The organism is Acinetobacter sp. YH01005, assembly GCF_013420465.1.
In the GTDB taxonomy this organism is placed as follows: domain Bacteria; phylum Pseudomonadota; class Gammaproteobacteria; order Pseudomonadales; family Moraxellaceae; genus Acinetobacter; species Acinetobacter amyesii.
Window position 1 is genome coordinate 1 of record NZ_VOYA01000014.1, and the last position, 57671, is coordinate 57671.

The following is a 57671-nucleotide window of genomic DNA, read 5'->3' on the forward strand; positions in this document are numbered from 1 at the left end:
TAATTCAAGTGAATTTGTTTGAAAGAAGAACTTTAAAAGCTTTATTTTCACCCGATAAAATACCCATAAAACAAGAGGAAGCTCAAATGAGCTTCCTCTTGTGAAAAATTGTGGGACAGCAGTGACCCTTGGGTTCCTTTTTTTATGTGCTGCTTAAAAGCAACATGCGTCGCAGATTAAGCTGTTTTTTGAATGCGACAGTAGAAGAAGCCATCACCATAACCCACTTTCGGGAAAAGTTGACGACCATGGATTTGTTCAACGCCCCAATCTGCTTCAATTTTAATTTCTTGGGCATTGGCATGATTGGCAAAGAACTCAACCATTTGCTGTTCATTTTCAGCTTTTAAAATCGAGCAAGTGATGTAAAGCAAGGTGCCGCCGACTTTAAGCTGTTTCCACATGTTTTCCAAAATTTGCTTTTGTAACACAACGGTTTTCGCAATGTCGCCCGATTGACGCAATAAACGAATGTCCGGATGACGACGCATTACGCCGACAGCAGTACATGGCGCATCGAGCACGATGCAATCAGCAAGTTCAGGCGCAGTATAGGTGACAGCATCGGCAGTTTGGATTTCGACATGTTTACCATCGAGATCCAAACGATCAAGGTTTTCAACCACACGTTTCAGGCGCTTTTCATCTTGATCCAGTGCGATGAGTTTCTTCGGTTGGAAGGTCTCTAAAATGTGTGCGGTTTTTCCACCCGGCGCAGCACAAGCATCAATCACAAATTTACCATCGAGATTTGGTAATAGTGTTGCACACAGCTGAGCATGTTCATCTTGTACTGAAAAACCACCTGCTTCAAAGCCCGGCAAACTTGGAATATGTAGACTTTCATCCATCACAATACCGACATTTGACAGTTCACAGCGATGTGCATCGATGCCTTCATCTTCCAAAATACCGAGGTATTCGTCACGGCTCACTTGGCGTGTATTGACACGTAAAGTCAGTGGCGCAATTTGTTTAAGCTCATAGCTGAGTTCATCAAATTGTTCACCCCAGTCTTTTTTCAAACGTTTGGTTAACCAACTTGGTAAATTGGTGGCTTGTTCAAGTACGTCGTAGAACTGTTCTGTTTCACGTGTTGCGCGGCGCAAAATTGCGTTGATTAAGCCACTTAGACTGCCCATACCCAATTGTTTTGCAGCCTCTACCGTTTCAGAGATTGCGGCATGAGCTGCGACACGGGTACACAACAATTGGTACAAACCAAGGTATAAACAGGTTTCAACCACTTGGTTATCTACCGGTTTAGACAGTAATGGTAAAGTCAGTTGTTTCAATGCATACCATTGACGTAAACAACCGAGCACCAATTCGTGGAATAAAGCACGGTCTTTATCAGACACAATATTCATTTGCTGCGCGAGTACCGATTGCAGCGATTGACCATTTTGGACAGCCAATAACGTCTTCACTACCTGAGCACGTAAATTAAGGTCTCGGGTCGAGGCGTTGGGAGATTGCTTCATTATAAAATTTGTCCAATAGTCAATTTTTGGGTTTGTAAAATTTGTACAGGGTTGAGTGGTTTAGCACCCGGCCATTGTAAAGAGGTCAAAATAATCACGCTGCCATTGGCGCAAGCAACGTGTATGCCTTTTTTGTCGATGGCGATGATTTCACCTGCTTGAGCATTCGGTGCAGATGCATTTGAAAGTTCAGAATGCCAAACACGTAAATTGTTTTGTTCATCCAACTGAATAAATGCCACCGGCCACGGGTTAAAGGCGCGAATGTTACGATCGATTTGTACAGCATCGATGGACCAATCAATTTTTGCTTCAGCTTTTGAAAGCTTATGTGCATAAACCGTTAATGCTTCGTCTTGGATTTCACGGCTGTCCAGATATTGCTGCAATGTTTGTTCAGTATCTAAAACGGCAACAATAGCAGTTGCACCTTGCTCTGCAAGTTTGTCATGCAAAGTTGCAGAGGTATCCGTTGCTTCAATCGGGCAGATGGTTTTATACATCATGTCGCCTGTATCGAGTCCGGCTGCCATTTTCATAATGGTGACACCCGTTTCAGTATCACCTGTAGCGATGGCACGTTGAATCGGTGCGGCACCACGCCAACGTGGCAGCAATGAACCATGAATATTCAGACAGCCATATTTCGGGGTATCTAACACCACTTGCGGCAAGATCAAACCATAGGCTGCAACCACCATAACATCGGCATTTAAGGCTTTTAATTCCGCCTGTGCGGCTAAACCTTCTTCAGTCGATGATTTGAAATGAAGGGGTTGGTAAACAGGAATATCATGTTCAAGTGCTAAGACTTTAACAGCGGATGCAGTTAATTTTTGTCCACGACCTGCTTTGCGGTCAGGTTGAGTGTATACCGCAACAATTTCATGTTGTGTTTTGAGCAATGCAGCTAATGCTGTTGCGGCAAATTCTGGTGTACCGGCAAAGATGATTTTCAAAATGAATGAACCGAATTTGTGTTGAATATGTGGATTATAGCAAAGGATTAAAGCGTAATTTAGAACATTAGAAATTGATTTTTGCAACTTTGAAGCTGTCCAAGCTCAATGATTTCATAACCCAAAATAGAAATTTTGCAATTTTTAAATAAATTATATTTATATAAAATTTAAAAATTATTCATGAAAGTTTTGTATTGTGCAGCCTTTGATGGCGGTATAGTAGATTTCAGTTAAAAGATTTTTGTCGTCAAATCACTCGGTTTTATTTATAGACCCATCTGCCCAAATCTCAGCTTAAAAAGCCATCTTTAAAAACAATGGCTTGGTGTATGATAGGTTTAAAATTCGACTGATTTTACATCATTGTCAGTATGATTTAGCCAGAGTGAATCTGCAGGGTTCATTTCAAGCTCAAACTTTGTTGGAAATATAAAATGCCTGACTATCGTTCAAAAACATCGACACACGGAAGAAATATGGCGGGTGCGCGCGGCTTATGGCGTGCAACTGGTATGAAAGATGAAGACTTCGGTAAACCAATTATTGCTGTCGTGAACTCATTTACCCAATTTGTACCGGGTCACGTTCATCTTAAAGACCTTGGTCAACTTGTGGCGCGTCAAATTGAGCAAGCAGGCGGTGTTGCTAAAGAATTTAACACCATCGCAGTCGATGACGGTATTGCGATGGGCCATGACGGCATGCTGTATTCATTGCCTTCACGTGACTTGATTGCAGACTCTGTTGAATACATGGTGAGCGCACACTGTGCCGATGCCATGGTATGTATTTCCAACTGTGACAAAATTACTCCAGGGATGTTGATGGCGGCAATGCGTTTGAACATTCCAGTGGTATTTGTCTCTGGTGGTCCAATGGAAGCGGGTAAAGTTAAAATCCGTGGTAACGACAAAGCCATCGACTTAATTGATGCCATGATTGTGGCTGCAGATGACAACTATACTGATGAAGAAGTTGCTGAATACGAACGCTCTGCATGCCCAACTTGTGGTTCATGCTCAGGTATGTTCACTGCAAACTCAATGAATTGCTTAACAGAAGCATTGGGTCTGTCTTTACCGGGTAATGGTTCTACGCTTGCAACCCATGCCAACCGTAAAAAATTATTTGAAAAAGCTGGTCAATTGATCGTAGAAATTACCAAACGTCACTACGAACAAGATGATTACAGCGTATTGCCACGTGAAATGGTAACCAAAGCATCGTATGAAAATGCCATGACTTTGGACATCGCAATGGGTGGGTCAACCAACACCGTTCTGCATTTATTAGCAGCTGCAAATGAAGCTGGTGTTGATTTCACCATGGACGACATTGACCGTTTGTCTCGCAAAGTGCCTGTTCTATGTAAAGTTGCACCTGCGAAAAACGACGTGCATATGGAAGATGTACACCGTGCTGGCGGTATCATGTCCATTCTCGGTGAATTAGACCGTGCAGGCTTATTGGACACATCTGTAGGTACTGTTCACGAAGTAAGCTTAAAAGATGCTTTAGATAAATGGGACATTATCCGTACTGAAAATGAAGACGTTTACCAATTCTTCCGTTCAGCGCCGGGCGGTGTACCAACGCAAACTGCATTCTCACAAGATCGATATTACCAACGACTAGATGGTGACCGTGAAAATGGCGTGATCCGTAATGCTGAACATGCGTTCTCGAAAGACGGTGGCTTAGCTGTGCTTTACGGCAACATTGCGCTCGATGGTTGTATCGTAAAAACTGCGGGTGTAGATGATTCAATCTTGAAATTCAACGGTACTGCACGTGTGTTTGAAAGCCAAGATTCAGCAGTAGAGGCGATCTTGGGCAATGAAATCAAAGCCGGTGATGTGGTTGTGATTCGCTATGAAGGCCCACGTGGTGGTCCGGGTATGCAAGAAATGTTGTACCCAACCAGCTACTTAAAATCGAAAGGTCTAGGCAAAGAATGTGCATTATTGACTGACGGTCGTTTCTCGGGCGGTTCGTCAGGCCTGTCTATTGGTCACGTTTCACCTGAAGCAGCAGAAGGTGGTGCAATTGGTTTGGTGGAAGATGGCGATTTAATCGAAATTGATATTCCAAACCGTACCATCAACCTTGCTGTTGATGAAGCAACCATGGCCGCTCGCCGTGCAGCGCAAGAAGCCAAAGGTTGGCATCCAGTTGAAGAGCGTCCACGCAAAATTTCGAAAGCATTGAAAGCGTATGCAATGCATACCACGAGTGCGGCGAAAGGCGCAGTACGTGAAATCTAAACTTTAGATGTTTAATTAAAAAGCACTCCACATGGGGTGCTTTTTTAATTTACATCTACATAACTTGCATTGGATACGAGGAAATGTCATCCGCAACTGTCTGAGGCAAACGGTAATTTAAAAGTGAATGTTTCTGCGATCATTTTTTTAGTTGCAAACAGTTGCCGAGTTTTGCGGATGACAAATGGTTTTGGTTACTTTTGCCGAAACAAAAGTAACATACGAGCTCCGAAAATTAGCTTTTATAGAGGTAAGACTCCGCTGTAATCAGCTTTTAAATGAAATAATGGGACAATAATTCTAAGTTATAGATTTCTTAATCTGATTAAAAATAATGTTTCTTGAAGCAAATAAATAAAATTTAATAATTAGTGGATGTCATTAAAATTCTAAAAAGACAGCCTCGAATAGTAGCTATAATTTATATGGCTTTGTGTAGGCAATCCCTTACTTTTGAAAGATCAAAAGTAACAAAAATCTTTTGTTCTCCTGATATGGCATCCCTGCCATACAGGAAAACAGCGACATCCATGTCGTTTTGTCATGTGATTGAATGGTATTGCATGCGCTAAAAATCTTTTTTGTTGAGATGTAATTTCTTTTACATGCCGAGCGCTTTCTATACAATAAATTTAAAAGAACCCGCCAAAGCTGAAGCCAAAATCAGCCATCGCCAAGGAACAACAATGAGTAAAAATAATATCCGCGAACATTCTGCTCCTGTTTATGAAGGCATAGAGAATGCGCCTGCACGTTCCATGATGCGTGCCACGGGCTTCCAAGATGCAGACTTTAAACGCCCATTTATTGGTATTGCTTCGACTTGGGCCAATGTCACGCCGTGTAATATGCATATTGATGGCTTGGCGCGTGAAGCTGAAAGTGGGGTGAATGCTGCAGGCGGGAAAGGCATTATTTTCAATACCATCACCATTTCTGACGGCATTTCCAACGGTACAGAAGGCATGAAGTATTCATTGCTATCGCGGGAAATCATTGCCGATTCCATTGAAGCTGTGTTGGGCTGTCAGGCCTATGATGGCGTAATTGCCATAGGCGGCTGCGACAAGAATATGCCAGGCTGTATCATGGGTTTGGCGCGATTAAACCGTCCGAGCCTGTTTATTTATGGTGGCACCATCAAACCCGGAGCAGGGCATACCGATATGATTTCGGTATTTGAAGCAGTCGGTCAGCACGCCAAAGGCGAAATCAATGAAATTCAAGTGAAGCAGATTGAAGAAGTCGCGCTGCCGGGGCCGGGTTCGTGCGGCGGTATGTATACGGCCAATTCGATGGCTTCAGCGATTGAAGCCTTAGGCATGAGCTTGCCAGGTTCATCGGCGCAGGAAGCAGTTTCAGCAGATAAAATTGAAGATTGCCAACGCGCAGGTGAAGCCGTGATGAACCTGCTGCGTCTCGATATTAAGCCGCGCGACATTATGACCAAAGCCGCTTTTGAAAACTCGATTAAAGTGCTGATTGCTTTAGGCGGTTCAACCAATGGCGTACTGCATTTGATTGCCATGGCGCATACCGCAGGCGTGGAACTGTCTTTGGATGATTTTGTGCGTATTGGCAAAGATATTCCTGTGGTGGCCGATGTGCGCCCATCGGGTAAATATTTAATGTCGGAACTGATTGCCATTGGCGGCATTCAGCCGCTCATGAAACGCATGCTGGATGCCGGCATGCTCGACGGTTCTTGCCTCACCGTTACGGGCAAAACTTTGGCGGAAAACTTAGCCGATGTAGAGGATTATCCTGAAGGACAGCAAATTATTTTGCCGTTTGATGCGCCAATTAAAAAGGATTCACATTTGGTGGTACTCAAAGGAAATTTGTCGCCGACGGGTGCAGTGGCTAAAATTACCGGTAAAGAAGGGCTGTATTTTGAGGGGCCTGCGCGGGTATTTGAGGGTGAGCAGGGTGCCATGCGCGGTATTTTAGATGGCGAAGTACAAGAAGGTGAAGTGGTGGTGATCCGCGGTGTTGGGCCAAAAGGCGGGCCGGGTATGCCGGAAATGTTAAAACCGACTTCAGCGATTATTGGTAAAGGTCTAGGCCAATCTGTTGCACTGTTGACTGATGGGCGTTTCTCGGGCGGCAGCCATGGTTTTGTGATTGGGCATGTGACACCAGAAGCCTATGAAGGAGGCCCAATTGGCTTGGTTAAAAACGGCGATAAAATTTCAATTAACGCTGAAACCCGTGAAATGACTTGGCATGTGGCTGAGGATGAAATTGCTGCACGTCGCGCGGCCTGGGTCAAACCGAAACCAAACTATACCCACGGCGCTTTGGCTAAATTTGCCAAGTTGACCTCTGGTGCGGAAAAAGGTGCGGTGACTGACCTAAATCTAGACGTCTAATCCATTGTTAAACATTGAACATTCAGCCCTGACTTGATATAAGTTTTGCACAAGGCTTATATCTCATTTAAAACAGCTTCATAATAGAAGTTGAATTTTAAGCATGTGCTGGCAGGTTCGGTACAATTCATCATTTTGAGGCAAAAAACGCATGTCACTGTTACGCCGTTGGTTCGATCCAATCCGATCGAGTTGGTTTTATCAGAAACCGACCCGACAAGCGGTGTTACCCACGGAACAAGGTCTGAGTGTTTATCTTCGACTGGATGATGTTTATAGCTATTTGGCTGCGCAGCAACTGCCTCAATTAGAAGAAATTCTCAGTGATGAAATTAAACCACTAAAAGTGATTATTTGTCGTCAGAGTGCTGAACCTCCTAATCAAATGTCCTCGATAGAATGGCAACAATATTGTCTGAATGATGCCCAAATTTTAGCGCGGCAGCATCGTTTTAGTTTCCATGAAACACCTGAACAGCCTACCGCTGAAGCTTTAGAACAAGCCGAAATTATTCTAAAAAATACCCCATTACGCGGCCAAGACTTTCTCTATTTACTTGAAGATGTATTCCACATGCTCTGGCAAAAACAGTATGGCAAGCTGAGAACACTGTACGCGATGGCCAGCCGTCATCATAAAGCGCAAGATTTTCCAGAACGGATTTTTTCTGACTTAGCAATTTTGACGGGGTATTTTGAGTTTGGTGAACGTAAGTACCATGCTGTAGATGATTTACTGCGTTTAACACGCCGTTTAAAACAACAAAAACTCCTGACAGATAATCCGATCTTTATGATCAATCATATTGAATGGCGTGAGCACCTGATCAGTGATGCAGAAGAGTTAAATGAAATTCAGGGACTTGATCCTGAGCTTGATCTCTATATCGCGATGGAAGATCCGATATCATGGTTATTATTGGCTTATATTCGTGAAGAATTGGCGGATTATTATAATATTCAGTTGAATGTGTATCCATTGTCGTATCACGGTCGTGATCTGTTTGACTGGAGTTTGGCAACACGTCTGTCTAAACGGACCGAAGTTAAGTTCACGCCATTTTGCCGGCCTACAGAAGCTGCGACATTAGCTATGTCACAGCTTTACTACAGTGCGCCCGAAGAGCAGCGTATTGATGCGATGTATCGCATTTTGGAGGCTGTATGGACCAAAGGGCGTGATTTATCCTTCAAAGCACATTTTCAGGCTTTACAGTATGAGTTAGAGATTTCTGAACTGATCACTGAGGATATTGCTGAAAAATTAAAAGAAAATGATATGCACTGTGAGATGAAGTCACAGCCCGATTTTCCTGTTTTAGAATTACGTATTGCAGGTCAAAGCTATGTATTTAATAGTTTATATCGCGTTTGGATGATTGAAAGTATTTTCAGTAATGTGTTAGAAGAGAAGTATAAAAGTGAAAACACCGCTGAAAGTGAAGCCAGAGAAGATGAAGAAAGAAAAAGTTGAGTCATTAGAGCAAGCCCGCGCACAGATTGATGTGATTGATCAGGGAATTATTGAGCTCATTGCTGCACGTCAGTTTTATGTCGATCAAGCGGTGCGTTTTAAGCGTTCAGTACAGGATGTTCAATCACCAGAACGTGTCGAAGCGGTGATTAGTAAAATTCGTCTACAAGCCACAGAGCACGGTGTAAATGCAGATATTGTGGAACGTTTATACCGCGATATGATTCAGCATTTTATTCAACGTGAGTTGAAAGAGATTCGACCATAGTTAGGGCGGATTTGATGTTATTCCCAAGTAGAAATGTCCTATATGGACATTTCCAAGTCAAGCACAGGATTTAGATTTCGTTGTTCAATCGCTGTTTTCTGTGCTTGTCTACGTGGCATCTTTTGAGAACGATTGCGTTTGTTTTGGTGTTCCAGTTGTTCATGCTGTTGTTGAATATGTGCCAGCACAGAACCCAAACGTTTATTCTCAACGATCTCTCTCTGGTTGAGCTGACTTAATTTATCAAAGATGCTGTAATTGATTTTTCTTCCCTGATATTCAATGGCTACAGTACCATCCGGATATTCCAGGAACTCAAGATACTTGCCGCCCAATCTTTGATTTTCTTCGCTGTTTTCCAAGATATATACGCATTTATCATAAGTAATCGTCAAGCTGTTCGTGACCCTGCGGGGTTCACGCCAGGTAAAAACATCATCTAATTCTTCGGCTGTTTCAGCGATAGGCCGATGTAGATCCTTGGAATTAAAAGCCATCTTGGCGAATTTACGATTAAATTGCTCAATAAAGCACGGCAGCCACTTATTGGCATCTGCAATTGAACTTGATGCCTTCTAGACGCATCTCCTTAATCAGACGATCCTGAAGTGTTCTATTCGCTCGTTCTACACGACCTTTGGCTTGAGGGGAGTTAGCAAAAATGATATCGATATTGAGAGTGCTCAGAACACGTCCAAACTGGGTAATCTTGGTGTCTTTCTTGCTACTTTGATTCACCCTAAAAACTGAATGTTTGTCACTGTAAAATGCCAATGGCTTACCATGCTGTTCGATATATAAACGTGTCGAAATCATATAGTCAAAGGCTGACTCTGACGCACAGAAGCGTAAATGCTGCAATTTTCCTGTGGCATCATCGATAAATACCAGTAGGCAGCACTTGGCAGAACGGCCTTCAAACCAATCATGGTGTGAGCCATCAATTTGGATCAATTCACCATAACAATCTCGGTTATAACGAGGCTGATATGGTCGTTTCAGGCGCTTGCAGCGAGGGATCCATAAATCGGCTGCAATCATCCAAGAACGTAGTGTTTCCACTGAAATATCAAATCCATGAACAGTGGTGAGCTTTTCATGCGCTAAAGTGGGTCCGAAACCATAAAGTTGATCTGAAACAATATTGAGACACTTAAGTCTGAGTTCTTCAGGAAGTTTAGAATTGCTGATTTGGCCACGAGCGGCATGGGCTAATGCAGCGGGACCTTGAGCTTTGTATTTCTGCAGTAAGCGTCTGATCTGACGTTCTGAGATATGAAGTAGCTGAGCAGCCTGAGGTTGAGTTATGCGTTGATCGCAGATTTCTTGCAAGACCGACAATCGTTTAAGTTCTTTATCCGACATAGACACCAACATATCAAACCGTCCGCTTCGATAATCGCAAAAGCGCATATTCTAAAAGCGGACATTTTTACTTTGGAGAAACCGGACATTTCTACTTTGGGCTTACAAAAGCATTTCGTATAACCTCTATTATGTTAAATAGAATAGAAAACCTTTTAAATTTAGTGTCAAATTATAGATAAATATTTTTTATAACTTGATAAAAAATATAATGTTTAATTTATTATATTGATAATTAATTTAATAAGCTTTAAAAAAATATGGATTTCGATAGTACTACTCAATTACCCACAAAATTCTTAAATAAACTTTCTGAAGTTATTTCAGTAGATCCTAGTGATATTGTTAAAGATGCACAGTCTAAAGGGTTACCTATTGCGAAAATAGAAGACTTTACAACAGAGATTATTTGTAAAAATTATCGACGAATTGAAGATATTTCTAGCTCATATGGTAACTATGCAGCAAGAAATAGTGCAATAACTGGACTAGCTTCTGGAGTTGGTGGTGTAGCAACAATGGTAACCATTGGTGGCGTTGATATTGTAAATATGGCAGCGCAATTGTATAGGCTGAATCAAAGAGTTGCATATTTGAATGGCTTTGATCCTAATAATCCACATGATGCAGAACTAGCCAGAGAAATTTATTTATTTTCATTGGGATTTGATAAAGCTGCTGTTGCAGGTGTGCAAGCTATGATGAATAGGGCTGCTCAAATTGCAGGAAAATCTGGAGCAAAATCAAATCCAGTTCTTAAACTGATCATGGTCGTTGCATCAAAATTAGCACCCAAAATGACAACTAAACAAGCCGCAAAATTTATTCCTGTTGTTGGTGGTATCTTGGGTGGGGGTATTAATTTTGCATTTGCTAAATATGCATCAAGTGAAATTCAGAAAAGATATAAAGAAGAGTTTTTTAGAAAAATGCAAACAGAATCTATAAATTCTTAATTTTATAAGTTCATACGTTCTAGGAGAGTGAAAATGGGGTTTTGGAATAGTGTTTCTAGTCTTGCAAAAGGTGCAGGTCAAGCTATGCAGGAAAAAATGAAAGAACAACAATATGAGGCATGGCGAAAGTTTCAAAGCCTTCCAGCAGAAAGGTTAATTGATTATATAGGGCAACATGAAGGTGGGACATCAAGAGCATTAGCTATTTTAGCATTATCATTAAAAAATCGTTCTGCCGCACAACGTTTTGTAGATGATAGTACTAAAAGCTCACTTGAGCACATGAGAAAGAGGTTGGCTTTAGAGGAGCATAAGGATGCTGAAGAACAGCGGCGTGCTATTGATTCATTATTTAGAGGGTATTAAGACTATTCAACAATGGTGTTTTAGTTCTTCTAAAATTAACATAATACACGTTATGCGAAGTCAAAAATGGGAGCTCTAAGCTCCCATTTTTAGTCTTTAATGCGCTTTTTCGCTTCGTCATAAACTATGCTGTCAGCTCGTTTCCCAACCGTAATGAGCAAGATAACTACCTGATCATCTTTAACTTGATAAACTAGTCGGACTCCAGCCTTTAATAATTTAATTTTGTAGCAACCTGCAAGATCACCTCTAAGCATATTCTTTGGAATATGCGGCTGCTCTATGACCTTGGCAAGTTTTTTCTTAAATTGATCTCTAATAGCACTAGGAAGCTTTTCCCATTCAGCTGTGAAGTCCTTATGACGTAAAAGCTTATAAGTCATCTAAAGTAATTTCCTCAAACATTTCTTTAGGATCATTAATACGTTTACGAACAATCGCTAATAGCTCGGTATCCTCTTCTGAGAGTAAGGCTTTTTGTACAGGGAGTTTCCCAGTCGCTGCAATGTATTCAAGGACATTTGTAAAAAACTCAGTAGGTGCAATACCTTGTTCTCTTAGAACTGAATAAGATTTTTCTTTAAGGGCTTCATCGACCCTGAAGTTAACAGTAGCCATTATTTTTCCTATTTATTGAATGCATAGGAATATTGTAATGCAAGTTGCATTACATGGCTAGTTCGTATAATCGCCATTATGTTAAATGGAGAGAAAATTAGTCTAAAATTCTTATATATTCTTTTTGTACCCCAGTTAAGATACTCACAAGTTGTTTCTTTAAATTATCAGCATCTTCTTTATAATCAGTATTCCAATCATTCCATTCAGTTGGTCTGTTAGCTAAATCCCAATCGCATAAAGCTAACCCATTTATTACTTCCATATCGAAAATTAAAGTACCTAATTGCTCCTGCATTTCTATAGGGAAATTATCTTTAAAACCATCGTAAATATTTTCAACATTTTTCGTAAATTCAGCATAGTGGTAATGAGTTTCTGTGGATCTCGAATAGTTCTGTACAAATTCTAAAAGTTCATTCATTTTATTTTCCCTTACCATCAATTTTCCCATGCGATACTGTAACCACATCGCCTCGTTTATTAGTTACCACTGTGACTGATGGTTTTGCTGCAACTCGTGGTGTGCCACTATTTTCTCCACCTGCTCTACCCATGAAAAAATTTATCAATGGTGTATTAATAGAAACAGCATTCCAAAATCAATTTAATGATCATAGGAATAACGTAAATTGAAGAAAAAAATTGGAATTTTTATCATCCTTATAGGCCTAATTATGGTAATAGCTGCTAATTTTGAAAAGAAATATGAAACTCAGATCAGTATTGACTTAGATGAAGATATAAGGAAAGATAATTTAAAAATAATAATAAATACATATGGTTATTTACTAGATGGTTATGAGCCAAGTAAACATATTGGTCAGACAAATACGTATTTATTTTTATATAAGGATGCTCAGATTCAAGATTATAGAAATACTAAAATCAATAAATATAGTGATTATTATATCTACGCTAAATATGGAAATAAGTATGCAAAAATGAAGTATACAAACTCTTTAGTTATGGGAAATAATGAAACTTCTATAAAAATTTTTATTAAAAAATTTAATAATTTATATTACATTTCTTCAAGTAATATAACACCCAGTATTGAAGCTATTTCAGAAAATTCCTTTAAAGACATAGATGCTTTCAAGAGTAATAAGCATGACATTAAGATGTTAGGCTATCTAGATAAGCCTTAATTATTATGTTTACCTTAAGTCTAATTTATGAATTTTTTTATAAATGCTTAATATTAATTTCCTGTTGGAAAGCCATGAAACATCCATTGTATTCCCAATAAGATTACTAAAATGAGGATCACCCAAACAATAATCTTTAACATATACATTTTGTAAGTTTTCCTAAAATTAACATAATACACGTTATACGAAGTTGAAAAATTGAGGTATATAATTAATTTTTATGTATTTTTTTAAAATTTAAAGCCTAGACTTCGGTCTAGGCTTTTTCAATTGATATAGTCAGTCTAAATTAGATAATAAATTATCCAGTTCCTTCATTTGTGCTTTATTTGAGGTATTAAATCTAGTTTCACCGTAGCATATTACTGAGTAGTCATCTTTGGCGTCATCTTTGCAGCTAGTAAGATACTCTTGTACATACGCTGCCGATTTTATATCTGACAGTGGGAACTCATTTTTTCCAAGTACTGAATTAACATAGTTAATATCATGATAATCCTCTTTATACTTCATAACTAAATCTTGAGTATCATTAAAATATACTTCTAGATTCTTACTCTCCAAAGAATGTACATCGTCTGGAAGCACAATATAAAAATTAGTATTTAAAGTGTCATTTAGCATTTTCGTGATCCTATCAATTGATAATTCTGACCAATCAATAGCAGTCAGATGTGATTTATATACAAATATTTTTTCAATAGAGAGAGAGCGTTTTAAATCTTTTTCGAGAAGATTTTTCTTATTAACATATAGGTTTAAAAGTCTTTTACTTTCAAACCCATAGTATAGAGCTATCAAATTATGGGCATGAGAAAGACCTAAGTTAAATCCTAAAGATTCAAACTTTTTAATTAGTAAATAGGCTTTTTCTGAAAATAAAGCTAGACGCTTCTTTGAGTTTTCTTGAGGCATAACTATTCCTATAAACCGTAAGATTTTTTCCCAGTGAACCATTATTTCAGGGTAATCATACGTATAGAAAAGCTATTTTTAAGATGAAATTAGTCCCGATATCGGTAGGTTCTACTCATGGAGGACAAGACCATGAATATTAGCCTATAAAATTATTAATTGATTGTCAACTGAAGCTAGATAGACATAATTTTATTGCGAATTTTTAGGTATATAACAATCGATTATTGAATATTTCTAAAATTAACATAATACACGTTATACGAAATTCTTGAAATTTTACTATAAGTATCAATATCTTATTGAAAACCGTTCCAGTAAACAGCATATTGGAACGGTTTTTATATTACTATTCAACCAATACGCTTATAACTTATTCAAAATCAGAAGAGTTTGTTTAGCCCATCTACGCTATCTGCTTTAGACGCTATAACCTAGCCTCAACTTTTTATTGAGGCTCTATTCCAAAAACACTGATTTTTCAAAGCGCCTGAATTGCATAGCATAGAACCAATTCTTCAGCGAGTTTCGCCATGATTTGGTTCGTCATCACAGTTTTTGCAATTGCAGGTCTGATTAAAGGCACGATTGGGTTAGGCCTGCCTGCGGTATCGATGGGCTTACTTACCATTGTGATCAGTCCATTTCAGGCAGCCACATTATTAATCATTCCATCTATGGTCACCAACTTTTGGCAACTATTTGCTGAAGGGCAGGTATTGCGCCTAATTCAACGCTTTTGGCCCTTGTTACTTGGGATTATCGTCGGTTCAATTTGGAGTATTTTTCCAACTTTAGGACATGGTGAATTTAAAAGTGAAGCTTTACTGGGGGGCATGTTGGCACTATACGGACTGTATGGGCTTTGTGCCAAAAGCTTGCCGAACTTTGCACCACATGAAAAATGGCTATCTCCAATGATCGGTTATCTTGGTGGAGCGCTGACTGTTGCGACAGGTGTGGTGGTGATCCCTGTGGTGCCATATTTGCAAGGTTTGCAACTGAAACGCGATGATCTCGTACAGTCACTCGGTTTGGCCTTTACCACGTCGACTATTTGTTTGGCAGTGTTCTTACAGCAAAATCCTGTGGAAGATCTTCCGATTGATTATGCCATGTCAGCCATGGCACTGGTTCCTGCGCTCATTGGTATGTGGGCAGGGAAAAAAATCCGTTACCGCATTCCAGAACAAAAATTCCGTAAGGTGTTTTTTATCGGGTTGATTGCCCTCGGTGGCTATATGATGCTGCACCAGTTTGGCGTGATTTAAAGCCTAGACTTGGCCATCTAAAGTAGATTTTTGTGACAGTAAAAACTGACTAAAATGCTGATAATTTAAGGGTAAATCATCAAAATTACGTGCGGTGAGGAGCAATTTTCGATTGGCCCAGTCACCGCTGAGCTCAACTTGTGCAAAGGCATACAAACTTATTAATCGTTGGGCCGCACGTTTTGGTATGATGGCAATGCCCACACCATTCGCCACCACTTGCGCGATCGCGGCAAAGTTCGGCAAACGTAGCCGATACTGAATTTCACAGCCGAATAATTTGGCTTGAGCCTCGATCGATTGTTGCAAGGAATGATATTGCATCAAACCGACAAAGGAATAATTTAAAATCTCTGCGGGTTTGACGCTAGATATCGAGGCCAATTCATGGGTTATAGGGCAGATCAGAACCAAAGGATCATCTGCAAACTCAAGTGTCTGTAGTTGTTCGGATTTAAAGAAACCAGAAATTAAGCCCAGTTGTGCATTACCTTGCTCTATCGCTGCAATGATGTCTTTAGACTCGGCTTCATGCAGCTCAATTTGTGTGTTGGGATTTTCTAGCAAATAGCGCGGTAGCAAGACCGGTAAATATTCACTTTGTGCAGATGAATTACACCATAAGGTCATATTGGAACTTAGCCCATGGGCAAAGGGCCGCATAGCGTGTTCTAATTGTTGCCCCTCACCTAAGATGCGCTGCGCATGTTCAACCAAGGTTTGACCGGCAAGAGTCAGTTTGACCCCTTTGGCTTGGCGAGTGAACAGAGCCGTGCGGTAATGCTGTTCGAGTTTTTTAATCCGTTCACTGGCTGCTTGTAGCGAGATGGCAGAACGAGCAGCGCCTTTGGTCAGACTGCCGCTGTCTACAATGTGCAGCACCAATTGAAGGTCGAACAAATCCAGTCGCATATGGTGTATTCCTTAGCTAATGCCTTATCTTACCGAAAGAGCAGCTATAAAAAAAAGCGACCTTTCGGCCGCTTTTCAAATGAATGTTGTATTCTTTTTTAAATGCTTTGGAGGCTTATTCTGATTTATCGCCCAAGCTAAAGAACCAATTCAAAATCAGCGCTGCAAATGTAGCAGTACCAATACCACCTAAGTTGAAGTTACCGAATTGAAGTGCAAAGTCACCTGTACCTAAAATAATCGTGACTGCTGCCACCATCAGGTTTTTGTTTTTTGAAAAATCAACTTTGTTTTCAATCCAAATTTTCGCACCTGCAATGGTAATTAGACCAAATACAACAATCGATGCACCTGTCAAAATGGCTTGCGGAATGGTATGAATAATCGCACCAAACTTTGGAGAAAGACCAAGGAAGATGGCGAATACACCTGCAAATACAAACACGATGGTCGAGTAAACACGCGTTACTGCCATCACACCAATATTTTCGCCATAAGTGGTCATACCCGGACCGCCGACACCGCCTGAAAGTGTGGTTGCAACACCATCTGCAACGAAGGCTTTACCAATGTGCGGATCAAGATTTTCGCCTGTCATCGCGCCCACAGCTTTAATGTGACCTAAGTTTTCAGCCACCAAAATCAAAGCAATCGGTGCAATGATGAGCATGGCATTGAAGTCAAACACGGGTGAATGGAAGTGCGGAACACCAAACCAAGCCGCTTCTTGTACGGGAACGAAATTGATTGGTGTGCCATGACCCATGACATTGGAAATGATGTAATACACCAAGTAAGCGAGTAGAAGGCCAACTAAGAGTAATAGACGTTGTAATAAACCTTTGGTGAACACAGCAATTGAACCCATACATAGTACGGTTACTAAAGCCATCCACATATTAAAGTTATTACCGGCAACCCCTTTAATGGTCACTGGAGCAAGGTTGAGACCAATGATCATCACCACTGCACCTGTAACGACAGGTGGCATGAGTTTTTCAATCCAACGGGTACCCGTTGCCATCACGATAAAACCAAAAATGGCATATAAAATACCGCAGGCCATAATCCCGCCAGCAGCCATCGCGATATTGGCATTTGGCGCGCCAGTACCTGACGCTGCATAACCTGTTGCGGCAATGACCACACCAATAAAGGCAAAGCTTGAGCCCAAATAACTTGGTACACGACCACCAGTCATAAAGAAGAACAAGATGGTACAGATGCCCGACATTAAAATTGCAAGATTGGCATCAAAGCCCATCAAAAATGGCGCAAGGACCGTTGCACCAAACATTGCAAAGGCATGTTGTATCCCCAATACAACACTTTGCACCGGAGGTAGGTACTCATTTGTACCTACAGGACGTGCATCAATATTGCCTTCGTACGGGCGCCATTTGGGAAACCAATTGGACATAAAATGAGCACTCAATAGATAAATTGTGCACATCATACTCTTGTTTTTTAGAAGATTTAATCTCTTTTAAAAATATTTTGTTCAAACTAATTACATGACTTTACATGTAAATTTACCAAATGGTAAAAGTTTTAAGGGTGTAAAAAAGGCATTAAATCATGCAATTAATCAAATAGGATAAGAGTCAATACTTCATAAATTTTTCTTATTTTATATATTCCAAAATAAATTAAAACCAATATGACTGGTCAAAAAAAAAGCACACGGTTCTGTGTGCTTTTTGAAAACTTGGAAGATTTAGCCAGTGTTACGCAAACCTGCCGCAATACCCGCGATGCTGACCATCAACGCATGGTCGACTGGGGTATTTTCAGCTTGACGCTCGGCAAGGTATGCACGGCGGCGTTTCATTAGCTCGGCTTGTAGTAAATGTAGCGGCAATAAATAAGGCTTACGCACCTTCATGGATTGGTCGAGCACATCGTTACTGCTGAGTAATTTCGATTCACCTTTGAGTGCTAATAGCGTTTGTACCGCATCACGTAAACGCTGACGTAACTCTTCGCCCAACTGTTTGAGGTCTGCGTCATCAGTCAGATGAGACTCATAATACAGCGCCACATGACCATCGGCTTTGGACAAGACCATTTCCAACATATCAATCAGGGTTTGGAAATACGGCCATTGCTCTAACATTTCTTCGAGTGTCTGCTTTTGACCTTGATCAATCACTTGATTAATCGCAGCACCAGTACCGAGCCAAGCAGGTAGCATCAAACGGATTTGCGTCCATGCGAACACCCAAGGAATCGCACGTAATGACTCAATTCCACCGCTAACTTTACGTTTGGCTGGGCGTGATCCGAGCGGTAACATTTGTAGTTCCAGTTCTGGCGTTACAGTCCGTAGGTATTTTACAAAATGCGAATTTTCACGCACGGTTTGACGATACACCTGTACCGACAGATCCGTCATGCTGTGCATGAGCTGACGCCATTCCTGTTTCGGTTCAGGCGGTGGTAATAAGGTCGCTTCTAAGGTCGCTGCGGTGTAAATTTCTAAGTTTTGTAAGGCAATGCCTTCTAATCCAAACTTGAAGCGAATCATTTCCCCTTGTTCTGTGACACGGATTGCACCTGAAATCGAACCTGGTGGCTGTGAAAATAGGGCTTGCTGTGTCGGCGCACCACCACGGCTGATTGAACCGCCACGGCCATGGAATAATGTCAGTTGTATATCATGTTTTTTCGCAACTGCGGTTAATTCTTCCTGTGCACGATACTGCGCCCAGTTTGCCGACATAAAGCCCGCATCTTTGGCTGAGTCTGAATAGCCAATCATCACCTCGTGTTTACCCTGAATATGCTGCTTATACCAATGCATATTGAATAGGGTATTCATGGTACGGGCGGCACCATCCAAATCTTTTAAAGTTTCAAACAGTGGCACAACGCGTAGCGCTTGTTTGATGCCCGCTTCTTTTTGCAGTAACAATACGGCCAAGACATCACTCGGATGCTCTGCCATGGAAATAATATAAGCCCCTAAACTTTCAGGTGGTTGCTCTGCCAAAGTCCGCATGGTTGCAAAGACTTCTTGTACATCCGGATGTTCAATCAGGCTTTGTTTTGGCTCATTTAAAAACTTCGGTAGCAGTGGACGTTTGCTTTGCAGTTCCTGAATCAAGAAGTTTTGACGGGCTTGCTCCGTCCATGTTTCAAAATTGCCTAAACCTAAATATTCAGTAATGGCAGAAATCGCTTGGCGATGACGTGTGGATTCCTGACGAATATCTAATTTGAGTAATTCGATACCGAAACAATTCACTCGATGAATAAAGTCGAGTAACTGACCATTGGCAATTTCAGGTAAACCGCTGTCAATCAGTGAACGGTAGCAAACCAATAGTGGATCGAGCAGCTCATGTCGGCTTTTAATGACTTGACTGTCATCAGCATCTTCGCCACGGAGTTTCAGTGCCAACCAGTTACGCGTCGCTTTGAGGCGTTCACGCGCATCACGCAGGTATTCACGATAGGGTTCAGGGTGGAAATGGCCTAAGGCATCACTAAGCTCTTTACTACATTCTTGAATAGAGAGTTCCCAACGCAGGTCTTCCATATCGCGTAAATACAGGTCGGCAGCTTTCCAACGTGAAAGCCAAAGCACTTCTTGAGTAATGTTATGGGTGACGTTTGGGTTGCCATCACGGTCACCGCCCATCCAAGATGCAAAGCGCACAGGGGAAACATTTAAAGGCAACGTCTTGCCACAATGATCTTGAACCATGCCATCCAATTCACGCATGAATTTGGGTACAGCATTCCACAAGGTCTGTTCGATGGTTGTGAAACCCCATTTGGCTTCGTCGACAGGCGTCGGGCGATGTTGACGAATTTCATCTGTTTGCCATGCCGAGCAAATCAGTTGTTTTAAATCATCCAGTACGGCTTTGCGTTCGCGTGGCGTAAGTTTTTGTTGATCCATTTTAAACAGGCAATCATTAATCCCATCATATTTCTGGATCAAGGTACGGCGGCTGACTTCAGTTGGATGTGCAGTCAGGACCAGTTCAATTTTTAATTCACAGATTTGTTGGAACAGTTGTTCTGCACTGATGTTATTGCTTTTAAATTTTTCAAATAAATGATCCAGTGGATTCGGTGAGGGTGCCTGCTCATCAAACTCACTTTGGCGACGGCTACGCACAACATTGTACTGTTCGGCAATATTGGCAAAGTTGAGAAAGTGCGTAAATGCACGGGTCAGTGGCAGAATTTCTTCATCTTTTAAATTTAAAAATAATTGTTCTAACTGTTTTTCAGCTTCAACTTGTCCATCGCGCGCGCCTTTAGACAAAGCACGAATTTGCTCTACCTGATTAAACAAATCTTGTCCTGCATGCTGCTTTAGGGTTTCACCCAATAAATTGCCCAGTAAGCGCACGTCTTCACGTAATGGAGCATCAATTTGTTGAATCATTGGTTATTTCTCCGTGTATTCCTGTCTCGACTATACCCCGAAAGTGCTGTGGCAAAAGGGGGTACAGACAAAAGTCGGATGACTTTTCTAGGTAAATGAGCAATAGCTATGCCATTTGTTTCAGTTTAGCGTTGAAATATTTCAGAAAATGCTTAGCTCTGCGTGCTGAGTTGATATTTCAGCATAAAGATTTCGATGGCAGAGTGAATAATGGCTTGCCGCTCTGCTGCTTCAGGTACTGGGCGCATGCCCAATAAAACCTCTTGATGGCGTAGTCCCATCAGTAGCGACACAATCAGTTCAGTTTGTCGGGCAGGGTGATCCTGCTGAATGAAATTTAAAGCTGCTGCATCTTGAAAAAAGTTTTCCCAGACTTGGCGCATTTTTAAATGTGAGGCACGGAAAAACTGTTCCACCAAAGGACTGTGTTCGGCAGCCAACTCCAAAAGTAATAAATCCAGTTTAATGGCTTCAGGCAAATTCATGATGTTCAGCCCCAACTCACAAATTTCAACGAAAGCCTGCATAAAATGACTTTCGCTGTGCAGATGTCGCGGGCGGGTATTCAAAATATATTCACAGGTGTCTTCAATTGCACTGGTAAATAAAGTGGCTTTGCCCTGAAAATGGTTATAGACCGTCAGTTTGGTGACCCCTGCATGTTGCGCAATCTGATTCATGCTGCAACCGTGATAGCCCATTTCTAAAAATAATTGTTTTGCAGACTCTAAAATCCGTTGTCGTTTTTCTAAGTCTTTCGGGCGGCCGACATTCATTTGCTGAAAAAATTCCAAAAAAGGCGAAAAGGTCATTGATTTCGGATAATTAATCTAATTAATGTACCGCATGGTTTATTAATTAAAAAATAACCAAATTAATTGAATAATATTCTGCCCTAAAAAAGACTTTTTATTAAGAGCGAACTTCATGAGTACGATTAAGACCACAGTTGTCAGCATGATTATCGTTTGCAGTGTGACCTTATGGGGATGCAGCAAGGATAAAGCCCAAACGGAACAGGAAGTGCCATTTGTGATGGTAACTCAGCCGGGCGCCACACATTTTGAACAAAAAAGTTATGCGGGCAATGTACAAGCACGCCAGCAAACAGCTTTAGCTTTTCGGGTTGGCGGTCAAATCACTGAGCGCTATGTCGATGTTGGAGACCAAGTCCGAGTCGGGCAAGTCTTGGCAAAATTAGACGTCAAAGATGCACAGTTGCAACTGAATGCAGCACAAGCACAGCTTGAAAGTGCGCGTTCCGCTGCACAGATTGCTGAAGATGAACTAAAACGCTTTAAGCAATTATTGCCAGTCAATGCTGTGAGTCGTTCGCAGTACGATGCGGTGGAAAACCAATATAAAGCGGCACAGTCGAACTTAAAGCAAGCGCAATCCAATTATGATGTGAGTCGTAATCAGACCGGTTATAACCAATTAATTGCCAATAAAAATGGGGTCATTACTGAACGTAATATTGAGATTGGTCAAGTGATTGCAGCAGGACAACCAGCTTTTCAATTGGCGATTGCAGGTGAACGTGACGTGGTCATTGGTGTGCCTGAACAGGCTGTTGCTGAAATTAAAACAGGGCAGGATGCATGGGTTACCTTGTGGTCGAAACCACAGGAAAAATTTGCAGGCTATGTACGTGAAATTAGTCCTGCTGCCGATCAGTCTCGTACTTATAGTGTCAAAGTGGCATTACGTGAAGGCAATAGCGCCATTCAACTGGGGCAAAGTGCACGGGTATTTTTAACCAAAGCACAGCAGAATGTTTTGCATGTGCCGTTATCGAGTGTGTCTGCGAGTGGTCAGCAGGCGTATGTGATGGTGGTCAATGCAGATAATACGGTACGTAAAGTTCCAGTAAGTTTAGGCGAATATGGACGTGATAGCGTGCCCGTACTCAGTGGTTTGCAAGCAGGGGATTTTGTGGTGGTTGGCGGCGTGCATTTGCTCCACGAAAAACAAAAAATACAACCTGTTGATCGTGAAAATCGAGCGGTACACATTCAGGCAGGAGTTAAATAATGAATTTTAACTTGTCTGAGTGGGCATTGAAAAATAAAGGATTAATCCTTTATTTTATGATTCTGCTGGGCATCGTTGGGATATTTTCTTATTCCAAATTGTCGCAGAGTGAAGACCCGCCATTTACCTTTAAAGTCATGGTGATTCAGACCTATTGGCCTGGTGCAACAGCCAAAGAAGTTTCGCTACAGGTCACCGATCGGATTGAAAAAGAACTGATGACCACGGGGCAGTATGAACGCATTATGGCATATTCACGTCCGGGTGAATCCATGGTGACCTTTGTAGCCAAGGACAGTTTACGTTCGCAGCAAGTCCCCGATGTTTGGTACACCGTGCGTAAAAAGGTCAATGATATTCGCCATCAATTACCATCTGGTGTGCAAGGTCCTTTCTTTAATGATGAGTTTGGTGACACCTTCGGTAATATCTATGTGCTCACCGGCAAAGACTTTGACTATGCCACCATGAAGGAATATGCCGACCGTTTACAGCTCCAGTTACAACGAGTCAAAGACGTTGCGAAAGTGGATTTGATTGGTCTACAAGATCAAAAAGTTTGGATTGAAATTTCCAACACCAAAGCTACGCAAATGGGCATACCTGTGACGGCGATTCAACAAGCCTTGCAGCAGCAAAACACAGTTGCCAGTGCCGGCTTTTTTGAAACCAATTCAGACCGGATTCAAGTGCGTGTCAGCGGCAATTTACAAAACATTGATGAACTGCGTCAGATGCCTTTATTGGTGAATGGTCGAACCATTCAATTGGGTGATGTAGCAGATGTACATCGGGGCTTTAGTGATCCACCACAGCCGCGTATGCGTTTTATGGGTGAAAATGGTTTAGGCATTGCCGTGTCGATGCGTAAAGGTGGCGACATTCTGGCTTTGGGTAAAAACCTTGAAACAGAATTTGCCCGCTTGCAAAAAACCTTGCCCTTGGGCATGGAACTAAAAAAAGTGTCGGATCAGCCTGTAGCCGTGAAGCGCAGCGTCAATGAGTTTATGAAAGTCCTCGCTGAAGCCGTGATTATCGTTCTGTTGGTAAGCTTCTTCTCTTTGGGTTTCCGTACGGGACTGGTTGTAGCATTTTCCATTCCCTTGGTCTTGGCAATGACCTTTGCCGGTATGCAGATGTTTGATGTCGGTTTGCACAAGATTTCTTTAGGAGCATTGATTCTCGCACTCGGTTTATTGGTGGATGATGCGATTATTGCTGTCGAAATGATGGCGATCAAAATGGAGCAGGGCTATAGCCGATTACAAGCCGCCGGACATGCATGGCGGACGACTGCATTTCCAATGCTGACAGGAACACTGATTACTGCGGCAGGCTTTTTGCCGATTGCCACAGCCGCATCGAGCACAGGGGAATACACTCGCTCGATTTTCCAAGTGGTCACTATTGCATTGGTGGTGTCATGGTTTGCAGCAGTGCTGTTTGTACCCTATTTGGGGGATAAATTACTACCCGACTTCAACAAAGATTTGGTACAAAAAGCCCCATGGTATCAGCGCCTGTGGGCACGTTTGCGCAAACAACCTGAACCTCAGCCGATGGTGCATCATGCCGGCGAACATCACGATCCTTATCAGTCGCCGTTTTATCAACGTTTCCGTGGGTGGGTCGATACTTGTGTGACCTATCGGAAAACGGTGATTGCCGCGACGGTTGGCATCTTTGTTTTATCGATTTTAATGTTTAAAACCGTACCACAGCAGTTCTTCCCACCGTCAAACCGTGCTGAAATTTTAGTGGATTTAAAGCTTGAAGAAGGTGCATCTCTGAAAGCCACAGAAGCGGCCGTAAAAAAAGTCGAAGCGTTCTTGTCGAAAAAACAAGGCATTGATAATTTTGTGGCTTATGTGGGGACAGGTTCGCCGCGGTTTTATTTACCTCTAGATCAGCAGTTACCCCAAGCCAGTTTTGCTCAGTTTGTGGTATTGGCTTCATCTTTAGATGATCGCAATGAGATCCGTCAGTCATTAGCAGAAGAAATTCGTAAGCTTTTACCTGAAGTACGTACTCGGGTTTCACTTTTAGAAAATGGTCCACCTGTGGGTTATCCATTGCAGTTCCGCGTGTCGGGTGAAGATCTGAGCTTGGTGCGTGAGTGGGCACAACGTGTGTCTGCAAAAGTCAGTCAAAACCCGAACACTACCAACGTGCATTTGGATTGGGGTGAGCCAAGCAAAGTCATTAAACTGGACATCGACCAAGATCGCGCACGTCAAATGGGGGTTTCCAGTCTAGATCTGTCCAATTTCCTGAATAGTTCAATCAGTGGTGCAGTGATTAATCAGTATCGTGAGAAACGAGAGCTGATTGAAATTCGGATGCGTGGTGATCAAGCGGAGCGATTGGATGTCGGTTCGCTCAGCAGTTTGGCAGTACCGACCAGCAATGGTGGTTCAGTGCCATTGGCGCAGATTGCGAAAATTGAGTATAGCTTTGAAGAAGGTTTGATTTGGCATCGTAACCGTTTACCGACCATTACTGTGCGCGCGGATATTCGCAGTAAATTGCAACCTGCAACGGTGGTGGGTGAGTTAAAAGATTCATTTGATCAGCTACGTGCAGAGATGCCGAATGGTTATCTACTCGAAGTAGGCGGCACTGTGGAAGAGTCAGCACGAGGTCAAACTTCTGTAAATGCGGGCATGCCATTATTTCTCGCAGTTGTCATGACTTTGTTGATGATTCAATTACGCAGCATGTCACGGGCGATGATCGTATTTTTAACTGCACCTTTGGGCATTATTGGCGTGGTGTTATTCCTGTTGTTGTTCAATAAACCCTTTGGTTTTGTGGCGATGCTCGGCACGATTGCACTGTCAGGAATGATTATGCGCAATTCACTGATTTTGATTGATCAGATTGAACAAGATATTCAGTCCGGGGAGTCGGCTTGGGATGCGATTATCAATGCGACGGTACGTCGTTGCCGTCCCATTGTGTTGACTGCATTGGCCGCTGTATTGGCGATGATTCCACTTTCTCGCAGTATTTTCTTCGGTCCAATGGCCGTGGCGATTATGGGTGGATTGATCGTGGCGACCCTGCTGACCTTGTTCTTTTTACCTGCGTTATATGCACAGTGGTTTAAAGTGAAAAAAACTCAGCAGAATCCTTAAAAGTGTCATAATATTGGGTGCGAAATATTGAATTTTTCTCTATAGTAGCACCTGATCTACAAAGACATTTTTAAAAAGTAAAACAACCACAAGTGCAGCGCGGCATATTGTGGTGTACGGGGTTGAATCACAGATGACAGCAGAGAGTTTAGCTAAGTATCGCCGTTATGTTGCGATTTCTTATGTCTTCATGTTTTTCGCTTTATTTACCCTGATTAGTGGTGTATTTGCCTACGGCTTTGCACGCAAAGTGACTCAAATCGATTCTGCAGAAGTTTGGCTCCAAGCCCAAGCGCTTTGGGTCATGCGCACCGTCGTGATTTATTCCATGATGGCCATTTTTGCCGCACTGTGGTTTATTCCTTTATTTTTCTATTATTGGGACACCTATCTTTGGGTGACTGCATGCACGGTAATTGGTGTGGTCTTTGCTGCGATTGCCTTTTTGTATTTATTAAATGCATGGATCCAAGGTCTATCCAAATTCGTTAAAAATAAGGCTGTTTTCTAAGTCGATTTATTTTTTTCCTGCCTACCCCTTGAAAAAATGGTTTGATTCCCCAATTTCAGACCACAGTTAAGTATTAAATTAAATTCCGTGAGGAGCATCGCCAGACATGGCTAAACGTGATTATTATGAGGTTTTAGGTGTATCTAAAACCGCAAGTGATGATGAAATTAAAAAAGCCTACCGTAAGTTGGCGATGAAGTATCACCCTGACCGTAATCCAGATAACCCAGAAGCTGAAGAAAAATTCAAAGAAGCTGCAGAAGCATATGAAGTTTTATCGGACAGCGAAAAACGTAGTATGTATGACCGTATGGGACATCAAGCTTTTGAAGGCGGCATGGGCGGCGGCGGTGGCTTCGGTGGCGGATTTGGCGCAGAAGATATCTTTAGTCAGTTTGGCGACATTTTCGGTGGCGCATTTGGCGGTGGTGGCCGTGGTGGTCAGCAACGCGCACGCCGTGGTTCAGACTTACGCTATGTCATGGAGCTTACCCTTGAGGAAGCTGTGAAGGGCGTGAAAAAAACCATTACCTTTACTGCGCCAGCGCCATGTGATGCCTGTGATGGTAAAGGATCTAAAAATCCGAATGACGTTGAAACCTGTAAAACCTGTCATGGTGCCGGTCAAGTGCGTATGCAACAGGGCTTCTTCTCTGTGCAGCAAACCTGTAGCACCTGTCGTGGTCAAGGTAAAATCATTAAGAACCCATGTAATAAATGTCATGGTTCAGGGGTTTCTGACCGTCAGCAAACTTTAGAGGTGACCATTCCTGCAGGTGTGGACAATGGCGACCGCGTACGTTTAAGTGGCAAAGGCGAGGCGATCCGTGATGGCCAAGCAGGCGACTTATATGTAGAAGTGGTGGTACGTGAACACGAAATCTTCCAACGTGATGGCGCTGACCTATATATGGATGTGCCTGTAAGCATTGCAGATGCTGCATTGGGTAAAGAAATTCAAATTCCGACACTCGATGGTCGTGTGAGCTTGAAAGTACCTGAAGGGACTCAAACTGGTAAATTGTTCCGCTTACGTGGTAAAGGTGTGAAGCCTGTACGTACCAGCATGACCGGTGACTTACTCTGCCGTATCGTGGTGGAAACGCCTGTGAACTTAACGGCTCGTCAACGTGAATTGTTGAAAGAGTTACAAGACACGATGGATGGCGATGACAATAAATCATCTCCGAAGAAAAAATCATTCTTCGACCGTTTGTTTGATTAATTGAAATGATTTGCTTGAGTTCGCTGTGATGTGAACTCAGGTATAAAAAAGCCTGCATAATTGCAGGCTTTTTTATTGAGCGTTTTAAGGTTTCGGCTGTGCTGTAGGCGGTAATAAACTCTCATAGCTCATGTCGAGCCTATAGATATTTTTAAGACGCTGTAGCTGATGACGTGCTTCAGCCTCACGACCATTAAATGCCAATAAACGTGCATATTTAATGATGTGGTATTTCGCTGGATAGCTGCGAACCAATTTTTCAGTATCCTGAATGGTTTGTTCAGAAACGATGGAATATGGATTTAAACGAATAATCGCTACCCGATGTCTAAATTCCGTGAGTAAATAGATCGGCGCATGGTTGGTGATTTTCTCCGGTGTTTTTTCATATTTTGATGCCTGACCCAGCTGAATCGCTGCATTGGCATAATCGCGATAAATCACCGTAATCAGCACGGCGCCAATCACGAAAACAATGCGGATAAACCACGGAGACAGACTCAATGTAGCCGTCTGTGATTTCGCTGCTTGAAGAATGCCGATAATAAAACCCGCAGGCAGTAAGAAGTATGCGTAGTTTTGCGGAAACTCCAACATGGCATGAATAACGAAGACACCGACCATCAATAGGCCAATCACAGATAATGCAGACTTGGCTAACTTCTGTAATTGGATGCCCCAATAAGCGAAATAGGCCAAGAACGGCACACCAATAATGGCGCCATTCCACAATAAGAAATCCAAAATAAAGTTGTGTGAGCTACGAATCCATACAGGCCCTTGTACCGTGTCCGAGATCGAGACAAACGCGCTACTGGTTTGATGCCAACCATAGCCAAACCAAGGCTGTGCAGCTACGGCATGCGCCATTTGTTGCCAAATGGCTAAACGAGACATATCTCCACTAGCACGTTCGGCTACGTCACGACTTTCTTGAATATTCATGTCGGATATTTGGCTCATGATTTGACTTAATTTTGGCATCAATACAATCAGTGCCACAAAGCCCATAAACCAGGCCAAGCTGTAAAACCAGCGAAGACGGATATAATCTTTGTACTGTGCATAAGCCAAATAGACTAGGACACAGATACTTGCCACCCAAGAGGTGCGAGATTGGCTGAGCGCGACCCCAATTAAAATAGGAATTGCACAAGCGACCAAATAGCGGGTTTTAACTTTTTGCTGTTCATAAACATATAAGCAGGCTAACAAGGACATGAGCAGAAACGTGGCCATGTTATTTGGCTGAGCAAAGTTTGCAAATGGGCGCGTAGTTCCACTAATTTTCATCACAAAAGGAAGAAACGAGTCGAAATCTAACCACTGACATATTGCGATGAGCCCCGTCATGACCCCAGAAGCAACAAAGGTATAGCTCAGGTATAGGAAAGTTCTTTCGCGTTTTTCCGTACCTTGCGAGAGGCTAAAACCAAGATTGATACACAGCCAAAAGCTGAATACAAACAGCATACAGAGCAAGGCGATACTAAAATAATATACCTGCCCAAAAGCCAGTTGGATGAAGGGAATCAGCGCTAAGAGCAACAGGGGCAAGGAAATTTTTGCCACCATGAGCTTTTCTTTAAAGAACGTTGCCGCTAAAGCAAACAGGGCAAAGAAGGTATAAAGCTCACCGGTATACGTGGCCCAAGGTCGGTAATGAATCGGAATCAGCCATGCCAGTGCAATACAGACTGCCGCACAAAGATACAATAGGGTTTTCATGAATATTCAAGATCAATAGAACGCGCCTATCATACCGTGAAAATGCCTAAACTTGGTGAGGGAATAGTCAGCGTCTGTCGTAGAAGTTGATTTGCACAATGACTCCAGAAAATGCAGGATTTTTTTGTTTGTAACTTAGCCTGCGCATGGAGTTTTGATATAGTAAGACCAATTTCGAATCAACATTAGGAAAATGTTATGTCAGCAGCTCCACGTATTGGTATCTTGGGCGCAGGCGGTCGTATGGGACGCATCTTAATTCAAGCGGTTCAGCAAGCTGGCTATCAATTGGCTGCTGCGGTAGAACGTCCTGAAAGTAGCTTGGTCGGTGCGGATGCTGGTGAACTTGCAGGGATTGGCGCGGTTGGCGTAAAGGTTGTCGGTAACCTTGCTGAGGTTTTAAAAGATTGTGATGTCGTGATCGATTTTACTGCACCTGCAGCAACGGCACAGCATCTTAAACTTTGCCGTGAAGCAGGCGTTGCGATTGTCATTGGTACCACAGGTATGAATGATGAGCAAAAAGCTTATCTCGATGAAACAGCAACAGAAACCCCAGTGGTCTATGCAGCGAACTATTCTGTCGGCGTAAACGTTTCAATCAAACTTCTTGAATTGGCATCAAAAGTATTTGGCGATACTGTAGATATTGAAGTGATTGAAGCTCATCATCGTCATAAAGTTGATGCACCATCAGGTACAGCGCTAATGTGGGGCGAAGCCATTGCCGGTGCTTTAGGACGTGACTTAAAACAAGATGCTGTGTATTGCCGTGAAGGTCATACGGGTCCACGTGAACGTCAAACCATTGGCTTCCAAACGATTCGTGGTGGTGACATTGTCGGTGAACATACTGCGATGTTTATTGCGGATGGCGAACGAGTTGAAATTACCCATAAAGCGACCAACCGTATGAACTTTGCCTCTGGTGCAGTACGTGCAGCTGCATGGGTAGTCGGTCGTGAAGCACGTAAGTACGATATGAAAGACGTACTGGGTTTTAACGATATTGACGTATAAAAGTGCGTTAAAATCCGTTATAACAACAGCATAAAATTAAAATAAGACGATCAATGGAATGAAAAAAGTCATCTTTATGGCCTGTGCTGTCGCATTCACTGCGGCAGTACAAGCGAAAACTATGGATAATGCCAAACTCACGATTAATAAAAATAATATTAAAGTTTGGACCTACCAAAATGCTCAAAATCCTGTCTTTCAATACAAAGCTGAAACCAGTTTTGATGTGCCCATCGAAAAAGCGGTTACCCTGATTTTAGATGTGGAAAATGCAGTGAATTGGGTCCCTTATATGGGCAGTGTCAAAGTCTTATCCCGCGATGACCAGAAAGGTGAATTCAGTTTATATATGGTGTTGGATTTTCCTTTTCCCTTAAAAGACCGTGATTTGGTGGTACAAGGCAAAATGCGTAAAGATGCACAGGGCATTATTAGCATCCAAAATAAAGCGGTGAAAAAAGGTTATCCGATCAATCCCAATTATGTACGCCTAACCGACTATGAGGGAGATTGGACCTTCCAGCGTTTAGGCAATCAAAAGGTCAAAGTGTCGACCTATGGCTATGCCAATCCGGAAGGTTCCATTCCGCTCAGTTTCGTGAATATGTTCGTGCAGCAGCAGCCTTATCAAATGCTACAAAAAATGAAAGTGCAGTTGGGTAAAAGCAAAACTGTTGCGACCTTTCCCGAAATTTTAAAATAAGCAGCAGTAATGATTCAGTTCAATATGAACGATCAATGACTTTGCATCTCAGGCAGGCGAAAAGCAGTCAACTGCTGCATGTGCTGTGCTTCTGGAAGTTCGATACTGAGTAAGGTCTGTTCTGGAAATTGATGCGGATGTAGCTTGATTTGAAATTGCCGCGCGGTCATTTGTTCACAGGCAAAGCGAAGTTTGGCTTGCTGCGGCATGATATTCATGCCGTTTTCAGATTTGGCTTTATAAATATATAGCTGCTGATGTAACCCGCCGCTGGTGATCGGTTGGATCTGCTCAAGTTCATATTGCGTCAGTTTTTGGGCACTCAAAAAACCTTGAATTAAAGATTTACAGATAAAATTTTGCTGGCTTTGAGCTTGAGTGTGCTGTTCGGGTTGGCACGCCATAAGCGTGAGTGTGCTGATGATGATTAGACCCGCTCGAAGCTGTGTGAAGTCATTCATTTAATTGTCCCCCTATCGTTATTTTTGAGATATCAACCTGATGCCATCAGCTTAAATCTGTTAACTTAATGGGTACAGATACAAGAATGATTTAAAAAAGGGTACAGATGGCTTTTCAATATCAGCAGCTTGCGCAGCAGTTGGCACAGAAAATTTATAGTGGTGAATTGGCCGCAGGGCAGCGTCTGTATGCGCTACGTCAATTTTCACAGCAGCATCAGATCAGTTTAAATACCGCGAAACGCTGCTATGAATTACTTGAAGCGAAAGGCCTGATTTATGTCAAAGAAAAGTCTGGTTATTTTGTGCAATCCTCACAGAAAGCCCAGCAAATTGCCGTGCCGAATCATCCTGATTTTGATTCCCGACCACGTGAAATTTCGAATTTAGAATTGCAAATTCAGATCCATGAAGCATCTGCAAATAGTCGCCTGATTCATTTGGGTTCAATTCAGTTGTCCCCAAATTTTGTTCCTGTTGAAGCAATCAGACGTTCAATTCAAAGGGCATTAAAGCATTGTAAACCAGAAGATTTTTTATATAACAATCGGCAAGGTCATCCACAATTGCGTGAAGCTTTGTCGGCACATTGGGCTGAAGATGGTTTTTACATGCCTAAGGATGATATTTACATCAGCAATGGTTGTATGCCTGCTTTGTCAGTGATGTTGCAAAATCTGAGTGCGGAAGGGGAGAGTGTCATTGTTCCGACGCCGAACTATAACGGGCAATTGCAATTATTGGCTTTATTGAAGCGGAAAATTGTTGAAATTCCTGCCAATACGGAAGGTTTTGATTTAGAGCGTTTAGAGCAGGCGATGCGGGATTCAGGCGCGAAAGTATGCTTATTGACTGCAAATTTTCAAAATCCTTTGGGTTTTTGCTTAAGTAATGAAGATAAGGAACGAATTGCACAACTGGCTGAAAAATATCAATGTTATGTGATTGAAGATGATATTTATGCGGAGTGTAGTTTCAATGCAAAGCGACCATTGCCTATCAAATATTGGGATCGGGCGGGCTACGTGATCTATTGTGCGTCGATTTCAAAATCTTTATCGCCTTCTTATCGGGTGGGGTGGTTTTGTCTTCCACCACATTTGCAACATTTGCGTCCGAAATTACTTTTGCAAAATGATTCGGTGAATACGCCTTTGCAGTTAGGACTTGCCGATTTGATTTTTAGTCGTACGTATCGCCAACATCTTGCTGAATTGCGTCCTAAATTAATGGTGCAAGTCGAGCAGTATCGTCAGTATATTTACGATGCTTTTCAAGGGGTTGATATCTGTCTAAATCGGCCTCAAGGCAGTTATGCTCTGTGGTTGCAGATGCCTGAACAAATAGACAGTTTGGCGCTGTATTACCATGCGCAAAAACATGGCATCAATATTGTGCCAGGTTTAATTTTTGGTGAGGACAATCGTTATAACAATTGTATTCGCCTAAATGCAGGGCATGAGCTATCGACAGAAATTCAGCAGGCCATTTTGTTGCTTGCAGATTGGGTGCGTAAGGAATGCAGAAACACAAATGTCATCTAGATTAATGAGTCCATAAAGCATACAAAAAAAGCCTGCATGCAGCAGGCTTTTTGGGCTTAGATTTTTGCCGTTAAAAATCAGCTTTCAACACGATACGATAACGCACGTTTCCTGAATGCAAACGTTCAATCGCTTCGTTCACCTGTGACATTGGATACATTTCAATTTGTGGAGCAATATTTTGACGTGCAGCGAATCGAAGTAATTCACGCAGTGCTGCAGGAGAGCCAGTTGATGAGCCAGTGACAGATTTAGCACCACTGATCAGCATACCTGCGGGGATTTGCATCGGCTCAAGTGCTAGGCCGAGCATGTGAACGCTTCCATTCGGTGCCAAAGTTGAAAGATAGGCTTGCCAATCCAACGTCACATTGACCGTGCTTAAAATTAAATTGAACTTACCACGTTGTGCTTTAATCGCGGCAAGATCACGACTATTCACCACATGGTCAGCCCCCATAGCTTTAAGTTCATCGGTTTTATCTAAGTTTGAACTGAATGCGGTAATTTCACAGCCCCAAGCTTTGAGCAATTTAATCGCCATATGACCTAAACCACCAATGCCGATCACGGCAACATGGTGAATGGCCTGAATTTGGTGCTGTAAGATGGGATCAAATACTGTAATCCCACCGCAGAGCAGAGGGCCAGCACTGGTTGGATCGAGATCATCTGGAAGCGGAATAACCCATTGCCAGCCCGAACGGACTTTGTCGGCAAAGCCACCTGCATGACCGACGATCGTCGCTGTCTTGGTTCCAGTACATTGCACTTGGCGACCATCGATACATGGGTCACAGTGTTGACAACTTTCTGCTGTCCAGCCAATGCCCACACGTTGTCCGATTTTCAGTCCTTTGGCTTCGCTGCCGAGTTGGGTAATGGTTCCAATCACTTCATGCCCTGGGACCACAGGATAAACCGAACATTTCCAATCATTTTGGATAATAGAAATATCTGAGTGACAAAGACCGCAATACTCAACTTTGACTTCAACCTGATGGGCTTGTAATTCACCTGCATCAAATTGGTAGGGAACAAGGGCTTCACCACTGTTCATTGCTGCATAGGCGTGGATTGTATTGTCACTCATTATTCTATCCTTTATGTTTTGAGGTCATTCTTCGTGCGTGTATTTAAAGTCACAGTGATTTTCATGATCATTGACCATGCCGATAGCTTGCATCAGAGCATAGCAAGTCGTTGGGCCGACAAATTTAAAGCCATGCTTTTTTAATGCTTTGGACATGGCCTGACTTTGAGCGGTTTGTGCAAGGGCGCTGCGATATTCAACTACATCATTATTGGCAATTTGACCTTCGACAAAACTCCAAAGAAATTCCACTGGATGAATCCCTTGGGCTTTTAACTGTTGCCATGCTTTTGCATTATCTCGAATGGCAGTGAGTTTGCCGATATGACGAATCAAACCTGAATCTTGTAATTTTTCTTGTAATTGTAGGTCACTCAACGCTGCGATTTCGGCAATGGGATATTGAAAAAAATGCTGCTGATAACAGGCCCGCTTTTTCAGCACAGTAATCCAAGACAGCCCTGCTTGTTGTCCTTCAAGACACAGCATTTCAAAGAGATGCTGCTCATCAAAACTAGGTTTAGCCCACTCAGTGTCGTGGTAGGCAATATACAAAGGATCTTCGGAGCACCAAGCACAGCGTTGTATCGTCATGTTGAATGCTCCTTTTGACTTAAATTTTAAAGACAGTCCATTGATCGTTTTTATTGTCCCAATACAACAGTTCCGCTTGATCGAGATCGGCAAATTGAATCCATACATCTTTACCCGATTTGTCTGCGTAGCCGGTGCTGATGAGTAATGCTTCTTCAGTGATCTCCATGATCCAGCCCTGATAAGACTGTCCATTGAGGCTGATTTTTTGTTGATTACCAGATTCTGCAAATTCCACCAGACGATTGATCAACGCTTCTGACATGTATGTTTCCTAAAATTAACGTAAATACGGATAGGGGTTAACGGCATTGCGACCTTTACCACCCAAGTAAATGCCATAATGCAAATGTGGTGCAGTATGTCGAGCATTGCCAGTATTACCTACATAGCCAATGACATCACCTTTTTTGACATAGTCGCCGACGTTTAAGCCACGTTTATGACCATCAAGATGCGCATAATAATGCCAAGAACCTGCGGGCCCCATAATCCATATCACTTTACCACCCAAATTGTTATTACGTAAGTCAGCAACTAAACCTTCTGTAGCACTGAGAACTTTTGTTCCACGTGGAACAATAATATCAATGCCTTCGTGGCTTCGTCCTTGGCTACGCGCTGCGCCCCAAGTATCCTTGAGCGCACTTCGTTTGACTTGATGAACAGGAACAGGCAATTGATTGGATAAACGCATGTTTTGTAATTTTTTCACTTCATGAGCAGGCAATGTACTGCCTGATGGTTTGGGTGGAGTCGACGTACAGGCGCTGAGTAAAAGCAAAATAAAACCAATACCGCCGAACAACCCTTTGCGAAGCTGAAAAAATCCTTGAGTCACATTTGTCCCTTTACAATTGATGAGCAGTTCAAAACTATGGCATAGAATGGCTTTCGAGTTCTAGCGTAGAAATAAGTTTTTTCATGGCGGTTGGAATACCGAGTGCAGTGGCTTGTATCGGGGTATACCACTGTGCGTTGCATTCAATGGCTAAATGCTCTTTTTGATCGGCAGCAACGGTAAATACAGTAGCTTCTAAAAGCCAAGTGAAGTGGGTAAAGCTATGTGATATCTGCACTTGAGTGGTGGTAGGTTTCAGTCCAAGTTGCTGAGTGTGGGATTGAAACTCATGGGGTTGATCAAAAATAGGTAAACACCACAGACCGCCCCATAGACCGCTATTCGGACGTTGTATCCACAGCCATTCTCCTGCAGATTGAATCAGCATGACTTGAGCCTCTCTCACTGGAACAGGCTTTTTAGGCTTTTTATAAGGTAATTCAGTCTCTAAACCTTGTGCATGTGCTTTGCAGTGCTGTTGCATGGGACAATATAAACAGAGCGGTTTTTTCGGCGTGCAAACGGTTGCACCCAGATCCATAATCGCTTGGGTATAATCGTGGTTGCGTTCAGTGGGGCAGAGCTCTGTCGCCAGTTGCCACATGGCCCGTTCATGTACAGGTTTCGATAAATCATCTTCTATAGCAAAGAAACGAGACAATACTCGCTTGACGTTGCCGTCCATAATCACGCCATATTGTCTTAAACCCAAAGACATCAGCGCACCCGCAGTAGACGGGCCGATGCCTGGTAGTTCCATCCACTGCTCAAGATTGCTTGGAAAATGTCCCTGACGTGCAACAATACCCGCGGCTTTGTGTAAGTTCCGAGCCCGTGCATAGTAGCCTAAGCCAGCCCAATAGGGCGCCACATCATCCCAAGAGGCATGGCCTAAATCTTCAACAGTCGGAAACCGTTGAATAAATCGATCAAAATATTGTAAGACGGTTTTGACTTGAGTCTGTTGTAGCATAATTTCTGAAACCCATACTTTGTAAGGGTCATCCTTCACTTGCCACGGTAAGTCATGACGACCATGGACATCAAACCAGTCGAGAAGGGCATCAGAAAAGTTAAACATGCAATACAGTCAAAATTGAAAAAACCTGCCTAGTATACATCTTTCAATAGGCATTCTTTTTGTTCAAAACGAAAACTGTATATCAGGGGAAATGCAAAAATAGTGGCCATCAAAAAAGGAGCCGAGGCTCCTTAGTGAGTGTAAATTTAAAGTTTAGCTTTTAAAGCCCCAGCGGGTATCGAGCGCCAATGTTTGGTTTTCATAACGTGGAATAATGTGAATATGCACATGTTCAGTGGCTTCGCCAAAAACTTGTCCATCATTAAACCCAATATGAAAGCCAGTAGGTTGATAGCGTAAATTTAATTCATTACGCGCTTGTTCAAGTAAGGACATTAAACTTTTACGTTCTTTATCAGTAATTTCAAAAAATGAACCAACATGACGTAGTGGGACAATGACAGCATGCCCTTTAGACAGTGTATGTGGTTCAGGAAGTACAACACCAAAATCATTTTTTGCAATCACGTCATATTCGTCAAAATTGCAATATGGACAATTGAGTTCTGTCATTGTGCTCTCCTCATTTTTATAAATTAAATATTGGTATTGGTTCTTAGCGCTTTAAGAACTAAGCTGGCGTGCTAACAAGGCATACATGGCCGCTAAGCTTTGTTGTTCTGCAGCAGCGTTATAAGCTAAATCTACGCCGTTTGCTTTGGCGCGTTCATCCGCCATCGGGTTGCTAAAGCCATGTTTTGCACCTTCAAAAATATTGATTTGATACTGCACTTGGGCAGCATCCATTTCATTTCTAAAGGTTGCAACATCATCTAAGCTCACCATCGAGTCGAGCTCACCATGTTGCACTAAAATCTCTGCTTGGACTTGTCCTGTTTGTGCAGGAGTCGCTGTAGCAAGTGTTGCATGGAAGGTCACCACAGCTTTTAATGCAGCACCTGAACGAGCTAAATCCAGCACGACTTTTCCGCCATAGCAAAAGCCTATAGCTGCGAGTTTATCTGCATTTACTTCTTTTTGCTGTGCCAAAGTGTTTAATGCAGCAGACGCACGGGTCACAATGGTGTCGGCATGATCAAAAGTTTGCATCATCCATTCATAAGCTTGCTTGGCATCTGTGGTGACTTTTTTGTCACCATACATATCCAAAGCGAAAGCAGCATAGCCTTGTTCAGCCAATTCGCGCGCACGTTGTTCGGTATATTCATTGCGTCCCCACCATTCAGGGGCAACTAACACACCTGCGACTGCAGTGTCTGACTCTGGTGCGGCAAAATAGCCAAAAAGTTGAGTTCCATCAGCTGCTGTATATTGAATTTCGCGAGTCTTAATTTTAACGGTCATGGTCAAATCCTTATGTGCGGCTACACAGTTGATGGAGATTTAAAATAAAGGGAAATTGGTTTTTGTGAAATAAATATAAGATATCAATGTGAATTTTAAGTCAAATCAATCAAAAAAATTGTAAAAGAAAATAATGGAAAGAAGAAATATTGAGGAGCACCGAGATTTGTCGATGCTCCTAAAGAGAGTATTGTTATTTCGGGAGAACTTCAATGAGCTCTACATCAAAAATCAGCGTGCTATTTGGCTCAATGACGTCTGCTGAACCAATTTGACCATAGCCTAAATTTGCAGGAATGAAGAAGCGATATTTTGCACCTTCTTTCATCAACTGTAGACCTTCTGTCCAACCCTGAATGACTTGACTCACTTGGAACATCGCAGGTTGGTTACGTGCAATTGAACTATCAAAAACAGTGCCATCAATTAAGCGACCTTCATAGTGAACTTTCACTGTTGAATTGGCTTTGGGTGATTTACCTTTGCCGGCTTGAATGACTTGATACTGCAGGCCAGATTTCGTGACCAGAATGCTCGGTTTTTTGGCATTTTCAGCAAGGAAAGCTGCACCAATGGTGGCATTCGCATCCGCTTTTTGTTTCAGTTCAATCAGTTGTTTCGCTTCGGTTTGCTTTTTATATTGGGTTAAGGCACGGGTCATTTCTTCATCTGTTAGTGACGAAGCTTGACCTTTAGATGCTGCCTTTAAACCTGCAACAAATGCATCAATATCTAAATCCTTAATGGATTCAGCATTACTGCGTCCCATTAAATAACCAAAACTATAACCGACTTGTTCTGCAGCACTACTTTTATTACTGACATCTTTGGCAAATACAGTGCTTGAGCAGAGTGCCAAACACAACATACTGATCTGTAATTTCATGACCGAGTCTCAAAATAAAGCAGGAGAGCGAAAAGCTCTCCTGTACCGGTTTTATTATTTAACTTCAATGAGTTCTACATCAAAAATTAAAGTACTGTTCGGTGGAATCGTTCCCGGAACACCTTGAGCACCATAACCTAGGTTTGAAGGAATATACAAAGTGGCTTTGCCACCTTCTTTCATTAACTGTAGACCTTCAGTCCAACCTGGAATCACTTGGTTCAACGGGAATTCAATTGGCTCGCCGCGCTGTACTGAGCTATCAAATACAGTGCCATCTACTAACTTACCTGTGTAGTGAACTTTAACAACTGATGTAGCTTGCGGTTGTTTACCTGTACCTTCTTTCGTTGTTAGGTACTGTAAACCAGAAGCAGTGGTTTTAACCCCAGCTTTACTTTTGTTTTCTGTTAAGAAATTATCGCTGCTACTTTGTGCTTGCTTATTGCTTTCGAGCTGCTTGTTTTGCATTTCTTGCTGGAACTCAGCATATGCTTTTTGTAATTCTTCTTCAGTATATGCAGGTTTTGCACGAGCATGACCCGCACGAACGCCAGTGACAAAGCTATCAATATCTAATTCTGGAGGCGTTTGATGGGCAACTTCATAACCAAGTGCATAACTGATTTTAGCGACAGCAGAAGCATTTGCAGCTGGTTGAGTTGATGTTGCTGATTGCGTAGCAGGTGTTTTAGTTGCATAGTAAACAGGAACAAGTGCGGCACCGCCGAGTAATACAGCGACAGCGATAGGTAGGGCCTTACTCATATATTTTCCCACAATTATTTTATATGTAAAAAGTTGCTGAAATTCTAGCAGACTTTTCCTGTTCAGCGCTTACCTATCTCTATGATCAGGTAAGGTGCAGGAAAGATCATCATAGTCATGTTCTTATTTTTATACTATAACGGTATGAATATATAAAACATTTTTTATACAGAATGATGCATGCAACATAAATTTCGAAAATAAAAAAAGCCACCGTATTCGGTGGCTTTTTTGAATAGGCTTGAATTAGTCTTGGTCTTTTGAAGCTTTATAACCATAAGAATAGTTATAGCCATAACCATAACCACCTGAGCTACGTTGAATGTCGTTTAGAATAATACCATTGACCTTCACACCCACTTGTTCAAAGCGGTTCACGGTTAACTCTAGTTCTTTCAACTGAGTTTTCGCATAACGAGCAATCACCAAATTCACACCAGCATATTGCGAAATAATGATACCGTCTGTCACCGCAAGTACAGGAGGGGTATCAATGATCACATGATCAAACATCGGTGAAATCAAATCTAAGAATTCTTTGAATTTACCAGAACTTAAAAGCTCAGATGGATTAGAAGGGCTTTTACCACGAGTAATCACACTCAAATTTGGAATTTCAGTGGTTTTAATGATGCTGTCTAGATCACGCTGACCATTTAAATATTCAGAAAGACCTGGTTGGTTGTCATGATTGAAGTATTTGTTTAAATAACCACGACGTAAATCGGCATCCACAATTAAAACACGTTTATCACTTTGCGCAAGAATCGTAGCTAAATTGGTCGAGATAAATGATTTACCCACTTCAGGTGCTGGGCCTGAAATCATAATTAAATTATTTTTGGCGCTACTCATTGCAAAATGAATCGCGGTACGCATGCTACGCAGGCTTTCAATAGCAATGTCATCGTTATTTTTAACTGCAAGAACAGGAATAGTTTTCTTTTTCTTTAACAGTTTAATACGACTTTCTTGTACTGGTGAACGCGGTACAGTGGCATAAACAGGAAGGTCGAGATTATTTTCAATTTCTGAAGAATCTTTAATTCCTGAGCGAAGCATGTTACGAACAAGAGCAATTAATACACCAATAAAACCGCCTACAAATAACGATAAAATCAGAACAATTAATTTTTTCGGCTTAATTGGTCGTTCAGGTTCAACAGCTGTGTCGATGATACGGACATTACCAATTTCCCCAGCATTTGCAATTTTAAGCTGTTGGTAGCTGTTAAGAAGCGATGTGTAAAGCTCAGTATTTACTTTGACATCACGATAAAGTTGTAAGTATAAGCGCTGTGTTTCTGGGAGTTGTTTAATGGACTTGTTTAATTCTTGAGTCTTTTGATTTAAAGAATTTACCTGTGCATTGATTTCAGCCATTAAAGGATGATCAGGTGTATATTTAGCAGACAACTCAGCTTGTTTCTGTTTTAACTCAATGCGCATTTTCTCAAGCTCAATATTTTGTTTGAGCATGAGTTCAGCTTCTTGAGTGACATCTACAGTATTGTATTTTTCACGAAATTCATTGAATTTAATTTCAGACTGTTCAAGTTGTTGCTTTAATTCAGGGAGTTGTTGATCCAAGAAATTGAGGGTTTGTTTGGATTCTAAAGATTTACGCTCAATATTTTGTTGATGATAAATTTCTAAAATATGATTCAGTACATTGGTAATGTGCTGTTTATCTTCTCCAGCATAATTTAAACCAATGACACCTGTCATTTTCCCTTTTTCAGCTACGCCATAATTTAATTTTAAATTTTTGACAGCAGAAGGCAGTGAGAGTTTAGATAAAATAAAAGTGTGTTCAAATGGCTGTGTACTTGAAATGTTAATTTTCCAAGTTCCATAGCCATCAACAAATTGATTCAGTTTATTTAAACGACCTTCAAAGATTACCTGATCTTTATGACTTAAGGTAAATTTAGAGTCTGCTTTGAAATCTAAAGTGAGTTTTTTATCCAAATAATAATCCGGAACATCAAACTCTTTAACTAAAAAATTATGTTGCTTGGTGCTATAACTAACGCCCTGGCCATCAAATTTCAATTGACCTTTTTCTGAAGATAGAAGTTTTTTAAAGAAGCTATTATTTTGATCTTGGATACTGATATTTAGATTGAGGTCATCAATCACTTTACCTAACACCATACGAGAATTTAAGATCTCAATCTCTGCATCTGCAGGGGATTTTTGACCGAGGCCGCCCGAGACTTCTTTGAGTTCACCTAGTAATGCGGCAGACGCAGCACTTTTGCCATCTTCGACTTGAACTAAAGCATCCGTAGAATATATGGAAGGTGTGGTTCGAATATAGAGTAGTGCACAGATTAAACTTAATATGATGCAAAGAGCAATAATTTTCCATTGAGCAATCAGAGAAAAAAAGAGCTCTTTTAAATCAATAGTATCTTCTTCAGTTTTTGAGGTTTGAGTCATAGTTTAACAACTGATTATTCAATAATTTATATTAAAAATGTGGCAACCAATCCTGAACATATTTGCTTATGTTTTTGCAGGATTCATTAAAAAAGTCTTGATCGTGTTGATAAGGGTCAGGAACATTTTTTCCTTGCCAATGTCCTAATCGAAAGACTTTGCCTTTTGCAAACGGCCATTGCTTTTCTATATGTTGAGCCTGATTTGTGCTCATCACTAGAATTAAATCTGCTTGCTTAATTAAGGATGCATTGATTTGTTTTGCAATATGTGGACGCATATCAATATTGAATTGGTCCATACAATGGATTGCTTTTTCATCTGCTTGATGTCCGACCATTGCGGATAATCCTGCAGATTCAATCTGTTGATTTGGGCAATTCGTTTTCAGGAAATATTCTGCCATCGGGCTACGGCAAATATTTCCGACACAGACAACGAGTATATTTTTAAATGCCATAATTATTTCCCAAGCTGATCAAAACTATAAAGTGCGCTTGAGAATGGAATGATTTGATTGACGACACGCTGCCAACGAGTCAAGCCAGTTGCATCAATGTAAACAATGTCATTCTTTTTCATGGAAAATTGATTGGCTAATGCTAAATTACCAATGCTACTCAAATTTAAGTGATAGATTGTCGACTGTTTCTGCTCTAAATCTGTACGCATTACATAAATTCTAGCTGCACTGGCTGAGTAAGGGTTAATCCCTTCACTTTCACCCAATACATCACTTAATGACATGCCTTGGTCACGCAAGTTAATCGCTTGGCTTTTACTTGATTCACCCATGACATACAGTTTTTGATCTTGTTTTGTATTTACAAAAATAGTGTCATTTGGTCGAATTAATAAATTATGAAGTGATAAACCATTTTTTTCGAGTTGAATGGTATTTAAATTATACGTAGAACCATTACGAATGAGTTGAATATTAGTGGTGTCGCCAGTTTTGGTATCAATCCCGCCAGCTTGACCTAATGCTGTATAGAGGCTGATTGGCTGATCATTTAAGGTGTATTGCCCACTTTTAAGTACTTGACCATTCACGAAGTATCTTTTGCCTTCGTAAGATAATACTCTGACGACCACATCTGGGTGTTTCAAATATTTACTAAATTGGCTGCGTAGATATGTATTCGCTTGAGCAAGCGTTTTCCCAGCAATTTTAACAGACCCAACTAAAGGAAGTTGTACATTACCGTTAGGGTCGATGGGATAACCAACAGCTTTTACATTGGTTGCATCTTGAATTGGTGGTGTAATTTCGGGATAAGCCCAAAGTTGGATCGAAAGAACGTCACCTGCACTTAATTTATATATGGATTGCTGATGCTGAAATAATGTTTGAATTTGAGCAAAATTTTGTGAATTTGCTTGAGATATAGCAGGAATATTATTTTGTGTTAAAGGTACAACATTTAATTCAGCACCTTGATCTGTTTGGTAAGAACCTTGTTGCGGTAAATCATATGTCTGAAGTCCAGGGGTCATTGCACATCCTGTAATTCCTAAACTCAAAACCAGCATAACGCTATAACGATAGTAATTCACTCGAATATAAATCCTATTTATAAATTTGAATGTTTTTGAACGGGCCAATGAACCCTAATTGTACGTTTCAGACTGCAAAATTCTATACTATTCGTGCTATTTAATATAGTTATTGATGTTTTAAAACGTAATTCCATTAAGTTTTTTATAAAATATAAAAATGTAGCTGATACTTTGATCCTAACAAAACAGCATATAAAAAAAGGACCATAGATTTGATCTGTTTGAATCTTGAAGTATGACTTTTTATGTATGTTTAGAACATCATTACACAATCGAAATTTGATTTTCTGATATAATTTAACGCTATTTACAACATAACGATGATTGATAATTCATCGATGACATAGGCTTCAGTATGTTACAACTCTCCGAATTAAAAATTGCCATAATCGGATTAGGTTATGTCGGTTTACCGCTAGCTGTTGAGTTTGGAAAAAAAGTACCCGTTGTGGGTTTTGATATTCATCAAAAGCGTATTGATGAATTACGTAGCGGACGTGATCATACCCTAGAAGTTTCTCCTGAAGAATTAGCACAATCAGCTCAATTAAGTTACAGCGCAAATTTAGAAGACTTAAATGACTGTAATTTTTTTATTGTTACTGTTCCAACCCCGATTGATGAATATAAACAACCAGATTTAACTCCGTTGGTGAAAGCCTCAGAAAGCATTGCGAAAGTGCTGAAAAAAGACGATATCGTGGTGTATGAATCAACGGTTTATCCGGGTGCAACGGAAGAAGTTTGTATTCCTGTTTTAGAGAAGAACTCAGGTTTAACATTCAATCAGGATTTTTATGCAGGCTATAGCCCTGAGCGTATTAACCCGGGTGATAAACTGCACCGTGTGACCAATATTTTAAAAATTACTTCGGGTTCAACACCAGAAGTTGCTGATTATGTTGATACAGTTTATAACCTGATTATTGAGGCAGGTACACATAAAGCAGCCAGCATTAAGGTTGCAGAAGCAGCCAAGGTGATTGAAAACACCCAGCGTGATGTGAATATTGCCTTAATTAATGAATTGGCTTTAATTTTTAATAAAATGGGCATTGATACGGAAGCGGTATTACAAGCGGCTGGTACTAAATGGAATTTCCTTCCATTCCGTCCAGGTTTGGTTGGTGGTCACTGTATTGGTGTCGACCCGTACTACTTGACTCATAAAGCGCAAGCGATTGGCTATAACCCAGAAATTATTTTGGCAGGACGTCGTTTAAATGATGGCATGGGCGCATATGTGGTGACGCAGCTTGTTAAAGCGATGCTGAAAAAACGCATTCAAGTAGAAGATGCCAAAGTCCTCATTTTAGGCTTAAGCTTTAAAGAAAATTGCCCGGATATCCGCAATACCCGCATCATTGATATTGTGAAAGAACTGAAAGAATATCATATCGATGCCGATGTCTATGACCCTTGGGTGGATGCGACTGAGGCAGAACATGAGTACGGTATTAGCCCTGTGCAGGCGCTGGAAAATGGCAAATATGATGCAGTAATTTTAGCGGTTGCACATGAACAGTTTAAAGCCATGGGTGCAGATGCGATCCGTGCTTTAGGTAAATCTGAGCATGTATTGTATGACTTGAAATATGTGTTATCTCAAGCCGAATCTGATTTGCGTTTGTAAGAGGACATATTTTTCATGAATCAATATCAACAGGTCTGTGAGCAATTGAAAGCACAGCCAAAAACATGGTTAGTGACAGGCGTTGCAGGCTTTATCGGCTCAAACCTTTTAGAAACACTACTGAAACTTGATCAAACCGTAGTGGGTTTAGATAACTTTGCCACAGGTCATCAGCATAATTTGAATGAAGTTCAAAGTTTAGTATCTGCTGAGCAATGGGCGAAATTCAGTTTTATTGAAGGTGATATCCGCAAATTAGAAGATTGCCAAAAAGCCTGTGCAGGCGTGGATTATGTACTGCATGAAGCTGCTTTAGGTTCTGTACCGCGTTCGATTGCCGATCCGATCACCACCAATGACACCAATATCAGTGGTTTTTTGAATATGTTGACTGCTGCGCGTGATGCAGGTGTAGCCAGCTTTACATACGCAGCCAGCAGTTCGACTTATGGTGATCACCCCGCATTGCCAAAAGTAGAAGAAAACATCGGTAAGCCATTATCTCCATATGCAGTGACGAAGTACGTCAATGAATTATACGCAGACGTATTTGCAAAAACTTATGGGTTTAAAGCAATTGGCTTACGTTATTTCAACGTGTTTGGTCAGCGCCAAGATCCAAACGGTGCTTATGCTGCGGTGATTCCGAAATGGACGGCATCCATGATCAATGGTGAAGATGTCTTCATCAATGGTGATGGTGAAACCAGCCGTGATTTCTGTTTTATTCAAAATGTTGTACAAGCGAATATTTTAGCTGCGACAACTCAAAGTGATGAAGCAAAAACTCAGGTTTATAATGTTGCACTAGGTGACCGTACTACGTTGAATGAGTTATATCGTGCCATTCAGGCAGCGCTTGCAACTAATGATGTGAACTTTGAGCGTGATCCTGTTTACCGTGAGTTCCGTGCAGGTGATGTACGTCATTCACAAGCGAGCATTGCCAAAATTGAGCAAGGTTTGGGTTATACACCACAGTTTAAAATTGCCGAAGGCATTCAATTGGCCATGCGTTGGTATGTCAATAACTTAAAATGATCTTGAACCGATGATTGCGAAACTCTTCGCAAAGTATCAGTCTATTGGACTGATTACACTCAGTTTATTGGTCGGTGCGATAATGACATTTATCGCACTTCCTGTTTTAACGCGTCTATATTCTGTTGCAGACTTTGGCGCGTATGGCATAGCTTTGGCGATTGTCAGTGTGCTTTCAACAGTAGCCAATTTGCGTTTGGATCAAGCGCTGTTAGTCGCTGAGGAACATGATAAAAAAAGTCTGATTTTTGAAGGGGCGGTGTTTTCAACAGGCATTGCAATCATCAGTGGCATTGTCATTAGTTTTATTTTAAATGTTGAAATGGCAGGGGCTGTTGCCACAGGTGTGCTTGCCAATACCCTGATTCAAAGCCTATATAATTATCAATTTTCCGCACATAAAGAATATTTTTGTGCAGGTTTAAATATTTTTAGAAGTGCCATTGTCGTGTTGGTGCAACTCTCGTTGCCATTCGTGATGCAGATCAGCTTGGTGAATAGTTATAACGTCAGCTCGATTATCATGATTGTGGCGGTGCTGATTTATTTACTAAAACATCAACTTTATCAAGTCAGTTGGCAGGCTTTTAAAAATTATAAAGATTTCATTTACGCCAATACACCGCATGCCTTGCTGAACAGTTTTTCACATAACTTGCCGTATTATGTGGTGTCGCATTTTGTTGGTGTGCAGGCGATGGGTTTTTATGCCATCGTCGAACGGACTTTACGTGTACCGATCAATCTGATTTCACAAACCCTACGTCAGTTTTTTATCCGTAAGTTTAAAACTACAGATTCAAATAAAAATGCCTTGAAGGCCAGTATGCTTTTAAGTTTGATGTCACTGCCTCTTTTTGCAATTTTCTTTATCTTGCCTGAATCGCTATATCTCTGGATTTTCGGTTCTGAATGGGTTGGCATCTCAACTTATTTCCAAATTTTGGCGTTGGGCTATTGGGCGATTTTCTGTAATCCGCCAAGCTCAGCTTTTTTGATTGCTAAGCGCAATAGCCAAGTGCTGTTTAAGTTGCAAATCGTAGAACTCATGATTAAGTTCGCTTTATTTGCAGGCTTCTATGCAGTCTTTGCTGATAAAGTATATATGTTGCTTGCGGTGCCTGTAGCACTGATCATTTATAACTTTGCCATTTTATATGTGGTGTGGAGAAACAAAAGCTGATGTTTTTTAAACTGTTAAAACTGATGAATTGGCTCACTGCACAATGCCGTCAGCAATTTTATAACCTGGCTTTTGGTACGAAATTGCGTTATTTCGGTAAAGCCTGTACGGTCGAAATTAGTGGACAAGTGAAGATTGGTCAGAATGTTTATATTGGCGATCATGTCAGTTTAATTGTCGAGCAAGGTGCAAGCTTAGAAATCGCAGATAACAGTTTTATAGGTGAAAGTTGTTACATCAAATGCTTTGGTGGCAAGGTTTCGATTGGCAAAGACGTCAGCATTAACTCGAAGTCATTTATCAATGGTTGTGGCGGTGTGAGCATTGGCGATAACACCCGTATTGGCACGCAAAGCATCATCATTGCCAGTAATCATAAATTTGGTGAACCTGATGTGTTGGTGAAAGATGCGATTACCAAACAAGGCGTGAGTTTGGGTGAAAATATTTGGCTTGGTGCACGGGTGACGGTACTTGATGGTGTGAAAATTCCAAGTGATTCGGTGATTGGCGCGTGTAGCCTCGTCTCGAAACCTTTGGATGAATCAGGTGTCTATGTCGGTAGTCCTGTTAAAAAAATCAAATCGCTCTGATCTTTTTTTTCATCCTGTATCGTGACTGCGGTTTCCATATCGTAAAGTAGATTTTCAGCGTAAAATATTCAGCTTAATTTTCTCCCTTTTGATTTTCTGATCCTGACATAGGTCATGCGTATGGCATTTATGGTTTCTGCTTTTCGACAGCTGTTTGATCTTGCTTATTTTATGGCGAAGGGCAGTGTGGCTTATGCACGTAAAAAAGGTGTGAAAGTCGGTGAAAACTGCCGAATCTATATTAAAAGTTGGGGCTCAGAACCGTTCTTGGTTAGCATTGGCGACCATGTGACGGTCACTTCAGGGGTGAAATTTATTACCCATGATGGCAGTACCTGTCTAGTCAAAGATGAGCAAGGGAAGCGCTATCAACGCTTTGCCCCAATTCAAGTTGGTTCGCATGTGTTTATTGGGGTCAATACAATCGTTATGCCCGGTGTGAGCATTGGCTCAAATGTGGTGATTGGTGCAGGCTCAGTGGTGACAAAAGATATTCCTGATCACAGTGTGGCGATTGGCGTACCTGCCAAAGTGGTATCCAGTTTTGTCGACTATCAAGCCAAAATTCAAAGCACTTGTGCCAGTGATAGTGAGCTGGTAGGTATCACGGATTATCGTGAGCGTGTTGAGCGTGCCATGGCGATTCAAGCCTCAAAAACACCGCATTAATATTCTCCCATTTTAAAATTTAGGTTTGATTATGTTGAATAAAGTCATGTTCTTTTTGCCAAGCTTGGGCGGTGGCGGTGCAGAACGTACAGTCATTCAACTGGCGAACAGTTTTGCAGAACAAGGCTTAAATATTCATTTGGGCGTGTGTGATGTCACAGGTGACAAAGCCAAACTCTTGCCTGAAGTCAGCCCGAAAATTCAATTGGTGAATTTTAATTGCGGTCGTGTGATGAATAGCATCACACCGTTAAAGATGAAGCTGAAAGCTGAGCAATATGACTGCTTGGTGGCAACGCAAACTCATACTAGTATTGTGGCGGGTATTGCCAAAAAACTGGCAGGCGTTCAAACCGCATTGATCTTGCGCGAAGTATCGACACCCTCTAAAAATATGAAGTTGCAGGGCATTGCCAAATTTGTGCTGAAAACTTTGGTGAATTGGACTTATCCCATAGCACAGCAAGTGGTCTGTGTCTCGAAAGGCGTAGAAACAGATTTTCGTGAATACTACAGCTATAAGAAAAATAACCTGAGCACCATTTATAACCCTGTATTGGACGATGCCTATTTTGAAAAGCTCAAAGCACCAGTCACACACAAATTTTTAAATGGTGACCATAAAGTGATTTTGGCAGTGGGGCGTCTCACTGAAGCAAAGAACTTTGGTTTTCTGATCCGCTCCTTTAAAGCCTTGCATGATCAGCATCCTGAAACCCGATTATTGATTTTAGGTGAGGGCGAACTGCGTGCAGAGTTTGAGGCTTTAGTTGCTGAATTGGGTTTAAAAGACGTGGTGGATTTGCCGGGCTTTGATGCCAATCCATACGCTTATTTTAAATATGCATCGCTATTTGTTTTAAGCTCGAATTGGGAAGGCTTGCCGGGTGTACTTATTCAAGCCTTAGCCTCTAAAGTGAAAGTGGTGAGTACCAACTGTCCAAGTGGACCAATGGAAATTCTAGAAAACTCTAAGTTTGGTTTGTTGGTGGAATGTAATGATCAGGCAGGTTTAACCCAAGCGATACAGCAAGCGATATTTGCAGATTATGTGCAATATCAAGATGCTGATTTTGAATCACATATTCAGCAGTTTCATAAGCAAACCGTACTCAAGCAGTATTTGCGAATGATGGAGTCGGCGGCATGAGCAAACCTTTGATGGTACATGTGATCACCAACTTTGCAGGCGTGGGTGGTGCCGAAATGATGTTGGCACGCTTAATTCAGCAAACTGAACATGACTATCAGCACGTGATCATTGCACTGATGAAAACTTCCGAGGTGTATCAAAGTACTTTAGAGCGTTGTCAGTCGCATTATGCGCTCGGTTGGAATGGTTTAAATACGCTGAGTACGGTGAGTAAGCTGCGTGCATTACTCAAAAAGCTGCAGCCCGCAACGGTGCAATGCTGGATGTACCATGCCAATGCATTGACCAGTCTCAGTGTTATTGGTTTAGCGAAAAAACCAAAGGTCGTATGGGGTATTCATCATTCTCTTGCTTCTCCTAAAGATGAATCAATCAGCACCAAGATTGCCTTGGGCATAAGTAAAATACTATCACAGCAACCTAGTGCTATTATTTATTGTGCGCATTCGTCTATGCAGCAGCATCAGGCCTTCGGCTTTAAAAATGGCAATAGCCAAGTGATTGCCAATGGTGTGTTTCTCGATAAATTTCAGCCTAATCCCCAATTGCATGAACCAATCGTGATTGGTTTTGCAGGGCGTTATCACACGGCCAAAGGCTACCCTTATTTGTTTGAAACGATGGGCTTACTCAAGGATCAAGACATCATCTTTAAAATTGCAGGTAGCGGAGCGAGTTTAGAGAATCCTGAAGTAAAGGCTTTATTTGATCAATATCAATTGGATAGTCAAAAAGTCCATTTATTGGATCAAATCTCAGATATGCCTGCTTTTTATCAATCGATTGATGCATTCCTCATGACTTCAATTACCGAAGGTTTTCCGAATGTGTTGGTCGAAGCCATGGCATCAGGTTTGCCTTGTATCAGCACCGATGTTGGTGATGCGCAATATATTGTGCAAGAGCTTGGCGAAATTGTACCGCCGCGCAATTCGGCTGTATTGGTGCAAGCAATTTTAAATTATGTGCAGCAAAGCAATGATCAAAGATTGCAGTTGAAACAAGCCGTGCGTGAGCGCGTAGAAGCACATTTCAGTATTGAGAAAGTGAGTCAGCAATATATGCAAGTTTGGGAGCAAAGCCGTTGAAATTTCTGATGATCAGCAGTTTTTTGCCTTCTGTTTTAAATTTCCGTGGGAAACTGTTGGAAGCTATTCATGCACAAGGCTACGAAATTCATATTATGGCGCCTGAATTCGCATCATTCCCTGAAGAACAGCAAAAACTGCAAGCCCTTGGCTATCATCTGCATGAAATTCCCATGCAGCGCACAGGCACCAATCCACTGGCAGATTTAAAACTGTTAAAACATCTCTATCAGAAGATTCGTCAAATTCAGCCTGACTACGTACTGTCCTATACGATTAAGCCTGTGATTTATGGCACGCTCGCGTCATGGCTGGCGAAAGTGCCGCATCGTTTTGCTTTAATTACTGGTCTGGGTTATGCCTTTCAAAATGTAGAAGCGGGTAAGCGCAGTCTATTTCAAAAACTGGTGCATGGCTTATATGCGCAAGCGCTCAAACGTAGCGACAAAGTTTTTTTCCAAAACCCAGACGATTTAAAGCTGTTCCAAGACATGCACTTACTGGATGCTAGTAAGCCGACGGTGGTGGTGAATGGTTCAGGGGTGAATGTGCAAGACTTTGATGTCTTGCCCTTACCGCAAAATGATGTGGGGACAGTTAAAGCCTCATTTTTACTTATTGCACGGCTTTTGGGTGATAAAGGTGTGCGCGAATACGCTGAATCGGCGCGCATTATCAAAGCACAATATCCTGAATCGGAATTTCATTTGGTCGGTTGGATTGATGATAATCCATCAGCTATTTCTAAAGCCGAACTCGATGAATGGATTGCCGATGATCGCCTCAAATATTGGGGCAAACTCAGTGATGTCCGTCCTGCAATTGCGGAAAGCTCGGTCTACGTGTTGCCCTCCTACCGTGAAGGCACGCCACGTACGGTATTAGAGGCGATGGCTATGGGACGGGCGATTATTACCACCGATGCACCAGGTTGTCGTGAAACGGTATCGCACGGTGTGAATGGTTATTTGGTCGGAGTGAAGTCTGTAGATGATTTGGTGCAATGCATGCAATACTTTATTGAAGATCCAAAACTGATTGAGTATATGGGACAACGTTCGCGGGAAATTGCCCTGAATAAATATGATGTGCATCAGGTAAATAAACATATGCTTGCTGAAATGGGAATCATCGATATCAATTTAGAGTCTGGCGCATGTTGATTAAATACATCAAAAGCGATTTATATCGTTATACGGGAAAAGTCAGTTTTAAATTGTTTATTAAAAACTACCTATTTAATCGCGGCTTTAATTTTTCATTTTGGTTACGTATTGCCAGTTCAAAAACGTTTTTAGCAAAACTTGCTTATCCCATTTATTATTATAAAAGAAAGCAATATGGGATCGATATTCATACCACGACTAAAATTGGCTATGGCTTATATATTGGACATGGTGGACCTTTAGTTATTAATCCCACAGCAGAGCTTGGGCATAACGTCAATTTATCTCAATTCACAACGATTGGCGCCAATGGTGGTCGTCGAGCAGCCAAAATTGGTAATAATGTTTATATTGGACCTCATGTCTGTATCGTGGAATCAATTACGATTGGTGATAATTCAACGATTGGCGCGGGTAGTGTGGTGACGAAAGATATTCCTGAAAATGCTACGGCTGTAGGAAATTATGCCAAAGTGATTCACATGAATAATGCAGGTCAATCTGTAAATAGACGTTGGACAGATCTTGACTAAAGGGCAGAGGAATTCAATGTTAAAACGTATTATTGATATCACCATTGCATCGACCGCTTTAATTCTACTGTCACCGGTATATTTCATTGTGGCTCATAAGGTGAAAAAGAATTTAGGTTCGCCAGTGCTATTTCGTCAGGTGCGTCCGGGCTTACATGGCAAACCATTTGAAATGATTAAGTTCCGCACTATGAAAGATGCGCTGGATGCTGAGGGCAACCCATTACCCGACAGTGAACGTCTCACCCCATTTGGTAAAATGCTCCGTGCCACCAGTCTCGATGAAATGCCTGAATTGTGGAACGTGATTAAAGGTGACATGAGTATTGTTGGTCCACGTCCATTACTGATGGAATATCTACCTTTATATAATAGCGAGCAAGCCAAACGTCACAACGTGCGTCCGGGTATCACGGGTTATGCGCAAGTGAATGGTCGCAATGCCATTTCATGGGAAAAGAAATTCGAACTCGATACATGGTATGTTGAAAACCAATCATTGTGGCTCGATTTTAAAATCATGCTGAAAACCATAAAAAAAGTGATTGCCAAAGATGATATCAGCGCGGAAGGTGAGGCAACCATGAGCAAATTTACCGGCTCTGCGGAACATAAAAATGACTAAACTGTTTGCGATTTATGGGGCATCGGGCTGTGGGCGTAGTCTCATGCCGGTGGCACGGCAGCAATTAGCCCGTGAACAAGACAGTTCTGAAATTGTCTTTATTGATGATGCCTTAACAGAGATGGGTGAGGTGAATGGTCATCGTGCCATGAATTATTCAGCATTTTTAAATGAATCAGCATCAAGAAAATACGTGCAAATTGCGATTGCCAATAGTCGTGTACGCGAAAAAATTGCCCAGCGTTTAGAAGTGGATGGTATTCAGCTTTGGTCAATCTGTGCTGACAACGTCATTTTCATGGATGAAGTACAAATTGCAGAAGGTTCAGCACTCAGTCCATTTGTCACCATTACCTCCAATATTAAAATCGGAAAATGCTTCCACGCCAATTTATATAGCTATGTCGAGCATGATTGTGTGATTGGGGATTTCGTTACCTTTGCGCCAGGCGTAAAATGCAACGGTAATATTCATATTCACGACCATGCTTATATTGGCGCAGGGGCCATGATTAAGCAAGGCACCCCCGATCAGCCTTTGGTGATTGGTAAAGGCGCGATTGTCGGTATGGGCGCCGTAGTCACCAAAAGTGTCCCTGCGGGCGCAACAGTGGTGGGTAATCCTGCGCGGATTGTCACGACTTCACAGTAATACGTTTTAGGAAAATTCCATGTTAAACAGTGCATTTGAGCCTTGGCCAAGCTTTACCCAAGCAGAAGCCGATGCGGTGTCAAAAGTTCTTTTGTCCAATAAAGTGAATTATTGGACAGGGCAGGAATGCCGTGAATTTGAAAAGGAATTTGCACAGTTTGCAGGAACCAAGCATGCAGTTGCCGTAGCCAATGGCACCGTGGCACTCGATTTAGCCCTAAAAGCCCTCGGCATCGGTGCAGGGAATGATGTGATTGTCACTTCACGTACCTTCTTGGCTTCAGCAAGTTCGATTGTGACTGCAGGTGCTAATCCGATTTTTGCTGATGTGGAACTCGATTCACAAAACATCTCACGTCGTACTATTGAAGCGGTGCTTACACCGAATACCAAAGCGATTATTTGTGTGCATTTGGCGGGTTGGATGTGTGATATGGATCCAATCATGCAATTGGCAGAGGAGAAAGGCATCTTCGTGATTGAGGATTGTGCTCAAGCGCATGGTGCGATGTATAAAGGTAAATCCGCAGGTTCAATTGGTCATATTGGTGCATGGTCGTTTTGCCAAGACAAGATTATGACCACTGGCGGTGAAGGCGGTATGGTCACCACCAATGATGAAAGTCTGTGGAAAAAAATGTGGTCGTATAAAGATCACGGTAAAAACTTTGATAGCGTGTATAACAAGCAACATCCACCGGGCTTCCGTTGGTTACACGACTCATTTGGCACCAACTGGCGCATGATGGAAATGCAAGCCGTGATTGGTCGCCTGCAACTCAAACAAATGCCTGAATGGACGGCAAAACGTCATGCCAATATGGTGCGCATCCAAGCCGTATTTGAAAACAGCCCTTACTTTACAGTTGCGAAACCCTCTAGCGACTATGTACATGCCGCTTATAAATGCTATGTGCAAGTCAATGTTGATGCTTTGCCAGAAGGCTGGTCACGTGACCGCATCATGGCGGAAATCAGCGCGCAAGCGGTGCCATGTTTTAGTGGCTCATGTTCAGAAGTGTATTTAGAAAAAGCTTTTGATGAGACACCGTGGCGCCCAGTAACACGTTTAGCCAATGCGAAAGCTTTAGGTGAAAGCAGTCTGATGTTCTTGGTGCATCCAACACTGTCTGAACACAGCCTACAAAAAACCGTGGATGCGATCCAAGCGGTGATCGCAAAAATCTAAACCAGAAAAGCGCGTATAATATACGCGCGAATATTCCTCTTTACCTGATTCGAGCATGTTGTGAAAGACTTTATCCGTTCTATAGCATCATTACCGCGTCGCCAAAAGCAAATTGTTTTGGTGCTGATGGATATCTGTGTTTTACCGCTGATGATGTGGCTGGCTTATGCCATTCGTTTGGCACGTCCCAATGTTCAGGTCATGCAAGGCTTAGACGCTTGGTATATCTATGTCGGTATTTTTGGCATTGCTATTTTTGCTTTACTTGGGATTTACCGTGCAATTGTGCGTTCATTTAATGAAGACTATTTGCTGCGAATTTTAATCGGAACATTTATTCAAATCGTGGCCTTATACACGATCAAAAAATTGAATGTTGCATTTATTCCGATGAGTATTCCACTGATGTACGGCTTTATGCTGTTTTCATACATGTGGTGGAGCCGTGCCGTCATTCGCTATGCAACCCTCAAAACCTTTGCCAAAAAACAAAGCCGTAAACGCGTGGCGATTTATGGCGCAGGGCTGGCAGGTCAGCAAATTGCCGCAGCTTTAAACCGTTCAGATGATTATTTGCCCGTGTGTTTTATTGACGATAAACGCTCCTTGCAAGGGCAGTCACTGAGTGGTTTAAAAATTTATGCACCACAACGTGCAGCAGCTAAATTGGGTAAATTTGGCATTGAAGAAGTATTACTTGCCATGCCTTCCGTTGGTCGTGCACGGAAAAAAGAGATTATTGAGGCTTTTGATTCGGCAGATGTCAAAATCATGGAACTGCCAGGGGTCACGCAACTGGTGGATGGTCAAGTCCAAGTTTCAGATATTCGTGAAGTGGATATTATCGACCTATTGGGGCGTGATCCTGTACCGCCGAAACCTGAACTGTTAGAAAAAAATATTAAAAATAAAGTGGTCATGGTGACAGGGGCGGGCGGTTCGATTGGCTCGGAGTTATGCCGTCAGATTGTGAAGCATCAGCCGAAAATGCTCGTGTTGTTTGAAATGTCTGAATTTGCTTTGTATTCAATCGACCGCGAATTGCAGGCTTCTGATATACAAATTATTCCAGTATTAGGTTCTGTCACCAATCAGCAAAAATTAGAACGTATTATTCAAGAATACAAAGTGCAAACGATTTATCACGCTGCAGCTTATAAACATGTACCACTTGTTGAAGCAAACCCATTTGAAGGTATTTATAATACCTCCATTGGTACACAGCGTAGTGTAGATGCAGCGGTAAAACAAAATGTTGAAACCTTCGTTTTAATTTCTACAGATAAAGCGGTACGTCCAACCAATGTGATGGGCGCGTCTAAACGTATGGCAGAATTGTATTGTCAGGGTCTAGCGTCGACGAATCCAAAAACGCAAATTAGTATTGTGCGCTTTGGCAATGTACTTGGTTCGTCAGGTTCTGTCGTCCCTTTGTTTAAAAAGCAAATTGCACAAGGCGGGCCTGTTACAGTAACGCACCCAGAAGTCACGCGTTATTTTATGACGATTCCAGAGGCTGCGCAGTTGGTGATTCAGGCAGGTGCAATGGGGACAGGGGGCGATGTGTTTTTATTGGATATGGGTGAACCAGTCAAAATTATAGATTTGGCGAAACAAATGATTCGTTTGAGTGGTTTTCGAGCAATCGATGAAAATGGGCTAGGTGATATTGAGATACAATTTACAGGTCTACGTCCGGGTGAAAAGTTATATGAAGAGTTGTTAATTGATGCGGAAAATGTTGAAAAAACGGATCATGAACGGATATTAAAGTCTTATGAAATTTTTTGTAAATACGGGGAGATATCAGATATTTTTCAACAGTTATTAAATATTAAGCCTATAGAGGGTAATTTATTTCCTTTAATTAATATATTAAATAAATATGTAGATGGTTTTAAAGAAAGAAGTATTAATTAAAACTAAGTAAGGATATATGGAATTATGGGTTTTTATTCGTGATGATTTTTTTAAATGTAAAAAAGCTTTTTAAAGAATATAAACTGGTTATAGAAAATTATTTTTTTATGACTTTTTTACAGTTTTTGAATTCATTCTTTTATTTGGCAATTTATCCATATTTAATTTTAAAATTGGGCGTATCTCAATATGGGATATACGTTTTTTCACTTTCTATTGTTACTTTTTTTATCTATATAGTTAATTTTGGTTTTGATATTCCTGCACTAAAATTAACATCTGAAAACCCTCAAGATAATAAAGTAAAATCAAAAATAGTATCAGAAGTCTTTTTTGCTAAATTTTATTTAGCAATACCATCGTTTTTTTTGTTTTTTCTACTTGTATTAATTGTTCCAGCATTTCGTGCTCATCTAGAAATAATGTTGATTATTTATATGCAAGTTTTAGCTGCAGTATTTTTACCATTATGGTATTTTCAAGCACTGCAAAAAATGAAAATTCTTA

The 57671-nt window shown here is 41.5% G+C and carries 53 protein-coding genes and 1 pseudogene (1 of these 54 running past the window's edge); 29 read left to right on the forward strand and 25 right to left on the reverse strand.

Annotated features, from left to right (window positions below):
- Window positions 1-176 precede the first annotated feature (176 nt).
- A complete protein-coding gene (rsmB, locus tag FTT72_RS10810) occupies window positions 177-1484 on the reverse strand; it encodes a 16S rRNA (cytosine(967)-C(5))-methyltransferase RsmB (RefSeq protein ID WP_180178344.1) in 1308 nt (435 codons plus the stop codon).
- Window positions 1484-2443 carry a methionyl-tRNA formyltransferase gene (fmt, locus tag FTT72_RS10815; RefSeq protein ID WP_180178345.1) on the reverse strand — a complete coding sequence of 320 codons (960 nt, stop codon included), beginning with the start codon at window positions 2441-2443 and terminating at the stop codon, window positions 1484-1486. Before fmt ends, rsmB begins: the two co-directional genes overlap by 1 nt.
- A gap of 437 nt (window positions 2444-2880) precedes the next feature.
- On the opposite strand from fmt, the gene ilvD (FTT72_RS10820) reads away from it, so the two are divergent.
- The 4 genes from ilvD (FTT72_RS10820) (at window position 2881) to FTT72_RS10835 (ending at window position 8824) form a co-directional block, all read left to right on the forward strand.
- Complete coding sequence (gene ilvD, locus FTT72_RS10820) at window positions 2881-4710, forward strand: dihydroxy-acid dehydratase (RefSeq protein WP_180178346.1); 1830 nt, start codon at window positions 2881-2883, stop codon at window positions 4708-4710.
- A 686-nt stretch (window positions 4711-5396) separates the two neighbouring features.
- A complete protein-coding gene (ilvD, locus tag FTT72_RS10825) occupies window positions 5397-7082 on the forward strand; it encodes a dihydroxy-acid dehydratase (protein ID WP_180009589.1) in 1686 nt (561 codons plus the stop codon).
- A 151-nt stretch (window positions 7083-7233) separates the two neighbouring features.
- A complete protein-coding gene (locus tag FTT72_RS10830) occupies window positions 7234-8556 on the forward strand; it encodes a hypothetical protein (protein ID WP_180178347.1) in 1323 nt (440 codons plus the stop codon).
- The gene (locus FTT72_RS10835) at window positions 8537-8824 is read left to right on the forward strand and encodes a chorismate mutase (RefSeq protein ID WP_078191648.1); all 288 of its coding nucleotides are present in this window, start codon (window positions 8537-8539) and stop codon (window positions 8822-8824) included. Before FTT72_RS10830 ends, FTT72_RS10835 begins: the two co-directional genes overlap by 20 nt.
- Before the next feature lie 38 nt (window positions 8825-8862).
- Here FTT72_RS10835 and FTT72_RS10840 read toward each other — a convergent pair.
- A pseudogene (locus FTT72_RS10840) lies at window positions 8863-10189 on the reverse strand (ISNCY family transposase).
- A 260-nt stretch (window positions 10190-10449) separates the two neighbouring features.
- On the opposite strand from FTT72_RS10840, the gene FTT72_RS10845 reads away from it, so the two are divergent.
- The gene (locus FTT72_RS10845; protein WP_180009703.1) at window positions 10450-11145 is read left to right on the forward strand and encodes an EcsC family protein; all 696 of its coding nucleotides are present in this window, start codon (window positions 10450-10452) and stop codon (window positions 11143-11145) included.
- A 33-nt stretch (window positions 11146-11178) separates the two neighbouring features.
- Entirely contained in the window at window positions 11179-11511 is a 333-nt protein-coding gene (locus FTT72_RS10850) for a hypothetical protein (RefSeq protein ID WP_180009702.1), read from the forward strand.
- An 89-nt stretch (window positions 11512-11600) separates the two neighbouring features.
- Here FTT72_RS10850 and FTT72_RS10855 read toward each other — a convergent pair whose 3' ends face one another.
- From FTT72_RS10855 to FTT72_RS10865, 3 genes are all read right to left on the reverse strand, one after another.
- Complete coding sequence (locus FTT72_RS10855) at window positions 11601-11894, reverse strand: type II toxin-antitoxin system RelE/ParE family toxin (protein WP_074947749.1); 294 nt, start codon at window positions 11892-11894, stop codon at window positions 11601-11603.
- Window positions 11884-12129: a type II toxin-antitoxin system RelB/DinJ family antitoxin gene (locus tag FTT72_RS10860; RefSeq protein ID WP_111885987.1), complete on the reverse strand. Its 246-nt coding sequence runs from the start codon at window positions 12127-12129 to the stop codon at window positions 11884-11886. The genes FTT72_RS10855 and FTT72_RS10860 overlap by 11 nt, the downstream gene beginning before the upstream one ends.
- Window positions 12130-12226: 97 nt before the next feature.
- On the reverse strand, window positions 12227-12553 hold the full coding sequence (locus FTT72_RS10865) for a hypothetical protein (RefSeq protein WP_180009701.1): 327 nt from the start codon (window positions 12551-12553) through the stop codon (window positions 12227-12229).
- A 208-nt stretch (window positions 12554-12761) separates the two neighbouring features.
- Between FTT72_RS10865 and FTT72_RS10870 the strand changes: the two genes are divergently transcribed.
- The gene (locus tag FTT72_RS10870; RefSeq protein ID WP_257225760.1) at window positions 12762-13280 is read left to right on the forward strand and encodes a hypothetical protein; all 519 of its coding nucleotides are present in this window, start codon (window positions 12762-12764) and stop codon (window positions 13278-13280) included.
- A gap of 282 nt (window positions 13281-13562) precedes the next feature.
- On the opposite strand, the gene FTT72_RS10875 is transcribed toward FTT72_RS10870, so the two are convergent.
- Window positions 13563-14198, reverse strand: coding sequence for a hypothetical protein (locus FTT72_RS10875; protein WP_180178348.1), 636 nt, complete (start codon window positions 14196-14198; stop codon window positions 13563-13565).
- A 533-nt stretch (window positions 14199-14731) separates the two neighbouring features.
- Here FTT72_RS10875 and FTT72_RS10880 point away from each other — a divergent pair.
- Window positions 14732-15469, forward strand: coding sequence for a sulfite exporter TauE/SafE family protein (locus FTT72_RS10880; RefSeq protein ID WP_180009544.1), 738 nt, complete (start codon window positions 14732-14734; stop codon window positions 15467-15469).
- Window positions 15470-15472: 3 nt separating this feature from the next.
- Here FTT72_RS10880 and FTT72_RS10885 read toward each other — a convergent pair whose 3' ends face one another.
- The 4 genes from FTT72_RS10885 to FTT72_RS10900 form a co-directional block, all read right to left on the reverse strand.
- Window positions 15473-16381, reverse strand: a complete 909-nt coding sequence (locus FTT72_RS10885) for a LysR substrate-binding domain-containing protein (protein ID WP_180178349.1) — start codon at window positions 16379-16381, stop codon at window positions 15473-15475.
- 115 nt (window positions 16382-16496) lie between these two features.
- On the reverse strand, window positions 16497-17801 hold the full coding sequence (locus tag FTT72_RS10890; protein ID WP_078191643.1) for a solute carrier family 23 protein: 1305 nt from the start codon (window positions 17799-17801) through the stop codon (window positions 16497-16499).
- A 297-nt stretch (window positions 17802-18098) separates the two neighbouring features.
- Window positions 18099-20783, reverse strand: a complete 2685-nt coding sequence (gene ppc, locus FTT72_RS10895; protein WP_180178350.1) for a phosphoenolpyruvate carboxylase — start codon at window positions 20781-20783, stop codon at window positions 18099-18101.
- Between the two features lie 152 nt (window positions 20784-20935).
- Window positions 20936-21559, reverse strand: a complete 624-nt coding sequence (locus tag FTT72_RS10900) for a TetR/AcrR family transcriptional regulator (protein ID WP_180178351.1) — start codon at window positions 21557-21559, stop codon at window positions 20936-20938.
- Window positions 21560-21710: 151 nt separating this feature from the next.
- Between FTT72_RS10900 and FTT72_RS10905 the strand changes: the two genes are divergently transcribed.
- From FTT72_RS10905 to dnaJ, 4 genes are all read left to right on the forward strand, one after another.
- Entirely contained in the window at window positions 21711-22817 is a 1107-nt protein-coding gene (locus FTT72_RS10905; protein ID WP_180178352.1) for an efflux RND transporter periplasmic adaptor subunit, read from the forward strand.
- The gene (locus FTT72_RS10910) at window positions 22817-25954 is read left to right on the forward strand and encodes an efflux RND transporter permease subunit (protein ID WP_180011059.1); all 3138 of its coding nucleotides are present in this window, start codon (window positions 22817-22819) and stop codon (window positions 25952-25954) included. Before FTT72_RS10905 ends, FTT72_RS10910 begins: the two co-directional genes overlap by 1 nt.
- Window positions 25955-26087: 133 nt before the next feature.
- Window positions 26088-26465: a hypothetical protein gene (locus FTT72_RS10915; RefSeq protein WP_078194105.1), complete on the forward strand. Its 378-nt coding sequence runs from the start codon at window positions 26088-26090 to the stop codon at window positions 26463-26465.
- Between the two features lie 106 nt (window positions 26466-26571).
- Window positions 26572-27690: a molecular chaperone DnaJ gene (gene dnaJ, locus FTT72_RS10920; protein WP_180026213.1), complete on the forward strand. Its 1119-nt coding sequence runs from the start codon at window positions 26572-26574 to the stop codon at window positions 27688-27690.
- An 84-nt stretch (window positions 27691-27774) separates the two neighbouring features.
- On the opposite strand, the gene FTT72_RS10925 is transcribed toward dnaJ, so the two are convergent.
- A complete protein-coding gene (locus FTT72_RS10925) occupies window positions 27775-29418 on the reverse strand; it encodes a PglL family O-oligosaccharyltransferase (RefSeq protein ID WP_180178353.1) in 1644 nt (547 codons plus the stop codon).
- A 198-nt stretch (window positions 29419-29616) separates the two neighbouring features.
- Between FTT72_RS10925 and dapB the strand changes: the two genes are divergently transcribed.
- On the forward strand, window positions 29617-30438 hold the full coding sequence (dapB, locus tag FTT72_RS10930; RefSeq protein WP_078194102.1) for a 4-hydroxy-tetrahydrodipicolinate reductase: 822 nt from the start codon (window positions 29617-29619) through the stop codon (window positions 30436-30438).
- A gap of 58 nt (window positions 30439-30496) precedes the next feature.
- A complete protein-coding gene (locus tag FTT72_RS10935) occupies window positions 30497-31141 on the forward strand; it encodes an START domain-containing protein (protein ID WP_180178354.1) in 645 nt (214 codons plus the stop codon).
- Window positions 31142-31173: 32 nt separating this feature from the next.
- On the opposite strand, the gene FTT72_RS10940 is transcribed toward FTT72_RS10935, so the two are convergent.
- Window positions 31174-31602 carry a hypothetical protein gene (locus FTT72_RS10940; protein ID WP_257222997.1) on the reverse strand — a complete coding sequence of 143 codons (429 nt, stop codon included), beginning with the start codon at window positions 31600-31602 and terminating at the stop codon, window positions 31174-31176.
- A gap of 107 nt (window positions 31603-31709) precedes the next feature.
- Here FTT72_RS10940 and FTT72_RS10945 point away from each other — a divergent pair, with 107 nt between their 5' ends.
- A complete protein-coding gene (locus FTT72_RS10945) occupies window positions 31710-33146 on the forward strand; it encodes a PLP-dependent aminotransferase family protein (RefSeq protein WP_180178355.1) in 1437 nt (478 codons plus the stop codon).
- Window positions 33147-33216: 70 nt separating this feature from the next.
- Here FTT72_RS10945 and FTT72_RS10950 read toward each other — a convergent pair whose 3' ends face one another.
- From FTT72_RS10950 to FTT72_RS11005, 12 genes are all read right to left on the reverse strand, one after another.
- Entirely contained in the window at window positions 33217-34239 is a 1023-nt protein-coding gene (locus FTT72_RS10950; protein WP_180178356.1) for an NAD(P)-dependent alcohol dehydrogenase, read from the reverse strand.
- 24 nt (window positions 34240-34263) lie between these two features.
- Window positions 34264-34833: a DNA-3-methyladenine glycosylase I gene (locus tag FTT72_RS10955; RefSeq protein WP_180178357.1), complete on the reverse strand. Its 570-nt coding sequence runs from the start codon at window positions 34831-34833 to the stop codon at window positions 34264-34266.
- Between the two features lie 19 nt (window positions 34834-34852).
- Complete coding sequence (locus FTT72_RS10960; RefSeq protein WP_078191630.1) at window positions 34853-35098, reverse strand: hypothetical protein; 246 nt, start codon at window positions 35096-35098, stop codon at window positions 34853-34855.
- A gap of 15 nt (window positions 35099-35113) precedes the next feature.
- Window positions 35114-35641 (reverse strand): M23 family metallopeptidase, encoded by a 528-nt coding sequence (locus FTT72_RS10965; RefSeq protein WP_168379469.1) that lies wholly within the window; start codon window positions 35639-35641, stop codon window positions 35114-35116.
- Window positions 35642-35708: 67 nt separating this feature from the next.
- Window positions 35709-36755 carry an A/G-specific adenine glycosylase gene (mutY, locus tag FTT72_RS10970; protein ID WP_180011066.1) on the reverse strand — a complete coding sequence of 349 codons (1047 nt, stop codon included), beginning with the start codon at window positions 36753-36755 and terminating at the stop codon, window positions 35709-35711.
- A 153-nt stretch (window positions 36756-36908) separates the two neighbouring features.
- On the reverse strand, window positions 36909-37268 hold the full coding sequence (locus FTT72_RS10975) for an HIT family protein (protein WP_078191628.1): 360 nt from the start codon (window positions 37266-37268) through the stop codon (window positions 36909-36911).
- A gap of 51 nt (window positions 37269-37319) precedes the next feature.
- Entirely contained in the window at window positions 37320-38060 is a 741-nt protein-coding gene (locus FTT72_RS10980; protein ID WP_180011067.1) for a dienelactone hydrolase family protein, read from the reverse strand.
- 193 nt (window positions 38061-38253) lie between these two features.
- Window positions 38254-38946, reverse strand: coding sequence for an FKBP-type peptidyl-prolyl cis-trans isomerase (locus FTT72_RS10985; protein ID WP_180073496.1), 693 nt, complete (start codon window positions 38944-38946; stop codon window positions 38254-38256).
- A 54-nt stretch (window positions 38947-39000) separates the two neighbouring features.
- Entirely contained in the window at window positions 39001-39714 is a 714-nt protein-coding gene (locus FTT72_RS10990; protein ID WP_078191625.1) for an FKBP-type peptidyl-prolyl cis-trans isomerase, read from the reverse strand.
- Window positions 39715-39960: 246 nt separating this feature from the next.
- Window positions 39961-42159: a polysaccharide biosynthesis tyrosine autokinase gene (locus FTT72_RS10995; RefSeq protein WP_180178358.1), complete on the reverse strand. Its 2199-nt coding sequence runs from the start codon at window positions 42157-42159 to the stop codon at window positions 39961-39963.
- A 31-nt stretch (window positions 42160-42190) separates the two neighbouring features.
- Entirely contained in the window at window positions 42191-42619 is a 429-nt protein-coding gene (locus FTT72_RS11000) for a low molecular weight protein-tyrosine-phosphatase (RefSeq protein ID WP_180178359.1), read from the reverse strand.
- Between the two features lie 2 nt (window positions 42620-42621).
- Complete coding sequence (locus FTT72_RS11005) at window positions 42622-43692, reverse strand: polysaccharide biosynthesis/export family protein (RefSeq protein ID WP_218953491.1); 1071 nt, start codon at window positions 43690-43692, stop codon at window positions 42622-42624.
- Between the two features lie 382 nt (window positions 43693-44074).
- Here FTT72_RS11005 and tviB point away from each other — a divergent pair, with 382 nt between their 5' ends.
- From tviB to FTT72_RS11075, 14 genes are all read left to right on the forward strand, one after another.
- Complete coding sequence (gene tviB, locus FTT72_RS11010) at window positions 44075-45352, forward strand: Vi polysaccharide biosynthesis UDP-N-acetylglucosamine C-6 dehydrogenase TviB (protein ID WP_180178361.1); 1278 nt, start codon at window positions 44075-44077, stop codon at window positions 45350-45352.
- Window positions 45353-45367: 15 nt separating this feature from the next.
- Window positions 45368-46393: an NAD-dependent epimerase/dehydratase family protein gene (locus FTT72_RS11015; protein WP_180178362.1), complete on the forward strand. Its 1026-nt coding sequence runs from the start codon at window positions 45368-45370 to the stop codon at window positions 46391-46393.
- Window positions 46394-46403: 10 nt separating this feature from the next.
- Window positions 46404-47576: an oligosaccharide flippase family protein gene (locus FTT72_RS11020; RefSeq protein ID WP_180178363.1), complete on the forward strand. Its 1173-nt coding sequence runs from the start codon at window positions 46404-46406 to the stop codon at window positions 47574-47576.
- A complete protein-coding gene (locus FTT72_RS11025) occupies window positions 47576-48169 on the forward strand; it encodes a DapH/DapD/GlmU-related protein (RefSeq protein WP_180178364.1) in 594 nt (197 codons plus the stop codon). The genes FTT72_RS11020 and FTT72_RS11025 overlap by 1 nt, the downstream gene beginning before the upstream one ends.
- Window positions 48170-48289: 120 nt before the next feature.
- Window positions 48290-48838, forward strand: coding sequence for an acyltransferase (locus FTT72_RS11030; RefSeq protein WP_180178365.1), 549 nt, complete (start codon window positions 48290-48292; stop codon window positions 48836-48838).
- A 31-nt stretch (window positions 48839-48869) separates the two neighbouring features.
- Entirely contained in the window at window positions 48870-49988 is a 1119-nt protein-coding gene (locus FTT72_RS11035; RefSeq protein ID WP_180178366.1) for a glycosyltransferase, read from the forward strand.
- The gene (locus FTT72_RS11040) at window positions 49985-51079 is read left to right on the forward strand and encodes a glycosyltransferase (RefSeq protein ID WP_180178367.1); all 1095 of its coding nucleotides are present in this window, start codon (window positions 49985-49987) and stop codon (window positions 51077-51079) included. The genes FTT72_RS11035 and FTT72_RS11040 overlap by 4 nt, the downstream gene beginning before the upstream one ends.
- Entirely contained in the window at window positions 51076-52242 is a 1167-nt protein-coding gene (locus FTT72_RS11045; protein WP_180178368.1) for a glycosyltransferase family 4 protein, read from the forward strand. The genes FTT72_RS11040 and FTT72_RS11045 overlap by 4 nt, the downstream gene beginning before the upstream one ends.
- Complete coding sequence (locus tag FTT72_RS11050; RefSeq protein WP_104498391.1) at window positions 52236-52778, forward strand: serine O-acetyltransferase; 543 nt, start codon at window positions 52236-52238, stop codon at window positions 52776-52778. Before FTT72_RS11045 ends, FTT72_RS11050 begins: the two co-directional genes overlap by 7 nt.
- Before the next feature lie 16 nt (window positions 52779-52794).
- Window positions 52795-53403, forward strand: a complete 609-nt coding sequence (locus FTT72_RS11055; RefSeq protein WP_180178369.1) for a sugar transferase — start codon at window positions 52795-52797, stop codon at window positions 53401-53403.
- Window positions 53396-54055 (forward strand): acetyltransferase, encoded by a 660-nt coding sequence (locus FTT72_RS11060; RefSeq protein ID WP_180041234.1) that lies wholly within the window; start codon window positions 53396-53398, stop codon window positions 54053-54055. Before FTT72_RS11055 ends, FTT72_RS11060 begins: the two co-directional genes overlap by 8 nt.
- Before the next feature lie 19 nt (window positions 54056-54074).
- A complete protein-coding gene (locus FTT72_RS11065; protein ID WP_180178370.1) occupies window positions 54075-55244 on the forward strand; it encodes a DegT/DnrJ/EryC1/StrS aminotransferase family protein in 1170 nt (389 codons plus the stop codon).
- Window positions 55245-55304: 60 nt separating this feature from the next.
- Window positions 55305-57164, forward strand: a complete 1860-nt coding sequence (locus FTT72_RS11070) for a nucleoside-diphosphate sugar epimerase/dehydratase (protein WP_180178371.1) — start codon at window positions 55305-55307, stop codon at window positions 57162-57164.
- Between the two features lie 41 nt (window positions 57165-57205).
- On the forward strand, window positions 57206-57671 hold the beginning of the coding sequence (locus FTT72_RS11075; protein WP_257233421.1) for an oligosaccharide flippase family protein. Its footprint extends 785 nt past the window's final position; only the first 466 of its 1251 coding nucleotides appear in the window; its start codon is at window positions 57206-57208; its stop codon lies off the right edge, out of view.

Coding starts and splice junctions, on each gene's coding strand:
- dnaJ (WP_180026213.1), top strand. CDS start 26,572: ATGGCTAAACGTGATTATTATGAGGTTTTAGGTGTATCTAAAACCGCA.
- FTT72_RS10905 (WP_180178352.1), top strand. CDS start 21,711: ATGAGTACGATTAAGACCACAGTTGTCAGCATGATTATCGTTTGCAGT.
- FTT72_RS10935 (WP_180178354.1), top strand. CDS start 30,497: ATGAAAAAAGTCATCTTTATGGCCTGTGCTGTCGCATTCACTGCGGCA.
- FTT72_RS10835 (WP_078191648.1), top strand. CDS start 8,537: ATGAAGAAAGAAAAAGTTGAGTCATTAGAGCAAGCCCGCGCACAGATT.
- FTT72_RS11040 (WP_180178367.1), top strand. CDS start 49,985: ATGAGCAAACCTTTGATGGTACATGTGATCACCAACTTTGCAGGCGTG.
- rsmB (WP_180178344.1), bottom strand. CDS start 1,484: ATGAAGCAATCTCCCAACGCCTCGACCCGAGACCTTAATTTACGTGCT.
- FTT72_RS10975 (WP_078191628.1), bottom strand. CDS start 37,268: ATGACAGAACTCAATTGTCCATATTGCAATTTTGACGAATATGACGTG.
- FTT72_RS10845 (WP_180009703.1), top strand. CDS start 10,450: ATGGATTTCGATAGTACTACTCAATTACCCACAAAATTCTTAAATAAA.
- FTT72_RS10850 (WP_180009702.1), top strand. CDS start 11,179: ATGGGGTTTTGGAATAGTGTTTCTAGTCTTGCAAAAGGTGCAGGTCAA.
- FTT72_RS10880 (WP_180009544.1), top strand. CDS start 14,732: ATGATTTGGTTCGTCATCACAGTTTTTGCAATTGCAGGTCTGATTAAA.
- FTT72_RS11055 (WP_180178369.1), top strand. CDS start 52,795: ATGTTAAAACGTATTATTGATATCACCATTGCATCGACCGCTTTAATT.
- FTT72_RS11005 (WP_218953491.1), bottom strand. CDS start 43,692: ATGCTGGTTTTGAGTTTAGGAATTACAGGATGTGCAATGACCCCTGGA.
- FTT72_RS10890 (WP_078191643.1), bottom strand. CDS start 17,801: ATGTCCAATTGGTTTCCCAAATGGCGCCCGTACGAAGGCAATATTGAT.
- FTT72_RS10925 (WP_180178353.1), bottom strand. CDS start 29,418: ATGAAAACCCTATTGTATCTTTGTGCGGCAGTCTGTATTGCACTGGCA.
- FTT72_RS10915 (WP_078194105.1), top strand. CDS start 26,088: ATGACAGCAGAGAGTTTAGCTAAGTATCGCCGTTATGTTGCGATTTCT.
- FTT72_RS10855 (WP_074947749.1), bottom strand. CDS start 11,894: ATGACTTATAAGCTTTTACGTCATAAGGACTTCACAGCTGAATGGGAA.
- FTT72_RS10960 (WP_078191630.1), bottom strand. CDS start 35,098: ATGTCAGAAGCGTTGATCAATCGTCTGGTGGAATTTGCAGAATCTGGT.
- FTT72_RS10980 (WP_180011067.1), bottom strand. CDS start 38,060: ATGACCGTTAAAATTAAGACTCGCGAAATTCAATATACAGCAGCTGAT.
- FTT72_RS10860 (WP_111885987.1), bottom strand. CDS start 12,129: ATGGCTACTGTTAACTTCAGGGTCGATGAAGCCCTTAAAGAAAAATCT.
- FTT72_RS11015 (WP_180178362.1), top strand. CDS start 45,368: ATGAATCAATATCAACAGGTCTGTGAGCAATTGAAAGCACAGCCAAAA.
- FTT72_RS11060 (WP_180041234.1), top strand. CDS start 53,396: ATGACTAAACTGTTTGCGATTTATGGGGCATCGGGCTGTGGGCGTAGT.
- FTT72_RS11065 (WP_180178370.1), top strand. CDS start 54,075: ATGTTAAACAGTGCATTTGAGCCTTGGCCAAGCTTTACCCAAGCAGAA.
- FTT72_RS10875 (WP_180178348.1), bottom strand. CDS start 14,198: ATGCCTCAAGAAAACTCAAAGAAGCGTCTAGCTTTATTTTCAGAAAAA.
- FTT72_RS11025 (WP_180178364.1), top strand. CDS start 47,576: ATGTTTTTTAAACTGTTAAAACTGATGAATTGGCTCACTGCACAATGC.
- FTT72_RS10945 (WP_180178355.1), top strand. CDS start 31,710: ATGGCTTTTCAATATCAGCAGCTTGCGCAGCAGTTGGCACAGAAAATT.
- FTT72_RS10900 (WP_180178351.1), bottom strand. CDS start 21,559: ATGAATGTCGGCCGCCCGAAAGACTTAGAAAAACGACAACGGATTTTA.
- ppc (WP_180178350.1), bottom strand. CDS start 20,783: ATGATTCAACAAATTGATGCTCCATTACGTGAAGACGTGCGCTTACTG.
- ilvD (WP_180178346.1), top strand. CDS start 2,881: ATGCCTGACTATCGTTCAAAAACATCGACACACGGAAGAAATATGGCG.
- FTT72_RS10865 (WP_180009701.1), bottom strand. CDS start 12,553: ATGAATGAACTTTTAGAATTTGTACAGAACTATTCGAGATCCACAGAA.
- FTT72_RS10885 (WP_180178349.1), bottom strand. CDS start 16,381: ATGCGACTGGATTTGTTCGACCTTCAATTGGTGCTGCACATTGTAGAC.
- FTT72_RS10985 (WP_180073496.1), bottom strand. CDS start 38,946: ATGAAATTACAGATCAGTATGTTGTGTTTGGCACTCTGCTCAAGCACT.
- tviB (WP_180178361.1), top strand. CDS start 44,075: ATGTTACAACTCTCCGAATTAAAAATTGCCATAATCGGATTAGGTTAT.
- FTT72_RS10950 (WP_180178356.1), bottom strand. CDS start 34,239: ATGAGTGACAATACAATCCACGCCTATGCAGCAATGAACAGTGGTGAA.
- FTT72_RS11030 (WP_180178365.1), top strand. CDS start 48,290: ATGGCATTTATGGTTTCTGCTTTTCGACAGCTGTTTGATCTTGCTTAT.
- FTT72_RS10995 (WP_180178358.1), bottom strand. CDS start 42,159: ATGACTCAAACCTCAAAAACTGAAGAAGATACTATTGATTTAAAAGAG.
- FTT72_RS10990 (WP_078191625.1), bottom strand. CDS start 39,714: ATGAGTAAGGCCCTACCTATCGCTGTCGCTGTATTACTCGGCGGTGCC.
- FTT72_RS11035 (WP_180178366.1), top strand. CDS start 48,870: ATGTTGAATAAAGTCATGTTCTTTTTGCCAAGCTTGGGCGGTGGCGGT.
- FTT72_RS10910 (WP_180011059.1), top strand. CDS start 22,817: ATGAATTTTAACTTGTCTGAGTGGGCATTGAAAAATAAAGGATTAATC.
- FTT72_RS10940 (WP_257222997.1), bottom strand. CDS start 31,602: ATGAATGACTTCACACAGCTTCGAGCGGGTCTAATCATCATCAGCACA.
- FTT72_RS10955 (WP_180178357.1), bottom strand. CDS start 34,833: ATGACGATACAACGCTGTGCTTGGTGCTCCGAAGATCCTTTGTATATT.
- dapB (WP_078194102.1), top strand. CDS start 29,617: ATGTCAGCAGCTCCACGTATTGGTATCTTGGGCGCAGGCGGTCGTATG.
- mutY (WP_180011066.1), bottom strand. CDS start 36,755: ATGTTTAACTTTTCTGATGCCCTTCTCGACTGGTTTGATGTCCATGGT.
- FTT72_RS11000 (WP_180178359.1), bottom strand. CDS start 42,619: ATGGCATTTAAAAATATACTCGTTGTCTGTGTCGGAAATATTTGCCGT.
- FTT72_RS11050 (WP_104498391.1), top strand. CDS start 52,236: ATGTTGATTAAATACATCAAAAGCGATTTATATCGTTATACGGGAAAA.
- FTT72_RS10830 (WP_180178347.1), top strand. CDS start 7,234: ATGTCACTGTTACGCCGTTGGTTCGATCCAATCCGATCGAGTTGGTTT.
- FTT72_RS11020 (WP_180178363.1), top strand. CDS start 46,404: ATGATTGCGAAACTCTTCGCAAAGTATCAGTCTATTGGACTGATTACA.
- ilvD (WP_180009589.1), top strand. CDS start 5,397: ATGAGTAAAAATAATATCCGCGAACATTCTGCTCCTGTTTATGAAGGC.